Below are 45,213 nucleotides of genomic sequence, written 5' to 3' on the forward strand. Positions count from 1 at the left end.
CAGTTTTTTAAAGCGAATTTAAAATTTGTCAGCTAAGACCCCACGATTTCTTAAAGCGAAATTCGTCAAACCCCACGATTATTTAAAGCGCCCAAAAAAACAGTCTGCCTTGACGAAAATCACTTCAATCAAAACAAACTGTTCTTCATATTTACTCTAATTTTATTTTATGCGAATAACTGATTTCACGAAATTTGCAGGTGAATCTGGAATATAAACAAGAGAAAAAAATAATTTTTAAACTCCATTTGGTCTTTTCGACGCCCCGCAAAGCTTTATTTATGGGCTTTTCCGCGATTTTTCAATCTACTCGAATTCAATTGTTCCTGGTGGTTTAGAAGTAATGTCATACATGACTCTGTTTACGCCACGTACTTCATTGATTATACGACTCATAACCGTGCTTAAGACTTCAAATGGAATATTGGCTGCTTCAGCAGTCATAAAGTCAATGGTATTGACAGCACGCAAAGCAATCGCATAGTCATATGTTCTTTCATCACCCATGACACCTACTGAACGCATATTTGTAAGAGCTGCGAAGTACTGACCGATGGAACGATCTAAGCCAGCCTTAGCGATTTCTTCACGATAAATAGCGTCAGCATCCTGGACAATACGTACTTTTTCTGGTGTAACTTCACCAATGATACGAATGCCCAAGCCTGGACCTGGGAATGGCTGTCTGAAGACTAAGTATTCTGGAATACCAAGTTCTAGACCAACCTTACGTACTTCATCTTTGAATAAGTTGCGTAATGGTTCAACGATTTCTTTAAAGTCTACATAATCTGGTAATCCACCAACATTATGATGAGACTTGATGACAGCTGATTCTCCACCTAATCCTGATTCAACAACATCAGGATAAATTGTTCCCTGAACCAAGAAGTCAACTGTACCAATTTTCTTGGCTTCTTCTTCAAAGACACGAATAAACTCTTCACCAATAATCTTACGCTTTCTTTCAGGTTCTATAACACCCTTAAGCTTTTCAAAATAACGAGAAGCAGCATCTACACGAATAAAGTTCAAGTCATAAGGTCCTTCTGGTCCAAAGACTGCCTCTACTTCATCGCCTTCATTCTTTCTAAGTAGTCCATGGTCGACAAATACACATGTTAGCTGTTTACCTACTGCCTTAGAAAGAAGAACAGCCGCAACAGAAGAATCTACGCCTCCTGAAAGGGCACATAGAACCTTACCATTACCAACCTTTTCTCTAATAGCCTTGATCTGTTCATCAACGAAATCAGCCATGATCCAGTCTTGTGAAAAGTGACATACATTAACGACAAAGTTTCTGATCATATCAGTACCCTGTTCAGTATGTAGAACTTCTGGATGGAACTGTATGCCATAAAGCTGGCGATCATCTGTTGACTCAAATGCGGCAACAGGACAGTTTTCAGAATGGGCAATACTCTTGAAGTTTGGACCTAATTGGCTAATATAGTCAAAGTGACTCATCCAAACGACTGAGTTTTCTTTTAAATCTTTAAATAATGGACTTGTTGTATCAAAATGGACATCTGTCTTGCCATATTCTCTAAAGTCAGCTCTTTCTACCTTGCCTCCAAGCAAGTGCTGCATAAGCTGTGCTCCATAACATAAGCCAAGAACTGGAATACCTAAATTGAAGAGCTCTTTACTATAAGTTGCAGCACCTTCAACATAGCAGCTATCAGGCCCACCTGTCAGGATAATTCCCTTAGGATGCATTGCTTTAATCTTTTCAATATCCGTTTTATAGGAATAGATTTCACAATAAACCTGATTCTCACGTACACGTCGTGCAACGAGCTGATTATATTGACCACCAAAGTCAATAACAATCATTAATTCGTTCTTCATGCATTTCTCCTTTTCCTTTATTTTATACCTCATAATATAATACAAAATATGACATATAGAAAGAATTACTTCTTATCTTCAAAGACATTACGTAAGACAATTGTCTGCTTACGATCAGGACCAACTGAGAACATATCAATTGGACAATGTACTAACTCAGAAATCTTATCAATATAGTTCTGAGCATTCACTGGTAATTCTTCAAATGAAGTAACATGTGAGATATCTTCACTCCAGCCTGGAAGTTCAATATAGAGTGGTTCTACTCTTTCTAAGTCTTCTACACATGCTGGTAAGGAATGAATCTCCTTGCCATCTAGTTTATAAGCATAGCAGAGTTTAAGTGTAGGGATGCCTGTTAATACATCCAGCAACATTAATGAAATACCTGTTAGAGAAGACATACGTCTGCTCTGGTTAACGACAACGGCATCAAACCAGCCGACACGTCTTGGACGTTTTGTGACTGTGCCATATTCATGACCTGCTTCACGAATCTGATGAGCGAGATCGCCATCAAGTTCTGTAGGGAAGGCACCAGCACCAACACGTGTTGTATAAGCTTTGACAATACCCACAACATCATCAAGATATAATGGACCAATAGAAGCCCCCGAACTTACACCATTGGCACCTGGGTTTGATGAAGTGACATATGGATATGTACCATAGTCAATATCCAACATTGTTCCCTGTGCACCTTCAAAGAGCACTTTCTTGTTTGCTTCAAAAGCTTCATCTAAGAATTCGCCTGTATCACAGACATAAGGCTTAATGACCTTTGCATATTCTTTATATTCTTCAAAGATCTGATCGGCATCAGCTTTTAAATCAGGATAAAGCTTTTTCTTAAAGCTAATGACCTGATGGAGTTTCTTATTAAAACGTTCTTCATTAATGAAGTCACCCATACGAATACCAACACGATCATATTTATCTACATAACATGGACCGATTCCACGACCTGTTGTGCCAATAGCTGCATCACCACGTAATGCTTCTTCCATGGCATCAATTTCAATATGATATGGAAGTAAGACCTGTGCACGATCGGAAATATGAATCTTATCCGTATTAATGCCTGCATCATTTAAGTATTTGATTTCTTCTAGTAAAGCCTTTGGATTAATGACCATGCCATTGCCCATGACAACTTCACCTGTTGTGAAGATACCTGAAGGAATAAGTCTTAATGCGAACTTCTTTCCATCATAGACAATTGTGTGACCAGCATTATTACCGCCTGAATATCTCACAACTAAATCAGCCTGTTGCGCAAGATAATCGGTTACCTTTCCCTTACCTTCATCGCCCCATTGGCTACCTACTACTACAACTCCTGCCATAAATTTCATCCTTTCTTGTCATATATGACTTCATGACATATTTATTATAATATGCTTGTTGATATAAGTAAAATTAATAAATATAATACTAGATATTAGGAGGACTAATATCATGAATACTAAGCTTGAACAATACCGTATCTTTAATGAGGCAGCAACAACCCTCTCTTTTTCTAAAGCAGCCCATCATCTCTACATCTCCCAATCCGCTGTTTCACAGGCAATCAACAGCCTCGAGAAGGAATTGGATGTTAAGCTATTTATCAGGCTTTCTAAAGGGGTCATTCTGACACCTGAAGGAGAAATGATGCACAAGAATATCGCTGAAGCATTAACACTGATATCATCAGCGGAAAACAAGCTGACAAGCTTCAAGGAGCTTAAAAGTGGCTCATTGACGATTGGTGCAGGTGATGCTTTATGTGAACATTATTTATTAAATTATATTGTGCATTTTCGCAAGCTTTATCCCAATATCAGCCTTAAGGTGGTCAATGGGACAAGTCTAGAAACAATCAAGATGGTTAAGAATGGTACAATTGATTTAGCTTTTGTGAATATGCCCTTATTTGATGAGGCTCTAACCATTAAGCCCTGTCTTGATGTTCATGATATCTTTGTGACCGGTCATCAAGATGATCATATTTATAGCTATGAAGAGATTGCCAGCCAGGAATTAATTATGTTGGAACGATTAAGCAATTCAAGACATTATATCGATCATATTTTCTCCACCAATGGTGTCCTGTTGAAGCCAGCCATGGAACTAGGTGCCTATGCCCTGCTTGTTCTTTTTGCGAAATATAATCTTGGTATTTCCTGCATTATTAAAGAATTTTCAGCACAAGAGCTAGAGCGTCATGAAATCTATGAGCTCAAGCTTGCGAGAGAGATTGCCCCACGACAGATTGGCTATGCCTACTTAAAGCGTAAAAGCTTAAGTGCAAGTGCGATGGAATTTATCAAGCTGCTTACTCATCCTCAAATGGGAAATGATAATCAAGATGATAACGATCTCTGATATCAAGGAATTCTTTCTGTACACTAATACCTAGTGGCACACCTTTATCCTTGCGTTCCATATAGGCCAGATATTCCTTTTCACCAGCTGTATAGATGCGTGTTGCACCTGGTGCTTTCTTACTAGCTCTTAGCTGACGACAGATTTCTCCTGTCGTCTTTCTTAATGTTTCTTCACCCATGAAGAATTCAGGATTAATGACAATAAAGAAATGTCCTAGTTCGATTGGTTTCTTGTTGCCATGTTCATCTTTACCTGATAAAGCCTTCATGAAGTTAGCGGCTGAAAGTCCACTTGAAAGCATTTCAACAACTGTGGCATAGCCATATCCCTTATAACCCGCAAGATCCTCGCCAATACCACCTAGTGGAGCAAGCGCTGCTTCGCCTTTAACGAGATCTTCAAGAATCTCTTTCGCATTTATCTTGCTTTCTCCATTTGCGCCAATGACAACCCCTGCTGGTACATCTTTATCAATTCTTGCATAGACTTCAATCTTGCCTCTTTGATAGATGGATGTCGCACAATCAAGAATAAAATCAAAATCTTCATCCGTTGGAATAGCAAATGTCAATGGATTTGTCCCAAGCATATTTTCTACGCCAAAAGTTGGTGCAATAGAGGGACGTGCATTTGTGCCGCAAATACCAATCATGCCTTTACTACTTGCCATGCTTGCCCAGTAACCAGCAATACCATAGTGTGTTGAATCACGAATAGCCCCCATCGCCATGCCATAGTTCTTAGCCTTTTCGATAAGTGATGTCATACACTTATAGCTTGCCACCATTCCCATACCATTATGAGCATCTGCTACAAGTGTTGTTGGTGTATCTTTGACAACTTCATAATTTGTAACAGGATTCTGAATGCCTGCCTCAATACGATCAAGATAGATTGGCTTGAAGCGATTACAGCCATGGCTTTCAATGCCTCTGCGATCACTTTCCAAAAGTACATCCGTACATATTTTGGCATCATCTTCAGGTACACCTGCATGAATAAATGCATCCGTCATAAAATGTTGTAATAAGTCCCAAGGGACATATGTTTTCTTTTCCATATAAAAAACCTCCTAATACTATTTTACCCAATCTGTTTCTTCAAAAATAGAAAAACAGGAATTGTTTAAAAAATAGTTAGGAAGTTTCCTCTTATTTCATTCCAAGCATCTTTAAGGCTCCAACAACGGCATAGATATCCGTTCCATCTTCCATCACATAGCGCTTTGATGTTATAGGTAATTCTTGATCTTTTAAGAATGCTAAGTCATCATGTCTTTTGATATTTTCTTTCTCAAAGATTTTCTTATATTTTTTAACAATCTTAGAACTTGTCACATGCATTTCATTATAGAGATCTTTTGTCAGCACATCACCATTGGCAGCCGTAATTGCGAATGTAGACATGCCATCATTAACTAATACATCTTCCATATGTTCAAACATGGCAAGAAGCATCGCTTTATACATACCTGATAAATGATAGTGTTCTAAAGAAACATAAAGCGTAAAGTCATAATTTTCCTCACCATTCATTTCTAAGAAATGTTGTATAACCGAAAGCATTTTATTGGCTGAAACATTGGCTCTAATGCATGTAGGCTCTATTTCATATCCTTCTTTAATAATTGCATCCGTTTCTATTCCTTTAATATATTCCATTACATTTTTCCTCACAATCCTGCATTTCTTTAATACTTTCAAAATTCAATGTATATTCATGGACATAAGTGATCTTGCCACTTTTCAAATACTCTTCAACTTCCTTAAAGTCCTCATAGGCTTCCTGATATTCTTCTAAAACATAAAGAATATGGGCATAATCTTTTAAAGAAACATAATAATAGTATTCTCTTGATTCTTTGTCCTTCTTGCGATACTGCTGACTTATCAGCAAGCATTCTTTTAAATAATCACGTGCGCTTTCAAGATGGCCCAATGCTTCTTCCACATAGCCCATATGACGCATAGCCAAAGAAAGGCTATAGGCTGAAGCAATGGTATGATAGCGATTGTTGATTTGTATGCGTAAGAGAAGATCGTCATAGAAGTACTGGTAGGCAAGATCATAGTTTTCATGATTGAAATAATGCCAGCCAATATTCATCAAGGCAATACCTTTTTCTGAATAATCATGATATTCTCCTCTATTCTTTGCCACCTGACTAACTTCTTCTAAGGCTTCTTGAAAATAGGACATAGCTTTATTTTTGTCATTGAGCTTTTCATAACAACGTCCTAATTTCTTATGAATAATGCTTTTAGAAAAGAGATTATCAATACTTTGATCTTTACAATCATCTTCAATAATCATTTCTTCCACCTTACAATAATATTGAATAGCTTGTTGATAGTCTTCTAAAACAAGAGAGGCATCACCCTTATATTCAATCGCCACAATAAGATCATCATGAACGAGATGTTCAGGTAGCCCACAAAGATATTGATAACTCTCTTCAAACATATCGAGTGCTTCCTGTTTATTCATATTTAAATGCATGATTCTTAAAGCAATCTGTCTTAAACCAATAGCCAGGGCATATTGATTATCATCACTCTTTTCTTCAAGCCACAATTTACGATATACCGCTAACTCTGCTTTATGAAAAAACAAAGAACGACTGTCATCATCAAGACGATGATAAATCAAGGCAATCCGTTCCAAGACATGACCATAGCGATAATCTTCTTCACATGCGGAGATTTGTGAAAAGAGATCTTGATAAGCTTTGAGCGCTTCTTCATCCTTCTCCTCAATAAACAAGATATCGGCAAGCTGTTCAAGGGCACTCGTGACATTATGACGATTGATATCATCATCATTCTCTTTGACAACTTCACTAAGAAGATCAGCAGCATTTTGATAACACTCTTCAGCCTTCTCATAAAGTGCTCTGGCCTTTAAGAACTGTCCATAGTTGGAATAATCGACAGCCAATAAAATCACATCATCTTCATCATAAACATCACGATCTTCATCAATCATCTCCTGAAAAAGCTCATCAATCTCACTTAAATGTCCTTCATCCTTTTCTTCAAGAAAATAATCCATCAAACGATCATTATAAAGCAAGTCATCAAATGACACATCTTCCCAATAAGAAAGCATCAGATCATAAAGCTCACTCAAACTAAAGTGACTTGAAATAGACACACTTTCAACATGAATATCACTTAACCCATTAGGTGATTGATAGCCATATTCAATTGTCAGCTGATGCTTCTCTAAATTGAGCCCAATATAACTCACAACCCGTTTAATTTCATAATCTTGTGAATCATATATGTATAATGTGATTTCATCCATGTCTCTACCTACCTTAAGCTTTCCCATTATATCAAAAAGGAGTAGAATAAATACAGGAGGATGGAAAAAAATGGATCAAAATTGTATTTTCTGTAAAATTGCGAATAAAGAGATTCCTGGTAAGGTTGTTTATGAGGATGATGTATGCATGGCCTTCTTAGATTTATCACAGGTCACTGATGGTCATACACTTGTCATTCCTAAAAAACATTATGCTTCTATTCTAGAAGTGGATGATGATGTATTGATGCATATGAGTGTTGTTGCCAAGAATCTTGCCAACAAGATTGTGAAAAAAATGGGTGCTAAGGGCTGCAATATTCTCTCTAATGCCAATGAAGTTGCTGGTCAGACAGTACATCATTTCCACATTCATATCATCCCTCGATATGAAGAAAATGAAGGCATTAAGATTCACTTTACTGATCGCTCACAAAATGTTGATCTTGAAGCAATCTACAAGAAAATCATGGACTAAAAAAATCACTACAATGTAGTGATTTTTTTATAGGGCATAAGCATTGACCATGCTGCTAATCTTATCAGCGATACGTTCTCTTCTTAACGCATCAGCTTTATCACTTGCCTTCGTGCAGGTATAGGCCTGGGCTAACTGATCAAGTGAGAAGGTTGAAGTGAAGAAGGTTGGCAGTTCATTAATCGCACGATAATTAAGAATAGTGCCAAGAATTTCATCCCTGCTCCAGGCTGTTACATTCTCATCTCCAAGTCCATCTATCAACAAGTAAGGTATATTGATGACCTGGTTCAGATAGCTTTCATCCTGCTCATAATTATTAAAGCTAGCCTTCATTTCATAAAGGAATGTGGACATATTCATAATGCCTACATCCTTTCCTTGACGTGCCAAGGCATTCATCAAGCTAGCTAACAATACTGTCTTGCCACTTCCGCTTTTACCCGAAAGATAAATGCCTTTAGCACTTGGATGTTTACGGTAATTAACGATAGCTTTAATAGCTACTTTCATATTCTCTGATAAATGCGTTGCATCCGTTACAAAGCTTGTTTTATTTAACTGAATAAGAGCCATCTTGTTTGACATATTATTGTAGACAAAATGTCTTAAAAGACTATTTTCTTCACGTTTCTCTTCACCAAAGCGACAATAAGAAAGCGTTGTAGAAATTGCATTGCCGTCAAAGACGAGCGTCTTACATAAGCCCTTGGAGACCTTAGGACAATAAGCTAGACCAGTACAAATAGCACATTCTTTCATATCTTCATCAAAACCAAGCAGTTCTGCCCAATAATCAGAAAGATGCTGATAGGTTAAATGATTGTCTTTGACAAACTTGGCAATAGTTGGATTGGTAATAAGTTCCTGTAAGCTTTTCTTCTTGATTTCTGAAATATCATCAAGCTCTATCTCCTGATCAATCTTTATCATGATGTCTCACCTTTCAATTCTTCAATAAGTTTCATAAAGTCATCATCATTGACACGCTCCTGGATATTTTGAGCTGGTGATGACTGTTTTGGCGTTTCACCTTTAACACTGCGTTCATAGCCCATGATCGCCTCATAAGCTTCTTTGGCTGTATGAAGATGTTTACGACTCCAGCTTGCGCCAATGGTTTCACAATAGCTACGATTCAATGTATGATCATTGTTGCCAAGCACATATTCCAATAAGACATTGACAACACCCGGAGTTAGATCTAGCTGCGTCATCAATGTTTCAGCAATAGCTAAATCATGCATGACAGGTTCCTTACCCCCCTGCTTTTCTTTCAACAATTGATAGGGAGAAATCGTTTCAAGATAGCTTAAATGCTGGCTGATTGGATCATTGGCAGATTGCTGGCTGCGATAGGCATCTGGCTGGGTATGGTAGACTTCTGAAAGCTGGCTGGTGCTATTGAGATGATAGAATTCCTGACATTTCTTCTTAAACAGTTCACGGTCAAAGTGATTATTCAGCACACTTTCTCTTGTCAGGGAAGCAAGCGCAATCGCATCGATATTATAGACGATTGCAAGCTGTACAATATAGTCTTTTTCATTGTCAATGATATAGGCTGGTAACTGATAATCACGTAATGTCTCATAAAACAAAGATAAGTCATAATCATAGATGAAATTGGCTTCTTTCTTATGGGCATAGTTGAATTTTGTTTTGAGTGGTGGTTTGTCATTAAGACGGATGTCAAAGACATCCTGAAAACGCGCTGTTATTTCTTCATAGCCAGACATCTTTTCCCCCGCAATACGGAAATAATCACGTACGCGCATGACATCATCACGACCTATGGTATGAATCAATAAGGTTGTAAGAATCTGGTTCGCAAAGAAATGTTTGACTGATAAAGGCATCTGTACACGCAGCAGATATTTTGTCTTGCCATCCTCACTATTGCGATAAGTTTTCAACAAGCCAATGGCCTCAAGCGTTTCGAGCACTTCTTGTAAGCGTGAGAGGGAAAGCCCAGAGTAGATCAATAGACGATCAATAGGACAAAGAACATGGAAACGGTCCATGCGCTTTGCCTCTGTATAAAGCAAGTTATAAAGCGTATAGCCTTCAATACCAATTAAGGGCTGATAGAGATAAATCAGCTCATCTTCCATCACACTATCAAGTGGATAGGCATATTCAGCTATATACATATCTGTCTTATAAAGTGCCATCCTTATTCACATCCTCTAATATCTTTAAGATCTGTCCTTCTAGATTTTCCAAATAACCACTATTATCAATGGTATACGTTGCCATCGCTTTCTTTTTGGCAAGTGGCATCTGAAGAGCGATACGATTCTTCGCTTCATCACTTGATAGATGATCTCTTTTCATCAAACGTTCTATCTGCCTATCCTCATCAAGATAAACACATATTGTCTTATCACAAAGCTTATCAAAATGCGCTTCAAATAGCAAAGGAACATCCAAGAATACGAGTTGATGAGAGCTTTTTGTGATATGGTCTTCCATCACCTGATAAACATAGGGATGAAGAATGCTTTCAAGAAGCTGACGCTTAGAAGCATCATGAAAGACAATTTGACCAATCTCATGACGGTTCACGCTATGAAAAGCCTCCTGAATAAGCTTATAACAGCCACTTTCTTTTTCATAGGCATGATGGACAATCTCATCGGCATCAACGACATCATAGCCATGCGTAATGAGATAATTCGTCACTGTTGACTTCCCGCTCGCAATACCACCTGTTATCCCAATAACAGTCTTACTTCCCATAAGTAACCTCATGAATGGCTTCTAGAAGACTGACTTCATCAATCGTATCCTGATGGGACATACGCTTAGCTTCATAGTCAATATAGCTAATACCATGATGTACAGCCGCAATCTCACTATAGAAATCATCACCATCAAGCTCTCTTGTCACGCTTTGGCTTTCACCTTCATAATTGACAGTGGCAGATGTTGGACGATAGAAGTAGTCCATTTCAATGCTGCCTTTTGTCCCAATGATTTTTCCTGAACGCTTGTTTTGAAGATCATCGATGGCACATTCAAAATAAGCCGTTGCCCCGTTCGCAAATGTCAATGTCACTTTGTCATGAATATCAATGCCATTTTTAAATGTTGCATCATTTTCAATATGTGTGACATCACTCTTGATGACATCAAGAATGCTTGCGACATTATAGACACCAACATCATAGAGTGCACCACCCATCTTTTGATCAAAGAGATAACTATCAGGTGAGACTTTATCCATGCTGTTGGAAGTGAAGAAATTCTCCACACGAACAATATCCCCAATTAAGCCTTTTTCAATTTGTCTATGAAGCACTTCTACAAGAGGGATGAATCTTGTCTTCATCGCTTCCATAAAGAAGAGATGATGCTCTCTCGCATAAGTCGTTGCCGTTATGGCTTCTTCTCTTGTCAGGAAAGCTGGCTTTTCGACAAGAACACATTTGCCATGTTTCAGTGATTCCATCACCCACTTGAAATGTAGCCCATGGGGCAAGGCAATATAGACGACATCGACATCCTCATCTTCCAACATTTCCTCATAATTTTCATAAAGAACGGCTGGATGATATTTTTCTTTGAATTCTTCACGTTTTTGTGCATTATGACTCGCACCGGCATAAAAGTCGGCTTCATCGAATTGGGCCAGGCTAGAAACAAAGCGATGTGCAATGTTGCCAAGTCCCATAACACCCCAGTGTAACATAACTTAGTACCTCCGTTTCTGGCAGACAGGACAATAATATGCCCCACGGCCATTCAATGTTATTTTCTTTATATCTGAACCACAGATAGAACATGTCTTTTGTTCATGAACATCAAGCTCTACCTGGAATAAGCCATGGATGCCATTGGCATCAAAGGAATGAATTGTTGTTCCACCCTGCTTGATGGCTTCATCAAGCACTTGACGTGAGACATCAATAAGTTCCTGTATGCGTTTCTTGCTTAAACGCTTGCCCCTTGTGCGAGGATCCATCCGCATCCTAAAACAGATTTCATTCGCATAAATATTACCAATTCCAGTCAAGATGGATTGATCAAGAAGCAATGTCTTGATTGGCAAGGATGATCGATGAATTTTTTCATAAACATCTTCAAACTTAGCATCTTGAGGCTCTTGACCAAGCTTGCTTAGTGGTGGTAAGTGGCGATAATTATCTTTATCGACAAGCATCATGCGACCAAACTTTCTTGTATCGTTGTAGCGTAAATCCGTATCATTGCTTAAATGAAAGATGACATGATCATGCTTATTGTATGGTGTACCTGTGGGCTTGATATTATATTTGCCTTCCATTCTTAAATGACTGATAAAGGCATAATCATCAAGAATAAAGATCAGATATTTCCCATAGCGATCAATATCAACGATATGTTGGTGGGTGAGCGCTTTTTGAAATAAGTCCACATCCCCCTCAATAATCTTCTGATAGCGTACTTCCACGCTTTTTATTTCCTGATGCAAAATAAAGTTCTTGAGCGTTCTTCTGACAGTCTCAACTTCTGGTAATTCTGGCATACTATTTTAAATCCGCCCAGTTTCTTGCATAATTGCCTTCCACAAGTAATGGCACATCAAGCTTGAAGCATGATTCCATTGCTTCCTTAACAACCTGCATAAATGTTTCCACTTCATCTTCATAGACATCAAAGATCAATTCATCATGAATCTGGAGAATGATCTTGCTTTTGAAATGATGTTCTTTAATGGCCTGATCAACCGCAATCATAGCCAGTTTCATAATATCAGCACCTGATCCCTGAATAGGAGCATTCATTGCAAAACGTTTAGCCTGTTCACGAACCATGAAATTCTTATCATGGATGGTTGGAATGTAGCGTTTACGATTGGCAACCGTGCTGACATAGCCTGTTTTTTCACAATCCTTGACAACCTGATCCATGTAAGTCTTGATTTCAGGATAGGTTTCAAAATATTTCGCAATAAAGAGTCTTGCTTCATCAAGCGTCATGTTATTCTGTCTTGAGAGCCTGAATTCACTCATGCCATAGATAATACCAAAGTTAATGGTCTTCGCCTGTCTTCTTTGCAGGCTTGTGACTTCTTCGTCCGGCACACCAAAGACAAGAGCTGCAGTATGGGCATGAATATCCTTGCCAGCTTTAAAGGCTTCAATCAGTCTTGTGACATGGGCAAGATGGGCAAGAATACGCAATTCAATTTGTGAATAGTCAAAGGAAACAAGATAGCCATGCTCACTTACAAAGGCCTTTCTGATTTTCTTGCCTTCTTCGCTTCTTACAGGAATATTCTGTAAGTTTGGGTCAACGGATGAAAGACGCCCTGTCTGTGTTAATGTCTGTTTATAGATGGTATGAATCTTGCCATCATCAAAGATCTGTTCCTGCAAGCCTTTGAGATAAGTTGAAGAGAGCTTTGTCTTCTGACGATATTCTAAGACTAATGGGACAATAGGATGCTGGTCGCTGATTTTTTCTAGGATATCCTGGCTTGTCGAATAACCTGTTTTTGTCTTCTTGCCACTCTTGAGACCAAGTTTCTCAAAGAGAATATCGCCTAGCTGTTTTGGTGAAGAGATCTTAAACTCTTCACCAGCGAGCTTGTAGATCTCCTGTTCAAGTTCTTCAATTTCTTGATCAAACTGCTGATCCATGCTGACGAGTACATCACGATCAACCTTCGCTCCCTGATATTCCATGTCGGCAAGAATATAAGTGACGGGCATTTCAATCTCTTCATAGAGATGATATTGTTCTTCATCCTTCAGTTTCTTAATTGCCACATCCTTCAGTTCATAAATAGCCTTGGCCTTTTCAAGTGTATCTCGAGCCACTTCATCAACTTCAGGCACATGTCTTTTAGCTCCCTTGCCATAGACCTCTTCTTCATAGCGCACACCATGATAATCATAATACTCGCTAACATCCTTCATATTTTCCTTCACACCCGGTGTTAGGACATATGTGGCAAGAGATAAATCAAAATCATAGCCCTTTACTTCTATATCATGCCAGGCACAGGCAAGAATCGCACCCTTAATCGCAAAGCCATCTTTTTTCTTCTTCTCATCTTTCATATAGCTTAAAAAGTGCGCATCTTTTAAGGCATCTTCAAAGCTGATATAATAGCTCGCTTCATCATTATAGATCCCAAAGCCTAAGATATCTGATTTATGATAGTTTTCATCAAAGATATTGACATAGACAGCACTCTCTTTGTTGATACTAGGAAGGATTTTGACAATCTCATAAGTCAATGGCTTTTCTTCTTTTTGTTCAGTATTGATTTCTAGCCCCTTTAATAAGGAATGCATATCATATTTCTGATAGAAAGCTTTGAGTGTATTGAAATCAAAGCCATCATAATGCGCAATATCCAAAGTGACATCCATTGGAATATCTCTAAGAATTGTGGCAACCTTCTTGCTCATAATGGCATTATCAATGCCATCTCTGACCTTTTCGCCAAGTTTTCCCTTAATTTCATCTTTATGTTCATTAATGCCTTCAATACTGCCATATTGATGAATAAGCTTTAAGGCTGTCTTTTCGCCAACACCCTTTATGCCAGGAATATTATCAGCGCTATCGCCCATCAGTCCAAGCAAATCTCTGACCTGATCGGGTTCAATATCCCATTTTTCTTTTAAAGCTGCCTTGTCATAAACATCGATGCCCGTTACACCTTTGACTGTACGATAGACCGTTGTCTGATCGCTCACAAGCTGGAAGGCATCTTTATCGCCTGTATAAATGGCGACTTGAAGATTATTGGCTTCCCCAAAAGCAGCTAGTGTACCAATAATATCATCACCCTCATAGCCTTCTAGTTCATAATAAGGAATATTATGGGCTGTCAGATATTCTCTTGCCATGGCAAACTGAGGAATCAGCTCATCAGGTGTTTTTGTACGTGTTGCTTTATAGCTATCAAGTAAATCATTTCTAAATGTATGTTTGCCATAATCAAAAGCAACTAAGACATAGTTGGATGGATTATCCGCAAGAATACGATCAATCATTCTCGCAAAGCCAAAGATTCCATTGGTTGGAATGCCATCCTTATTGATCATATAGTTACCCATATAACCTGTTGCATAGAATGCTTTAAAAAGTAATGAATTACCATCTATTAAAATTAATTGTTCCATGTATTTACTTCACTTTCTTGATTTGGTTCATCACAAGAGAAAGAGCATCTTCTCTTTTCTGGACACGTACATTCATTAAAACTGTACGGTCTTTTTCAAGAGGATGTGATGGGTCCTCACTATAACGTCGATATTGATTGCTGAAGATAGTTGCTTCTAATTCACCCGTATCATCATTGCCGCTAATAAAGGCCATCTGATTACCTTTCTTATCAACAATCACCTTAATACGATGAAGCACAACCATGACTAATATTGTCTTATTGACCATGCTTTCATCAATATCAGCCACATTGACAATAGGCAGATGCTTCTTACGATAGGCATTCTTCAGTATGGCAAGAGGATGCGTAGAAAGATAGAGCCCTAAGACATTCTTCTCATTTTCTAAACGATCCCACTTTGATTCCTTAAAATCACGCAGGATTGGTGGATCATCAACCGCAATGGTCGCCTTCAAATGCGCATATTCAACAATGGTCGCAAGATTACCTTTGATATAGGCACGATTGCTTTCAAACTCATCAAAAGCTCCAGCATCAATCAAGCTCTCTAATGCATTGGCAGGCATTCTGCTTGATTGCATTCGTGCAATATAATCATAGATATCGCTAAAAGGTCCATGTTCCTGTCGTTCTTGATCCAATGCTTTAAAGAGGGCATAGCCAATATTCTTGATGGCGGTTAATGAATAGCGAATACCACCATTTTCAACGACAAAACGATGCTTGGAATGATTGATGGATGGTCCAAGAATCTTGACACCATATCGCTTGCATTCTTCAATGACATGAAGCTTAGCTGTCTGGGAACTGCCTTCATTAGAGAGAATGGAGGCAAAGAAATAAAGTGGATAATTGGCTTTTAAATAGGCAAGCCAGTAAGCTACAACACCATAAGCAACAGAATGGGATTTATTAAAGCCATAATTCGCAAACTTTTCAATCAGTTCATAAATTTCAATAGCCTTCTTCTCACTATAGCCATTGGCAATAGCTCCCTGAATAAAACTTTCACGCATATCACTCATTGCCTGGGCATTCTTCTTGCTGACAGCCTTTCGCAAGATATCTGCTTTCCCTAAGCTGAAGTTTGCAACCTGGCGGGCAATCTGCATGATCTGTTCCTGGTAAATAATGATGCCATGGGTATCTTTTAAAATGGGAATCAGGCTTTCATCAACATATTGCATCCTGCCTTTATGGGCACGGTTTTCTAAATAGAGGGGAATATTTTCCATTGGTCCAGGACGATAAAGTGCGATAGCATCAACGATATCCATGAACGTTGTTGGACGCATTCTTTTAAGAAGATTACGCATTCCCTCACTTTCAAGCTGGAAGACACCATAGGTATCACCATTTGAGAGAAGCTGATAGGTTTTGGCATCATTAAGTGGGATGGTCGATAAATTAACAGTTTCCCCCGTATCTTTCTTGATATCTTCAAGGATATAACTAATCATCGTTAAGTTCTTTAAGCCCAGAAAGTCCATTTTTAGTACCCCGGCACTTTCAATATAATCCTTGGAGTACTGGGTCATAATCATGGAACTAGGCCCTCTAACTAATGGAACCATTTCCCGAAGAGGATTCTTAGAAATAACGACACCAGCAGCATGCATGGAAATATTACGTGGCAAATATTCTACTAAGCTCATTGGCTTAATTAAGCGCTGCAAGGCTTGTGTACCATCCACCATCTTCTTAAATGAAGAGGACGTCTGATACATTTCCGTGATGGATTTTCGATTCTTCGGTCCCGTTGGTACCATTTTGGCTAACATCTCTAAACGTGGAAGAGGCAAGCCCACAACCTTGCCAAGATCCTTGATGGCATTTCTTGGTCCATAGGTTGAGAAGGTGACAATCTGGGCAACACGTTCCTGACCATACTTGGCAATCACATAGTCAACAACTTCATCACGGCGATCATCTTCAAAGTCAATATCAATATCAGGCATGCTGACACGTTCTGGATTTAAGAAACGTTCAAACAGCAAATTGTATTTAAGTGGATCAATATTGGTAATGCCTAGCACATAGGCAACAAGTGAGCCAGCTGCTGATCCTCTGCCCGGTCCGACAAGAATACCATGTGTTTTTGCATAATGAACATAATCATAGACAATCAGGAAATAATCATCAAAGCCCATATCATGAATAACTTTCAGTTCATAAAAAAGTCTTGTCTTATAGCTTTCAGGAATCAACTGACCAAAAAAGCGTTTCTTTAAACCAACAATACATAGGCTTCTCAAATATTCATCATGGGGAGCCTGATGAGGTGTTGGATAATAAGGCAGATTCTTCATACCAGTAGGAATGGAAGCTTTGCATGTGTTCAGGACTTCTTCTGTATTCCTGAGAATCTCATGATCGAAAAGCATAGCTATTTCACTGCTGTTTTTAAGATAGCGTTGATTCGTATCACTTTCAAAATAAGGAGAAAGCGTCCGCGATTCTTTAGCCGCCTGCAGCAAGTCTACAGTAATGGCCTCCTGTGGTCTTAAATAGCGCACATCATTGCCCCAGACAACCTTCACATTTACAAAATTGGCAATAGCGAGTAAACGTTTATTATTGACTTCCTGATTGGCCAAGCCATGATTTTGCATCATCACAAGATAATTCTCACCAAAAGCTTCTTTAAAGCGACGCATATAGCGTTCAGCTTCCTTTTCCATATCCTTCGCAATATAGCGTTCAACAATGCCATCATCACTTGATGAAATGATATACAAGTGATGTTTATAAGTAAGCAATTCTTTGATATCAATAGCTTCCTCATCTGAAAGATTGATATCACTGACAATTCTAACAAGACTTAAATAGCCATCATCATCTTTTGCAAGAAGAGTGAAAGGATAGACTTCCTGATCAATCAAGATGGAAGCCTCAACACCAAAGATGGGCTTGATGTGATATTTCTGACAGGCTTCATAAAATTCAAAAGCACCATACATATTGTCCTTGTCACATAGAGCTAGAGCATCCATTTGTTTCTCTTTTGCCATTTTGACAAGCGCGTTAATCAAAATTGTGGATTCTTGAAAGCTATAACAGCTCTTTATTTGTAAATGTCCAAACATGCTTCCACCTCTTTTCACCCCATTATAACAAACTCTCCCCTTTCCTTCCACCTGCTTGCCTACAAAAAAAGAGCCTAGTTGCCTAGACTCCTTAAAATTATTCAATTCTTTCAAAATCACTAGCGCCATGCTTACATAATGGACATACAAAGTCTTCAGGTAATTCATCACCTTCATAAACATAACCACAAACCTTACATACCCAGCCTTTCTTGCCAGCTGTTTCTGGTTTTGGTTTAACATGATCCTGATAATAAGTATATGTCATTGTTGGCACTTTAGAAAGCACACGTGCTTCTTCAACTGTACAGATGTACATATGATGACTGCCAATATCAAGCTTGTTTTCAACCTTTAAGCTGATTACTGCGTTGATATACTGTGGGAGGATGGCTAAGCCATTATCAGTACGATGGAACTTCATATTTTCAAACTTGTTGACAGCTCTACCAGACTGGAAGCCATACTGCTTGAAGACTTCAAATGGTGCTTCTGTTGAAAGACAGTTGATATTCATGATGCCTGTCTTATCAATGATATGATCTGTGTAGTTCTTCTTGTTGATGCATACAGCAACTCTTGTTGGGCTATCAGCTACCTGGCTGACTGTGTTGACAATACAGCCATTGTCCATCTTGCCATCATTTGTCGTCACGACATAAAGACCATAACCTAATCTAAAGAGGGCTGTCATATCATTCTTGTTGGCTGTATCACTCGCTCCAACATATTCAGAACATAAATCGGATGCAAGAGCTTCAAGCTGTTTTGAACTTGTTTCATTAAGGGCTGACATGATATGCACAACATTTTCATTAAGATTGATATTCTTGAGTGTTGATAATTTCTTGATGATGACTTTAGCTGCCTGTGGAGCCCAAGTTCCATTTTCAATAATACCAATCGTCTTATTCTGATAGTTACGTTCAACTAAATGATCAATGAATTCATTCATGAATGGGAAAATATCAGCATTATATGTCGTTGTCGCAAGGACAAGCTTACCATAGGCAAAAGCATCTGCCACAGCTTCACTCATGTCACAGCGTGCTAAGTCATAGACTTTCACATCAGGACATTGATTGGCTTTTAATAAATTGACAAGCTTTTCAACAGCTGCCTTAGTATGGCCATAAACACTTGTATAAGCAATCATGACACCTTCTTTTTCTGTTTCATAACCGCTCCACTTCGTATAGAGGTCAAGATAATAGCCAAGCTTTTCCTTTAAGACAGGACCATGCAATGGGGCAATAATCTGAATATCAAGATCAGCTGCTTTCTTCAAGACATTTGTCACCTGCATACCATATTTACCAACAATGCCAATATAGTATCTTCTGCCTTCACTTTCCCAGTCTTCTTCAACATCCTGTGCACCAAATTTACCAAAGGCATCAGCCGAGAATAAGACCTTGTCAGTTGCATCATATGTAAACATAACTTCTGGCCAGTGAACCATTGGGGCAAAGACGAATGTCAGCTGATGATGACCTAAATCAAGTGTTCCACCATTTTCAACAACTAATCTCTTTGGGGCAATATCATTTCCAAAGAACTGTTCCATCATTTTAAATGTCTTGGCATTACCAACAACAGTAGCTTCTGGATAAACTTCCAAGAAGTTCTTAATATTAGCTGAATGGTCTGGTTCCATATGTTGTACAACAAGATAATCTGGTTTCTTATCTCCGAGTGTACTCGCAATATTATCGAGCCATTCATGTTTGAAATTCTGGTCTACTGTATCCATGACAAGAACCTTGTCATCGTCAATGATATATGAGTTGTAGCACATACCATGAGGGACCTTATACTGACCTTCAAATAGATCTATCTTATGGTCATTCACACCTACATAATAGATACTATCAGTTACTTTATACATAGTAAAACTTCCTCCTTTTAATACCTACCCTATATCTTAAAGTAAGCTCTTTCTTTTTACAATCAGTATAACTCATTTTTTCACAAAAAAGAGATTTCAAAATCAATAGACCTCAAAATCTCCTTTTCCTTATCTTCCTCTTACAAACATACGACTTACAAAAGCCATGTTGATCTCTTTGATTTCACGTTTTCCATCAATATAGTCACGATACATATCAAAAGGATCTCCAGCCCCAAACACCCCACATCCTGAGCAGTTTTCACAACCTGCTGAATCATCACAATTCAATGCTTCCTGAATGATCTTGAGACGTTCTTCTCTTGTCGTATCTTTAATGAGTGTACTTTTCATATCCATCACCCTACCTACCATCATACTAGTTCAGTAGGTTGTTGATGTCAAAGAAAACACTTTATAAGATGAAAAGTTCTAAAGCATGCTTGTCATGCCACCATCAACAACAAGCAGCTGTCCTGTTGTATAGGTGCAGGCGTCACTCGCAAAGTAAATAAGTGCGCCATTCATTTCACCCTCACGGCCAAATCTCTTGAGGGCGACACGGTTCTTAAGGACTAATGAACCAGGTGCATCCAAAGCGTCATGAGTCATTTCTGTGTCATAGACACCAGGAGCAATCGCATTGACAAGAATATTATATGGTGCTAAATCTCCAGCCATGGCCTTTGTCAGATTGACAACACCGCCCTTAGCGGCAAAGTAGCTCACTTGTGATGGACCAGCCTGAATACCGCCTACTGAAGCAATATTGATAATACGTCCATATTTCTGCTTCATCATGACTTTTGAAACTTCACGTCCCATCAAGAACACACCCTTAAGATCCGTATTGAGTACTTTGTCCCATTGAGCTGTTGTATGATCACTTAAACCACTTGAATATTCCACAACACCAGCATTATTGACAAGAATATCAATATGGCCAAAATAATCTGCCACTTCTTTAACTGCCTGGCAAATACTTTCTTCATTTGTGACATCACAAGTTACCGCTAGGCAATCATGGCCATTTTTCTTCAATTCTTCAGCAAGCTTTTCAAGACGTTCTTTTCTTCTTGCGAGAATGGCAACATCACAGCCCTGTTCGCTTAAAGCTGTCGCAAATTGTCTGCCTAAGCCGCTTGATGCGCCTGTTACAATGGCAACTTTGCCTGTTAAATCAAATGTAATCATATTATCCCTCTATTCCATAATGCGGATGGCATGATAAGCTTCATGGACCGCTGTTAATATTTTTCTTGGTGCAACTGCATCACCGATAATGGCAACATCTTCATATTTTTCTTCAAGAAGATCTTCAAGTTCATTATTTGGTTTAAAGCCAACAGCATTAAGAACAGTATCACATTCTAGTGTGATTTTCTGACCATCTCTTTCAAATGTTACACTTGTAGGTGTGATATTTGTGACTTTCGCATTTGTTTCTTTTTTAACACCGCGATCTTTGATCATCTTTCTTAAATGTTGATCATTATTAAGGCAATGATTAGCGGTATAAAGAATATCTGGACACATTTCTACCAAAGTCACATCGCCACCCTTACCAGCAATATCACATGCTGCTTCACTGCCAGCTAAACCAGCACCAATAACAACAACTTTCTTTCCGACAGTTGCCTGATGTGTCAAATAATCACTAGCTAGAACTGTTGTTTCAATGCCAGGAACAGGAGGCTTAGCAGGTGTTGAACCTGTAGCAAGAATGACTTTATCGTATCCTTCAGGAAGATTATCCGCTGATATTGGTGTGGATAGATGCACATTAACATCAAGTTTTTGACACTGTGTTTTTAGGTAGTCAATAAGCTTGAGTACATCAGCCTTGAAATCAGGTCCACCAGCAGCCCATAAAGTACCACCTAGTCTATCTTCTTTTTCATAAAGATCAACATCAAAGCCACGGCGTCTTGCGGTTATGGCTGCCATCATGCCACCAGGACCACCGCCAATAACAAGTACTTTACGTTTTAAGCCATTTGGCTTTGGAAGAGCATAGGCTTTTTCGGCATAACATAATGGATTGACAGCACAATAATAATGCTTGCCACTAAAGCCGGATAATAGACATTCATTACAGCCCACACATGGTGCAATATCTTCAGGATGTCCAGCTTTTACTTTCTTTGGCCAATAAGGATCAGCAAGCATCTGATGCGCTAGGCCAACATAATCCAAGATACCATCTTCAATAGCTTTCTTGGCTACCTCTGGATCTTTTAAATTACCATCACCTAACACTGGAACACTGACGACATCTTTAATGGCCTTTTGGACATCAAGCTTAAATCCTGGCTTGCTGTAGACTGTAGTAATAGCCTGGAACCATTCTTCATAGCAGCCTGTATCAACATGAAGGGCATCAACACCAGCCTTTTCAAGAATTTTTGCCATTTCAATGCCTTCATCGATTGTTCTAAAGCCTTCAACTCTCTGATGAGGTGTGAATTTCACAAGCAGTGGCATATTGGCAGGAATATTCTTTCTAATCGCATCAATACATTCTAATGTGAAACGCATTCTATTTTCCAACGATCCACCATATTCATCCGTTCTATTATTCCATTGAACTGAATGGAACTGATCTAATAAATATCCACCATATGCATGTAATTCAACACAATCAGCCCCCGCATTAACAGCTAGCGAGGCACTATAGCCAATCTTTTCAACTAAGTAATGAATATCATCTTTAGAGAATGGCTTACAGATTAAATTTGGAAACCAGAAAGCAGGTACACTGCCGGCACTATAAGGTGGTGTAAATGGATCAGTAAACTGCTGTCTGCCTAGTCCTGGAGAGAGCTGTACGCATACCTTTGCCCCATAGGCATGACATCTCTCGATAAGCATATTGAGTCGTTCCACATGATGGAAATCAGATAGCTCTGTACATGGTCTTGGTTCAAACTTCGTAGAAACAACATTTGCCCCGGTTATAATAAGACCAGCCCCACCTTTTGCACGTTCTTCAAAATAATCGATACCCTCATTACAATAGGCACCATCAGCCTCTCCTGTCGTTCCCATTGGTGACATGAAGATTCTGTTCTTTAGTTTCATCTTACCAATATAGGTTTTGTCAAATAAACTTCTTGCCATAACGCTTCCTCCTTCATACCTTGGTAATCTTTTTCTTTACTCAAGTAAATTATAGTTCAAAATTCCCTATTGTCAATATATTCACATGAACATGGTGATTTTTTTAACAAATCTTCTTCATTCATTTGTGTTATAGTATGTATAAGGAGTTTAGTCTATGAAAATCACAGCAGAAGAAATCAAACAAAAAGCAATTACGCTCTTTTTAGATAAAGGCTACAACAATGTGACAATTCAGGATATCTGTGACGAGCTGCATATCACAAAGCCTACTTTATATAAATGTGTCAGCTCGAAAGAAGACCTGATTTTAGATCTCTATGACCAGACGATTGAACAGCTAGTCAAAGATACTTATAAGCTCGTTGATAGCGATAGTCATCTTGAACAACTACTTATCATTTTCTCCACCCTCATCAAGGAAACAAAGAAATATGGTTATGATCTATTTAGCCAAATGTTTATTGCGAATTTAAAAGAAAATAAAAGAAGCTTTGAAATGCGTGAAAGTCTTACAAAGCTATGCATAATCATCATTAAGAAAGCCCAGGTCAATGGGGAAATCCATAATCATTCCTCATGTGAAACCCTCTACAAGGCTTTAGCTTATTGTTTTACAGGTTATGAAGTGATGTGGTGTATCAATAAGCAGTCTGGCTTTGATGAGGCTTTTTATTTAAGCATGAATGCCCTTCTTGATGTTGATGAACGCTATCAAGAATTATATAAACAGTTTCTTTAAATCATGGTTCGCCATGATTTTTTTCTTTAGGCAAAAAAAGAACGTATTCTCGTGAATACGTTCTATGTTTATTACTTAGCTGCTGCTGGATCGAGAGCCATAGCTTCTGCTCTTGCTCTACGACGTTTAGCATCAAGAAGACATTTTTCCATTAATGCATCAGCATGTTCTGGATTTACCTTATATAACTGAGAGAATCTGTTTTCAGTTAATAAGAAGTCTTTGAACTTACTGAAGTCTGGAGCCTTAGAATCAATTTGTAATGGATCCTTGCCTTCTTCAGCAAGTCTTGGGTCATATCTTAATAAGTTAAAGTAACCACATTCAACAGCAAGTTTTTCCTGTCTATCACTATTAGCTAAGCCACCCTTAATGTGCTGTTCTGTACATGGAGAGTAAGCGATAATGAGTGAAGGACCATCATAGCTTTCAGCTTCCTTGAAGGCTTTAATTGCCTGCATTGGATTAGCTGCTAATGAAATCTGAGCTACATAAACATGGCCATATGCCATAGCAATCTGAGCTAAGTCCTTCTTAGCCACTTTCTTACCTGAAGCTGTGAATTTAGCGATAGATGCAGCCTGTGATGACTTAGAAGACTGTCCACCAGTATTTGAATACATTTCTGTATCAAGTACTAAGACATTGACATTCTGGTCGTTGGCAAGAACATGGTCTAATCCACCATATCCGATATCATAAGCCCAGCCATCACCACCGATAATCCACTGGCTCTTAGTAACTAAGTCAGCTTTCATATCAAGTAATTTCTTCAAGCCTTCAACCTGAGTCTTTTCTAATGCGGCAACAACATCATCATAAAGTTCAGCTTCTTTTTCACGCTGACCCTTAACAGCTTCATACTTTTCAAGTACTTCCTTGACATCTGCTTCTGCATCATTCTTATTAGCTTCAATCGTTTCAAGAATGAATTTAGCTTTATAGTTTTCAGCTAATTTCATACCAAAGCCATATTCAGCATTATCTTCGAATAATGAGTTAGCCCAAGCTGGACCGAAGCCCTTCTTGTCTGTTGTCATTGGAGTTGATGGACATGAACCACAATAGATTGAAGAACATCCAGTTGCGTTCGCAATTCTCATATCCTGACCGAATAACTGAGAAGCTAAACGATAGTATGGAGCTTCACCACAGCCGGCACATGCACCACTTGCTTCAAAGTAAGGTTTTCTGAAGCCAACACCCTTAACAGTATTAGCCATAGGACCTTTGAATAAGTCACTTCTGTATTCAGCATTTTCATACATCCAGTAAGCTAAATCACCATGTGATAATTCTTCCTTAACAGGAACCATTGTTAAGGCCTTTTCGCCCTTCTTACCTGGACATACCTGAGCACATAATGTACAGCCTACACAGTTATCAGGAGAAACCTGAATTCTGAATGATAAGCCATCTGCACCCTTAACACCCATTGGTTTTAAGACATCATTGCTGATATCTTCTGGTGCGTTCTTGATTTCGTCTTCACTTAATAAGAATGCACGGATTGTCGCATGAGGACATACCATGACACACTGAGTACACTGGATACAGTTATCTTTATTCCATTTTGGAACACTTACGGCAATACCACGACGTTCTTTTAAGGCCATGCCATTCTTCATTGTACCATCTAACTTATCCAAGAAGGCACTTGTAGGTAAGTCATCACCAGTTAAGCCATCGATTGGTGTTACATAGTTATCGAAGTAGTCATCACCTGTTGGTGCATGCATTGCATTGACTTCAAGATCAGCCCATGCAGGATCAACTTCAACTTCAACCATCTTATCCTTACCAGCATCAATAGCCTGGTAGTTGCTTTCAACAATTGCATCACCCTTAGAACCATAAGACTTCTTAGCTGCTTCTTTCATTAAGCGGATTGCTTCATCAAGAGGCAAGATGTTCTGGTTCAAAGCGAAGAATGCTGACTGAAGAATTGTATTTGTATGTCTGCCCATATGGCATTCTTCAGCTAACTTTGTTGCATCGATAATATAGAGTTTAGCATGCTTTTCTGCTAATTGTTTCTTTACTCTATTTGGTAAGTAATTTGCAACTTCATCCTTAGAGAATGATGTATTCAACAAGAATGTACCACCATCTTTTAAGTTACGTAACATGTCATATTTAAAGACATAGTTGTCAACCGAACATGAGATAAAGTCAGCACGGTTAATATAATATGTTGAACGAATTGGTGTAGGACCAAATCTTAAGTTAGAGCGTGTTGCCCCACCTGACTTCTTAGAGTCATAAGCAAAATATGCCTGACAATATAAATTAGTATTATCACCAATAATCTTGATTGATGACTTGTTGGCAGAAACAGTACCATCACTACCTAAACCATAGAATAAGCACTGTGTAGCGTCAGTCTTAACTTTGAATGAGCTATCGACTGGTAATGATAAATGTGTTACATCATCAACAATACCAATTGTAAATGGATGCTGTGGCTTATCCTTAGCTAAGTTATCAAATACAGCCTTACAATCCTTAGCAGTTGTATCCTTAGAACCTAAGCCATAACGACCACCAATGATTTCAATATTCTTATCTTTCAATACTTCTACGACATCCAAGTATAATGGTTCACCAGTAGAACCCATTTCCTTAGTACGATCTAGTACCGCAATCTTCTTAACTGATGCTGGTAAGACGTCAAGTAAGTATTTAGCAGAGAATGGACGGTATAAGTGAACCTTAATTAAACCAACCTTTTCTCCCTGTTCATTTAATGTATCAACAACTTCTTCAATTGTCTGAGTGACTGAACCCATGGCAATAATGATTCTGTCAGCTTCTGGATCACCGTAGTAAACAAATGGAGCATATTGACGACCAGTGATTTCAGAAATCTTCTTCATGTAATCAGCTGTGATATCAGCAATATCTTCATAATGTTTATTCTGTGCTTCACGGCTCTGGAAATAAACGTCATCATTTGTAGCTGAACCACGTGTTACAGGATTAAGATGTGGGTTAAGCTGTCTGTTCTTGAATGCCTTTAAAGCATCCCAGTCGAGAAGACTACCCAATGTCTCATAATCCATAACTTCGACTTTCTGAATTTCATGTGATGTTCTAAAACCATCAAAGAAGTGCATAACTGGAACTGAAGCTTTGATAGCTACTAAGTGAGCAATACCACCTAAGTCCATAACTTCCTGAACTGAGTGAGAACATAACATTACGATACCTGTCTGACGACAAGCATAAACATCCTGATGATCACCAAAGATGTTTAATGATGATGTAGCTAAAGCACGTGCAGCTACATGGAATACACCTGGTAATAATTCACCTTGAATTTTATATAGGTTAGGAATCATTAACAGTAAACCCTGAGATGCAGTAAATGTTGTTGCAAGAGCACCACCCTGAAGTGCACCATGAACAGCACCTGCAGCACCAGCTTCTGACTGCATTTCAATGACATTGACTGATGAGCCAAAGATGTTCTTCTGACCTTTTGAAGCCCATTCTTCAGCATGTTCTGCCATTGGAGAAGATGGTGTAATTGGATAGATTGCAGCTACTTCACTAAATGCATAAGCAACGTGAGCGGCAGCTGTATTACCATCCATTGATAAATATTTTTTTGCCATATTATATAACCTCCTACGAGATATTATACCTCCAACAAAAGCCCTTTTTCAAGCCTTATTCTAACCGGTTACAACCTTGAAATATCAAACTTTACGCAATTTATTTTCCTAACTTTTTTAAGCCTTTACAATTTTCTCGCTATTCATCCTCTAAAATTCACACACAAACAAAAGTCTTCTACACATCCGCAATATTTAATGATATGATGTTTTTGCGAAAAATGTCGATAAGGAGTTAAAGAATGAACAAAAGAAATTGTATTATTGGCCAGTCCGGTGGTCCTACTGTTGCCATCAATGCCTCACTTGCCGGTATCATCCAGCAAGCAAAGAAAGAAGGCTATGAACACATCTATGGAATGATCAATGGCATTAAGGGGTTATTGGAAAATACTTATATGGATTTAGAAGAAGCCATCAAGAATGATGATGATCTTCATGACTTGAAAACTTCACCTGCCATGTATCTTGGAAGCTGTCGTTATAAATTACCTGATCAAAGTGATGATCCCGTATTTGAACAGCTTTTCCATAAGTTTGAAGAATTAGAAATCACAGATTTCTTCTATATTGGTGGAAATGATTCAATGGATACCGTGGCTAAGCTTTCAGAGTATGCCAAGATTATGAATTCAGACATTCACTTTATTGGTATTCCTAAGACGATTGATAACGATCTTATGGGTACTGATCATACACCTGGTTATGGTTCAGCGGCAAAATATGTTGCAAGCAGTATGCTTGAAATTGCCTATGACAGTTCCATCTATAAATTAAAAAGTATTACCATCGTTGAAATCATGGGACGTAATGCCGGCTGGCTGACTGCTGCAAGTGCATTGGCACGTACGGCCTATTCTGATGCCCCTGATTTGATTTACTTGCCTGAAGTCCCATTTGATCAAGAACAATTCCTTGATGATATTGCGAAAGTCTTCGAGAAAAAGCGTTCTGTCATTATTGCCGTAAGTGAAGGCATCAGAAACAAAGAAGGCAACTATCTCGATCAAGATAGCCGCTATGTCAAAAAAGATGCCTTTGGTCATATTCTTCACTCAGGCACAGGTAAAGTTCTTGAAACAATCTGTTTCAAACGCTTTAAATGTAAAGTACGCTCCATTGAACTCAACGTCTTACAGCGTTGTGCTATGCATATTGCCTCAGAAACAGATATTGAAGAAAGCTTCATGATTGGCAGTAAAGCTGTTGGCTATGCAAAAGATCATACAGGTGTGATGGTAGTCATCAAGCGCCTATCGAATGACCCATATCAGTCAGAAGCAGCAATTGCCGATGTCAGCAAGATTGCCAATCTCGAACACAAAATTCCCGTCAACTGGATTAATGATGCCCATAATGATATCACCAAAGAACTCTATGAATATATGTATCCCCTTATTCAGGGGGAAGTAAATGTCCGTTATCATAATGGCATTCCTTCCTACATCAATATCCGTCACTTGGAGAAATAGCTAATACCAGTAAAAATGCAGAGTTTGTAATAGAGTTGTTCTCAAACTGAAAATGATATTTTAAAAGAAACGACGTGACTTCCATCACGCCGTTTTTATTTGCATTAGTTCCTTTCCATAATCCCCACAATGATACTCGCATGCTTTAAATAATGGCATATATTTGTTTGAGCATCTCTTTCACAGAATCTTTGAGTTTTCTATTATTACGGTATTCTTTGGCCTTTTGTATATATTCTTTGGCATCAGCTTTTCGAAGCAAATTCACTGAATCCCATTTTGCCTGAGGCAATTTCATAAAATATTCCCTGGCCAGTATGAACCTTGGGTATTGCAGAACATTATTTATTAGAAGAATGAGCTCTTCCTCATCAAGATAGTCGAGTGCTTGCTGGATATAGTAAAAAAACCATCCTGCAAGTTCAGAAAACAGAATCTGTTTGATAGGCTGCTTTACGTTTCCCTGATAATGCTTTAAAAATATTAACTGATACTTTTTAATATTGTCGACATCCTCCATTGTGTGCAAAGAAAAACGACTTGTATCACCACTCATCTGACGATAGCAATACAGCGCATCAGGTATGAAGCGAAAAGATTCACACTCTGACAAAAGATACAGATTCATAATCTGATCATCACCCCAAAATACTTTTTCTACCGTCTTTGAAGAAGGAAGACTTGAAATTAAACTGCAATGATAAACTTTATTAGAAACATTAGTTGTTAGGTGAGCCTCGTTCCAATTGCTGCATAACAGTTTGGGATATTCGTGAGCATTAAAAGTGTTTCTATCAGTATCCAAGGGTGTCTTGACAAGCGTCACTTTATGGCTTAGATGATTATACTTTTTCATAGAGCCAAACTGCATTGCCTGGCAATTTGATTTCATTATTTCTTCATGCAAGCAAGCAAAAACATTTTTATTTGCATAAAAATCATCCGCATCACAAAATGTGATATAAGTTCCAGCTGCTTTTTCCACACCATATATTCTTGATTGAAATGCCCCACCATTTTCTTTTCTAAAATATCGAAAACGCTTGTCATTCAAAGCATATTTTTGGCAAATATCGGATGATCTGTCAGTTGATCCATCATCGATGAGAATGACTTCAAAATCTGTAAACGTTTGTTTCGCAATGGCATTTAGGCACTTGCTTAAAAACTTCTCACCATTGTATATTGGTACAACAATCGACAACCATGGCTGTGATAAGTCAACATTCACTGTGTTCTTATTTTTGCAACTCATAATGATTCTCCTAAAAAACTTTTTTAAAAGGATATCCCCTCATATTAATGTATATTATACAATACTATTTTCTATTTTTCTACTTACGCCATAATCATTTTCAATATCATTCAGAATAATTGAACTCTTCATTTATGAATAAATCCATCATATTGAAGAAAGGCTAAAAAAGCGATACCCGGTCTTAAACCAAATATCGCTCAAATATTATTATTGTTTACAAATCCAAATAAATAAGTAATTGCTGACAAATTATAGATACATGCCAATGCTAGTGTTTTTATACATTGATATCGGTAAAGTGCTGAACAACTTTATAACACTTATAAAGAATATACTCAACTGTTTCATTTCTAAGAAATTCAACACGTTTCTTTGTCGTCTTAAACATCGAGGTTTTTGTTGGAGAAGAATAGGCATCAATACCTTCATCCTTTGCCATCAACATAGCTCGACGCATGTGTAGGGCATCGGAAACAATTAATGCGCTTTTTAAGTTATTCTCATTCATGAGCTTTTTCGCATAAATTAAGTTTTCCAGTGTTGTCTTTGAGCTTTCTTCAATCAGGATATCATTCTTATTAACGCCTTTACTTATGGCGTAGGATTTTGCGACTTCACTATCGCTATATTCCTGCCCTTCTACTTTACCGCCAGTGAGAATCAGCTTAGAAACATAACCATCTTCATAGAGATCAACCGCATGATTAATGCGCTCACGATAAACCGCCGAAACACGGTTATAAGCGACACTAGCTCCTAGCACAACGGCAACATCTGCCTTACGGGTTTCGTCAATATAACTATATAAGTAGACACTTGCTCCATTACCAACGACATAAATAGCTAGCACAAGTATGATTACAAGCAAAAACTTTACGAATTTCTTCAGCATGTTCTCACCCCCTCAAGTGATATTATCATACACTTTTTTTAAAAAAATGCACGAACTTATGCCGCAATCATTGATAATCCGACACGATTACGTTTCTTATCAATGTCAATGACATAGACATCTACAATGTCACCTACATTGACCACTTCAAGAGGATGTTTGATATGACGTTTGCTCATTTTTGAGATATGTACAAGACCATCTTCATGTAAGCCAATATCCACAAAAGCCCCAAAGTCAACGACATTACGAACAGTTCCAGAGAGCTTCATATTAAGTTGCAAATCATCAAGCGTTAAGACATCACTGCGTAGTACAGGAGCTTCATATTCATCACGAGGTGAACGAGATGGTGCTTTAAAGGCCTCCATTAAATCTTCAAGGAGATATGTTGAAAAATGTAAGGTTTCTCTTGCCTGATCCTGATTGAGTGTTTTAAGGACGTCTTGCATTTTCTTTGTACCTATGTCACCGATGGAAAGATGCAAATAATCTAAGAAACGCATTGCATCGTCATAATTATCAGGATGGATAGCTGTCTCATCAAGAATGTTGTTGCCTTCAGGAATACGCAAGAAGCCGACAGCCTGTTCATAAGTCTTTGGTCCAAGTTTAGGAACCCCAAGCACTTCCTTACGATCTTTAAACATTCCATTCTCTTCACGATATTTCACAATATTCTTGGCAGTTGCCCCGCTTAAGCCAGAGACATACTGCAAGAGTGATGGTGAAGCTGTATTGATATTGACACCAACCTGGTTAACAACCTTTTCGACAACAAAATCAAGCTGTTCACCAAGTGCTTTCTGATTCATGTCATGCTGATACTGACCAACAGAAATGGATTTAGGATCAATCTTGACAAGTTCTGCAAGTGGATCCTGCAGTCTTCTTGCGATGGACACAGCTGAACGCTCTTCAACCGCAAAATCAGGGAATTCCTCTTTTGCAAGCTTACTTGCCGAATAAACAGAAGCTCCTGCTTCTGAAACGATGACATATTGGACATCAAGGTGATATTTCTTTATAAAAGCGGCAATCCAGGCTTCGGATTCTCTTGACGCGGTTCCATTGCCCATGGCAATGACTTCAATATGATAGTCCTTAATCATTCTTAATAATGTTGCTTCATCCTGCTGATGGTCCTTTTTAGGCAAAGATATATAACATTTGTCAATGCCTAATACTTTACCTGTTGGATCAACTGCCGCAAGCTTACAGCCCGTTCTAAAACCAGGATCTAAGCCTAGAACATATTTATCTTTTAACGGTGCTTGCATGAGGAGATGTTCTAAGTTTGTTGAGAAGAGTGAAAGTGACTTGTCTTCTGCTCTTTGTGTCAATTCATTACGAATTTCACGTTCAATCGATGGTCTGATCAAACGATCAAAAGCGTCTTTCACACATTCTTTAATAATAGCATTGACAACACTCTTCTTATTGCCAACAATCATGTGATCGATATAGTCATAGAAACGTTCTTTGTCAATATCAAAAGAAACACTCAAGATCTTTTCCTTTTCCCCACGATTGATTGCGAGAATACGATGTTCTCGTAAATTCTTGATGCGTTCGCTATAGTCATAATACATGGCATAGATACCCTTTTCATCAACCGCATTCTTTTTAAGCTTCGTTGTAAGTATGCCCGTCTTGTTGATAAGGTTCTTTGTATATTGACGATACTTAGCTTCATCACTGATTTTTTCCGCAATAATATCCTTTGCCCCATCAATCGCTTCCTGAACACTTGTCACATCATCGCTTAAATACTTGGAAGCTTCTTTTTCAAGATCACCCTGTGCTGGTAACTGAAGCATCCAATTAGCTAATGGTTCTAAGCCCTTGGCAATAGCGATGGTTGCTCTTGTCTTTTTCTTTTCTTTATAAGGACGATAGTAATCTTCTACTTCTGTCAGCTTGCTTGCCTCAAGTATGGCTTTCTTAAGTTCATCATTCATCATGCCTTTTTCTTCAATGAGTCTGATGACATCTTCTTTTCTCTCTTTAAGCTTGAGGGCATAATCATATTCTTTGGCAATGGCACGAATCTGATCTTCATTTAATGCCCCTGTGACTTCTTTACGATAGCGGGCAATAAATGGTACCGTGGCCCCTTCACTTAATAAATTAAGAACTGCTTTAACTTGATCTTTGTGAATATGTAATGTCTTTGCAGTCAGATTAATGATTTCTTCATTCATGTTCTGATTCCTTAATCTCCTTGTATTCTTTCATCTTATCATATTCAAAGAGGGCTTCTTTAATATCATTAAAGATATGAGGATCGAGGGTTGTCTTTAGTTCCTCTTCATTCACCCATTTATAATCCGTATGTTCCTCACTAATATGAACATGGTCATCCTCGGGAATAGCTAAAAAGCCGATTCCCACTGTCTGATAGTCTTCGCGAATAGCAGTGAAGGTATAAATAGGCTTAATGATTTTGATCTTTAAACCTGTTTCTTCACGTAATTCTCTTTTTAATGCTTCATGGGGTGTTTCTCCATATTCTAATCCACCACCAGGAAGTTCCCAATAGCCTAGTCCATCAGTTGAAGGACGAACTCTTTTCATGATAAGTGTCTTTCCATTATACACGCAAATTCCTTTAACGGTTATGTGAAATCTTATTTTTTTCTCCGACATCTTAATTTTCTCCTTTTGTGTTATCTTAACACTCTTTTCATTGAAGAAAAATCTTTTTTGACTTTCCCAAGTAATTCTAATGTCAGACTATGAAAAATTCGGTATAATGGTCAACGAGGTGAATAAAATGGATTTTAAACAAGAAGCTTTACAATATAAAGATGCATTGTTACAAGACTTAAAGACACTCTGTCAGATTCCTTCGACAATGGATATGTCAACTGCAGACAAAGGACAGCCATTTGGAGAAATGCCACGTGCTGCCTTAGATCAAATGATTGCGATTGGGAAGCGTGATGGTTTTATTACTGATAATTGTGATGGTTATGCTGGATCTATTGATATTGGTGAAGGTGATGAAGTATTTGGTATTCTTGGTCATTTAGATGTTGTTCCTGTCAACAAGACAGGCTGGAGCTATCCTCCATTTGATTGCACACTGGATGGTGATATGCTTTATGGCCGTGGTGTTGCGGATGACAAAGGCCCATTGCTTGCCGCCTACTATGCCGCTAAAATCATCAATAAGATGGACTTCGAAAAGAAAATGAAGATTCGTGTTATCTTTGGGACAAATGAAGAGAATGGTTCAGAATGTGTGGCTTACTACTTCAAGCATCGTCCTTATCCTGCTTTAGGCTTCACGCCTGATGCTGATTTCCCAGTTGTCTATGGTGAAAAAGGTATCGCAAGAATTAATGTCAAAGGACATTTTGCCCCTAATGGTTTAATGAGCTTTATGTCAGGTGAAGTGGTCAATATCGTACCTGGCATTGCTGAAGCTGTTGTTGATAGTCATACAAGCTTAACGGAAAGCTACCAGGCTTATTTAGAAAAGCATCATTTAACTGGTAAAATCGAAGATTATCATGGCAAAACAAAGCTCACTTTAAAAGGTGTTTCTGCCCATGGTTCAACACCTGAACTTGGCATAAATGCTGCTGTTATGCTTGCACATTACTTAGTTGACCATGTGGAAAATGACTTTGTAAGCTTTATTGACAAATATTTCTATGAAGATGTCAATGGCAAGAAGCTTGGTGTCTTTAAAGAAGGGCATATGGGTTTAGTTACATGTAACTTAGGTATTGTGGCCTACAAAGAAGGCAGAGGCAATATGAGTATTGATTTCCGTCTTCCTCATGAAATAAGTGAAGAAGAGTTCATCCCAACGCTCGCTTCTACATTTACAATGAATAATTTCACAAGCTTCAATTATAACTGGACAAATGCTCTCTTTGTCAATCCTGAAAGTGATTTGATCAAGAACTTGCATCAAGCCTATGTTGATGTCACTGGTGATCATGAACATGGTCCACAGTGCATGGGTGGAGGAACTTACGCTAAGGAAATGCCTAACTGTGTTGCCTTTGGTGCAGAATTCCCTGGTCGCAACAATGGTATGCATCAAAATGATGAACATATTTTTGTTGATGACTTGATGGATTCAGTTGCCATCTATGCTGCTGCACTTTACAACATCCTTAAGAAATAGCTCTTGCATTTAGTGAAGAGGTTTGTTATAATGGGAAAGCACTAAGAAAAGTGCTTTCCATAACGCGGTCGTGGTGGAATGGTAGACACGCAGCTTTGAGGGGGCTGTGGGAGTACTCCCGTGTGAGTTCAAGTCTCATCGACCGCACCATCTAAAAAACAAAGAGTCTTCGGACTCTTTTTTCTTTATAAAAAACTAGCAATTCATTGCTAGTTTTCTGTATGTGCTTTTAAGCATTCAATATATTCCTTCGCAAGAGGTGATAAGGTTGTCTTATCATGTGTTAAATAGCCAATCAACATATAATCATCCACATCCAAAGGAATTGATACAATATTAGGTCCATTCAGTTCTTCAGAAATAACCCCTGTTGAGAATGTATAACCATCCATCCCAATCAGCAAATTAAAAAGCGTTGCGCGATCAGTCACCACAAGGTCTTTCTTGACATCCCTTGTTGATAGGATTTCTTCTGAGAAATAGAACGAATTACGATCTGTCTGTTCATAGGAAAGTCTTGGATAAGGCGCTAAGTCTTCTAGCGTAATTTTCTTCTTGTTGGCAAGAGGTGAATGTGAGCCAAGGAAAACATGTGGCGTTGCTTTAAAGAGCGGATGAAAGCTTAAATTGTTTTCTTTGAGTGTACGTTGAATGATGGTTTCATTGAATTTGTTGAGATAAAGAATGCCTATCTCTGAACGTAGTTTTGAGACATCCTGAATTAAGGCAAAGGTCTGTGTTTCACGCAAATGAAATTCATATTCATCTTCCTTATGATTATTCAATAAGTCCACAAAAGCTTCAACCGCAAATGAATAATGCTGACAGCTTACTGCAAATTCCCTTTTTCCGGGTTTCTTGTTCATATACTTTTCTTCAATAAGCTCTGTCTGTTCAAGAACCTGGCGGGCATAACCTAAGAATTCTTCTCCTTCTTGTGTCAATGTCATGCCTTTGTTGTTGCGTCTAAAGATTGTAATGCCAAGCTCGCCTTCAAGTGAATTGAGTGCTTCAGAGAGTGATGGCTGTGTAATAAATAATGATTTTGCAGCTTCTGAAAGAGTTCCTTTGGCTGCAATCATGACTACATATCTTAATTGTTGTAATGTCATAAATGTCCCCCGTTTGTCCCATTATACAACAATTCTTCTTAGAAAAAAGAAAAAGATGGCCGAATGTGTTTGGGAGCTTTCGGTCATCCGTTCTATAGAATCTATTGGAGTTTAGATTCATCCCCTATAGAAGAATATTCTAACTGATGGTAAAAAGGGGAATCCATCAGCTTCTCTCTATAGCTATATGTTTGGCTTATAGCTATGGCTGCAGTGTAGCATTATTTTTACACTTTGAAAAGAATTTATTGCCTATTCTTAGCTATAGGAATTAACTATTGAGCTTACTTAAGATCCAGTGATAGAGATCTTCCTGGACTGTCTGATAGTCAAGCTCATTTAAGATTTCATGACGATCTTCAGGATAGAATTTCATCTGGATATCACGAATATGTGCCTTCTTGAAACGTTTATACACTTTGCGTACACCCTTTTCAAATCCACCAACAGGATCCTTGCTTCCACTTACAAAAAAGACTGATAGATTAGATGGAATCTCTTGTGTATGTTTTAGCTTCTGGACTTTGGAAATAAGGGAAAAGAGCGTATAGAAACCATTAAGCGTAAAGATGAAGGTGTTGAGAGGATTAGCACAATATTCATCAACAACCTGATTATCCCTTGTTAGCCAGTCAAATTTTGTTCTTGCTGGTGTAAAAGGCTTGTTGTTGGATTCTAATGCCATTTTATTGACAAATGGTGAACGATACATCCATCCTTTTCTTTTCGCTAACAGCTTACATACCAGCTTACCAAAAGCTAATTTGTAGCCAGCCTGATAGCCTGTTCCCATGATAATTGCCCCTTGAAGATGCAGGCCGTATTGCTGAATATAGAGCGTTGTTAAAAAACTGCCCATGGAATGTCCAAGAATATAATAAGGCTTGTCTGGATATTGCTTTGATATAATATTTCTGAGCTTTTCAACATCCTTGACAAGATAGACTTCATGTTCTTCAAAGAAATAACCAAGTTCATCCTGATTTCTTACAGACTGCCCATGTCCGAGCATATCATGACCAACAACCATGATGCCCTTGTTTGCAAGATATGAGGCAAAACGATCATATCGTCCAATAAAATCATTCATTCCGTGAACAATCTGAACAATGGCCACAATATCACCTTCTGGCTGCCATGTGACATAGTGAATTTGTGTACGCATATTACTTGAAGTAAAATAATCTTCTTTCTTTATCATTTTATTACCTCCCTATTTTAAAAAGACATCTCTTAGCGAGATGTCCCGTTGACAACATTGATTGGATCACCTGCAAGATAATGATCCACATTACTTTTAATGATTTGATAGAGTCTTTCTCTTGTTTCTTTGCCCTTCCAGCCCATATGTGGAGTGATAATGACATTGTCCATATCATAAAGAGGGCTATTATCCAGAGGAGGCTCATGTTCTAGCACATCAAGTCCAGCTCCACCAATTTCCTTCTTTTGTAATGCCGCAATTAAAGCTTGCTCGTCAATTAAGGCACCTCTTGCCGTATTAATAAGGAAGGCGGTTGGCTTCATTAAAGCAAGCTGACTAGAGGCAATCATATGGAATGTCTGCTCATTAAGTGGGCAATGCAAACTAACAACATCACTCATTTTTAATAATTCATCAAGTGTTGTGAAATGAATACCATCATGATCTTGGCGTGGTGTTCTTGAAGCAACAACAATCTTCATGCCCATCGCCATAGCAATCTTAATTGTTTCTTTAGCGATATGTCCATAACCAACAACACCAAGCACTTTGTCATTAAGCTCAACATGGCTTACCTGCAAATATTTTGTAAAATTCGAATGGTCCTTGCGTTCTAACATTCTAAGCTGTACTTGCATACTGCTTGCAAGATTAAGCATCAGCATGATGGCTGTCTGTGCGACACGCTGTGATGAATAAGCTGGAATATTACAGACCATGATGCCCTTCTTCTGACATGTGGCAAGAGGGATATTGTTGTAGCCTGTTCCTGCCTCAATGATCAGCTTAATAGAATCATCAAAAGCTTCTACCATTTCATTACTTAGAACAAGTTCTTTTGTAATGACAATTGTAGCGCCTCTAACACGCTCGAGTATCTCCTCATCACTTGAATATGCATAGACATCAACATCATCACCTAATTGATGAAAATCAAGTAAGTGATCATAATTCATTTTTTCTTCATTTAATACAACAATCTTCATATCTAACCTTTCGTAATCGCAATTGTTTTAATAGTCCATTTCTCATGATCATCCTGGACAAATTTCATTGTCCATGTCTGTTTTGTATACTTCATCTTTGATAAATAATCTGTCTTGAGATAATTGATTAAGTCAGCGGCAATACCTTCATTAACAGCCTGCTGCATGCCTTGTTCGCCACTTTTCTTATAAATAGCGACAAGATCTTGCTGGTGGGCATTAATAAAGGCTGTTGAAAGCTCATTTGCTTTTGTCTTTACCATTTCCTGTGATACGGATGACGTATTAAGATAGGAAAGCTTAGCTGAAATACTATGCTGGCTATTATTATAATCATCATTCAGCTTAATCTTTTCAAACATTGCTTTTTTTATACTTTGCTTATAATCTTCTAATGCCTGCTTTGTAGCATCGGATGCATTAGTGAGATAGCTTGCATATTCTTCATCAATCGTCTTGTCGACATTATCAATGGCAATAGCTTCACTTACGCCCTTTGCACAAAGTTTCTCTGCCGCATGAAAGTCTCCTTCATCAACCTTCGTTAAAAAAGACTGTGCGACTTTTGTAATAGGTTCTTTATAATTGGGTGTGCATGCGGTTAATAAAAGTGCTACCACAACAACCATACCCGTCATGAGCTTCTTCATTTCTTCATCCTCCTGTTCCTATTATACCACTATTTTCCCTAAGCAAAAAAGAAGATTCAAAGTTATAAATCTTCTTTCCTGTTTTGTTTATTTTGCACGCTTTTGAATTTCTTCAATCTTATAAGGCGTTTCCTGATATACATAATAGTTCAGCCAGTTCGCAAACAGGAGATAGGCATGAGAGCGCCATTTCACCTGAATATCCTGTGTTGGATCATCATCATGGTAATAATTCTTTGGAATTTCTGCCACAATATGAGGATCAGCTAAATCACGTTTATATTCTTTATCAAGTGTATCCGTATCATATTCTGAATGTCCTGTGACAAAGAAACGCGAGCCATCTTTTTCTGCTACAAGATAAACCCCTGCCTCGTCACTTTCCGCAAGAATATCGAGACTCTTGATACTCGCAATATCTTCTTTAAGGACTGTTGTATAGCGTGAATGAGGGGCATAGAACTCATAATCAAAGCCTCTTAGGATTTTACGCTTCATCTTGTTGGTATTGATATGATGGCGATAAACACCTGTAAGCTTATGCTTCAATAGATATTTATCTAAGCCATAGTAGTAATGAAGGGCTGCCTGTGCTCCCCAGCAAATAAAGAAACTGCTGAAAACATGTGTTTTAGCCCATTCCATAATATCACAAAGCTCATTCCAGTAATCAACTTCTTCAAAGGCCATTCGTTCAACAGGTGCCCCTGTAATAATCATCCCATCATAGTATTTATCCTTTACATCATCAAAGAACTTATAGAATGACTTAAGATGTTCAGGATTCACATGAACTGGAGTATGTGTTGCTGTACGGATTAAATCCACTTCTACCTGCAATGGTGTATTGGATAGAAGTCTTAGCAACTGTGTTTCTGTTACTTCTTTAGTTGGCATGAGATTCACGATCATCACATGAAGTGGTCGGATTTGCTGGGTTGTGGCTCTCGTTGTATTCATGACGAAAACATTTTCGTCGCGCAAGATTTTTCCTGCTGGTAAATCATCTGGTAAATTAATTGGCATATTTCTACCTCACTTAGAATGATAAGAGTTCGTTAAATGATTTGATGAGGAATGTATCAGTCATTCCTGCTAAATAATCTAAAATGGATTTTGTGATTGCTTGTGGATCATTTTCAAAATCATAGATGACTTTATTTTCATAAAGAGGATTTCTTGGCTGATCCTTAAACTTTGCATGTTTCTCTAGATGTGATAAATAATGTGTGATTAATGCATGATATTGATTCTGATCACGTTTAAGATCTTCTAGAAAGCTAGGAGATTGATAATAATCATAGAGGAACTCAAAAATGGAATTCATGATTAGCTTAACATAATTGTTATGAATATCAACACGTTTTATTTCATAAATATGCTGATAGTTGAATTTCATCATGATACGCATTTTCATAAATGCTTCTTTGCTTAAACCAATACCTAATTCTGATGAATGATGTATTACATCCTGAATAAAGTAATTGACAATTGAACCATTGTTTATGGCATTAAACTGATAGCCCCCTAAAGCATTCAGCTCATCTCTTAAGGAGTTTACTTCCTGCTCAGTAATGATATGTAAACGTAAGGCATCCTCAATATCACGAGCTAGATAAGCAATTTTATCGCTCATCTTTACAACACATCCTTCATAGCTAAATGGTTCATACATCCCTGGTCGAAGAAAATCATGTTTTAAGTCAATGACTTCATCACGCGGTCTGATGATTTCTTGCTGCATCTCTCCACAATGCGCAATAATACCATCACGGATAGCATAAGTTAAATCAAGGTTGTAAAAATGATGGTAGTCATCTTCAAGCACTTCAATATCATCAACAAAATGTAAACTATTGCGTTCATGCCAGAATGGCTCAAGACCATATTTTTCACTTATCTCCCTTAAAATACGTTCACCACCATGTCCAAATGGAGCATGCCCTATATCATGGCCGGCAGCAATCGCATTTGTCAGTTCGGTATTCAACTTAAGCTGATGAGCAATTGTATTCGCAATTGAAGCAACGAGATTGACATGTTCAAGACGGGTGCAAACATGATCATCATCAATAGCAAAGAAAACCTGGGTCTTATTCTTCAAGCGACGATAGCCTTGCGAGAAGAGTAATCTTGTATAATCCCTGCCAAAAGGTGTCCGTATATCATAGGCACGCGTATAAAGCGCCCGTTCTCTTTTGATTGCTTGCTGATATTTAGGATTGCCCTCAACCATCGCGTATTGGCTTAAATCCATTATATCCCCACCTTTCCTATTAGGTTTATGGTATACTAGCAATGGGGGTAAATCAATGGAAAATTTAGAATTAGAACAATTAAGAGCACTTCTTGAAACAGAAAGAAATCCAATCGCAAATCTTGCCAATGCGAGCAGCTTCTTATACAATACGATGAATCAATTAAATTGGCTTGGTTTTTATCTCATTGATGGTGATGAACTTATTCTTGGGCCATTCCAAGGTAAAGTTGCTTGTACCCGCATCCGAGTTGGCCAGGGGGTCTGTGGCAATGCTGTCAAATTAGAAAAAACAATGAAAATTGATGATGTCCACCAGTTTGCCGGCCATATTGCCTGTGATTCTACAAGTAACAGTGAAGTTGTGGTGCCACTTTGGAAAGATAATCATATTGTTGGCGTTCTTGACGTAGATTCGCCCTATCAGGCACGCTTTAGTAACCAGGATGTACAATTTTTAGAAAAAGCTGCGAAAATTATCCAAGAGGCTATTTAAAAAAATGTGAGTATTGCTCACATTTTTATTTTGATAGTAATGAAGCTGCTGCTTCATCAACAATGATAATGGCATCTTGATGTTTTTGCAGAATGCTAGCTGGTAATTCTTCGGTTACTTCACCTTCAATTAAGCCTTTGACAGCTTTTGCTTTACGTTCACCACATGCCATTAATAGCACTTTTTTTGCATCCATAATTTCCTGTATTCCCATTGTGATGGCATGAGTTGGAACAGCGCTAATATCACCATTAAAGAATAGTTTGGCATTATCTTCAATGGTAGACTGCTTTAAGGCAATATAATGTGTTGTTGATTGGAAAGATGTTCCAGGTTCATTAAAACCAATGTGGCCATTACTGCCTAAACCGAGTAACTGGATATCTCTAGGATGTTGTTGTAATAGCTCGTTGTAATGCTTTGTAACATCTTCAATATTGCCTTCACCGCTAGGTACATGAATATTCTTTTTATCAATATCAAGCTTATTAAAGAGATGATGCCACATAAAATAGTAGTAGCTTTGTGGGTTGTCATCGGACAAGCCATAATATTCATCTAAATTATAGCTTTCAATATTTTTATAAGAAGTATGATTCTTTAAGTGATCTTCTTGCATGAGTTCATATAATCGAATAGGCGTAGAGCCAGTTGCTAGGCCAAGTACAGCATTTGGTTTGTTTTTAATGATATCAAGCATGATTTCTAATGCTGCTTGACTCACTTGCTCATAATCTTTTTTTACAATAATCTTCATCTTTCTCACCTCACCTACATTATAGCCATAGGGCACACATAAATAAAGCTAAATTTTCATATTTTGAAAATTTAAAACCCTTACATAATATACTTAATACTTTAAGTATATTTTCTATACTTACATCACGTTTTTACAACAATTATTGTGTATTTCTTAGGAATATATCAATATACTTAGAAATTATACCCTTTTAGAAATTAGAACGTTTTCATTTTCCCTTTATTTTAAGACTTTTATCATGTAAAATACATTTTAGATGGAGGTATGTCAAAAATGACAAATATAAAAGGTATTGGTGCATCTAGCGGTATTGCAATTGCTAAAGCATACAAACTAGAAATGCCAGATTTAACAGTATCAAGAGATACAGTAGAAGATACTACAGCTGAAATCAAAAAGTTATATGATCATAAAGCTGCTGTTGAAGAAGAAATTAAAACAATTAAGGAAGCTGCTTCTAAGAACCTTTCTGCTGAAGAAGCTGCAGTATTTGATGCTCACTTGATGATGCTTAATGACCCTGAATTTGCAGGTCAGATTGAATCAAAGATTAAAGATGAAAAATTAAATGCTGCTGCAGCCCTTGAAGATGTTGCAAATATGATGATTGCAATGTTCTCAAGCATGGATGATGCTTATTTTAAAGAAAGAGCTGCGGATGTTAAAGACGTTTCTACACGTTGGAAAGCTCATCTTTTAGGTAAGAAATTACCTAACCCAAGTTTAATTAGTGAAGAAGTTGTAATTTGTGCAAATGACTTAACACCTTCTGATACAGCTACATTAAACAAGAATTTAGTTAAGGGCTTTGTTACAAATATTGGTGGTAGAACTTCACACTCTGCAATTCTTGCAAGATCTATGGAAATTCCTGCTGTTGTAGCTACTAATACAATCATGGATAATGTCAATGACGGTGACTTGGTTGTTCTTGATGGTACAACTGGTGAAGTCTTCATTAATCCTGATGAAGCAGTTGTTAAGGAATATACAGAAAAGAAAGAAGCTTTCGAAGCTTATAAAGCTGAATTAAAGACATTAGTTGATGCTGAATCTGTTTCTACTGATGGTCATAAAGCATTATTAGTTGCAAACATTGGTTCTCCTGAAGACCTTGAAGCTGTCAAAGCTAATGGTGCTGAAGGTGTTGGTTTATTCAGAACTGAATTCCTATATATGGAATCAGATACATTACCAACTGAAGATGAACAATTTGAAGTTTATAAGAAGGTTCTTGAAGGCGTTAATGGTCCAGTTGTTGTAAGAACATTGGATATTGGTGGTGACAAGAAATTAAAGTCATTTGAAACTCCAGATGAAATGAACCCATTCTTAGGTGTGCGTGCCATCCGTCTTTGCTTCCAGCATGAAGATATCTTTAGAACTCAGTTAAGAGCATTATTAAGAGCATCTGTTTATGGTGATCTTCATATCATGTTCCCTATGATCGCAACTCTAGGTGAATTTAGAAAAGCTAAAGGCATCTTAATGGAAGAAAAAGCTAAATTAGAAGCTGAAGGTGTAAAAGTTTCTGATAACTTTGAAGTAGGTATCATGATTGAAATCCCTGCTGCAGCTGTACTTGCTGATCAGTTTGCTAAAGAAGTTGACTTCTTCTCAATTGGTACAAATGACTTAATTCAGTACACATTTGCTGCTGACCGTATGTCATCTACAATCAATTACTTATATCAGCCATTCAACCCATCAATTTTAAGACTTGTAAAGAATACTATTGATGCAGCACATGCAAATGGTAAATGGACTGGTATGTGTGGAGAAATGGCTGGTGAAGCTTTAGCAGCTCCATTATTACTTGGTTTAGGACTTGATGAGTTCTCTATGTCAGCAACTTCTATCTTAGCACAGAGAAAGAGAATTAGATCTTTATCGTATGAAGAAAGCAAGAAGCTTGCTGAAGATTGCTTAAATAACGCTATGACAATGGAAGAAGTTGTCGCAAAGGTTACTGAAGAAACAGGTATTACAGAATAATTTATAAAGGATATTGGTTCATTGAACCAATATCCTTTTTCACAAAACAGAAAGATTCTGGAATAGCGCAAGCTATTCCTTTTCATTATTCCGGGCAAAAGAAAAAGGACCTTCCGGTCCTCTCGCTACCTGGCGGAGCGCTATTGTCGCACTCGCGCACTATCGTCGCCGCTGCGGCGCTTAACTTCTGTGTTCGGGATGGGTACAGGTGTGCCCGCCGCGCCATCTCCACCAGATTCCGAGGGTCATCCCTCAAAGCCGGACGCATTACTCTCTCCTCACTCTTGTGGCCAGGTCCTCGGCCTATTAGTGCCGGTCCGCTCAGCATGTCGCCATGCTTGCACTCCCGGTCTATCAACCTCGTAGTCTTCGAGGGGCCTTAGCCTTGCGGCGGGAG

The 45,213-nt window shown here is 38.1% G+C and carries 35 protein-coding genes, 1 tRNA gene and 2 rRNA genes; 8 read left to right on the forward strand and 30 right to left on the reverse strand.

Annotated elements, in window-relative coordinates:
• Positions 1 to 306: 306 nt before the first annotated feature.
• Together guaA and T529_RS0105405 are read right to left on the reverse strand one after the other, a co-directional pair.
• Entirely contained in the window at positions 307 to 1,854 is a 1,548-nt protein-coding gene (gene guaA / locus T529_RS0105400; RefSeq protein ID WP_033162599.1) for a glutamine-hydrolyzing GMP synthase, read from the reverse strand.
• 65 nt (positions 1,855 to 1,919) lie between these two features.
• A complete protein-coding gene (locus T529_RS0105405; RefSeq protein ID WP_033162600.1) occupies positions 1,920 to 3,200 on the reverse strand; it encodes an adenylosuccinate synthase in 1,281 nt (426 codons plus the stop codon).
• A gap of 112 nt (positions 3,201 to 3,312) precedes the next feature.
• Here T529_RS0105405 and T529_RS0105410 point away from each other — a divergent pair, with 112 nt between their 5' ends.
• Positions 3,313 to 4,221 carry a LysR family transcriptional regulator gene (locus T529_RS0105410; protein WP_033162601.1) on the forward strand — a complete coding sequence of 303 codons (909 nt, stop codon included), beginning with the start codon at positions 3,313 to 3,315 and terminating at the stop codon, positions 4,219 to 4,221.
• Here the strand turns inward: T529_RS0105410 and T529_RS0105415 are convergent.
• The 3 genes from T529_RS0105415 to T529_RS0105425 form a co-directional block, all read right to left on the reverse strand.
• Complete coding sequence (locus T529_RS0105415) at positions 4,172 to 5,284, reverse strand: Ldh family oxidoreductase (protein ID WP_033162602.1); 1,113 nt, start codon at positions 5,282 to 5,284, stop codon at positions 4,172 to 4,174. The two genes, T529_RS0105410 and T529_RS0105415, sit on opposite strands and share 50 nt — an antisense overlap.
• Before the next feature lie 91 nt (positions 5,285 to 5,375).
• Positions 5,376 to 5,885 (reverse strand): hypothetical protein, encoded by a 510-nt coding sequence (locus T529_RS0105420; RefSeq protein ID WP_033162603.1) that lies wholly within the window; start codon positions 5,883 to 5,885, stop codon positions 5,376 to 5,378.
• Positions 5,872 to 7,530 (reverse strand): ATP-binding protein, encoded by a 1,659-nt coding sequence (locus T529_RS0105425; RefSeq protein WP_033162604.1) that lies wholly within the window; start codon positions 7,528 to 7,530, stop codon positions 5,872 to 5,874. The genes T529_RS0105420 and T529_RS0105425 overlap by 14 nt, the downstream gene beginning before the upstream one ends.
• A 70-nt stretch (positions 7,531 to 7,600) precedes the next feature.
• Between T529_RS0105425 and T529_RS0105430 the strand changes: the two genes are divergently transcribed.
• Entirely contained in the window at positions 7,601 to 8,008 is a 408-nt protein-coding gene (locus tag T529_RS0105430) for an HIT family protein (protein ID WP_033162605.1), read from the forward strand.
• Positions 8,009 to 8,035: 27 nt separating this feature from the next.
• Here T529_RS0105430 and T529_RS0105435 read toward each other — a convergent pair whose 3' ends face one another.
• The 11 genes from T529_RS0105435 to T529_RS0105485 form a co-directional block, all read right to left on the reverse strand.
• Positions 8,036 to 8,941, reverse strand: a complete 906-nt coding sequence (locus T529_RS0105435) for an ATP-binding protein (protein WP_033162606.1) — start codon at positions 8,939 to 8,941, stop codon at positions 8,036 to 8,038.
• Entirely contained in the window at positions 8,938 to 10,182 is a 1,245-nt protein-coding gene (locus tag T529_RS0105440; RefSeq protein WP_033162607.1) for a DnaD domain protein, read from the reverse strand. The genes T529_RS0105435 and T529_RS0105440 overlap by 4 nt, the downstream gene beginning before the upstream one ends.
• Positions 10,169 to 10,750 (reverse strand): dephospho-CoA kinase, encoded by a 582-nt coding sequence (gene coaE, locus T529_RS0105445; RefSeq protein WP_033162608.1) that lies wholly within the window; start codon positions 10,748 to 10,750, stop codon positions 10,169 to 10,171. Before coaE ends, T529_RS0105440 begins: the two co-directional genes overlap by 14 nt.
• Positions 10,740 to 11,702: a Gfo/Idh/MocA family protein gene (locus tag T529_RS0105450; protein WP_033162609.1), complete on the reverse strand. Its 963-nt coding sequence runs from the start codon at positions 11,700 to 11,702 to the stop codon at positions 10,740 to 10,742. Before T529_RS0105450 ends, coaE begins: the two co-directional genes overlap by 11 nt.
• A gap of 3 nt (positions 11,703 to 11,705) precedes the next feature.
• Positions 11,706 to 12,518, reverse strand: coding sequence for a DNA-formamidopyrimidine glycosylase (gene mutM / locus T529_RS0105455; protein WP_033162610.1), 813 nt, complete (start codon positions 12,516 to 12,518; stop codon positions 11,706 to 11,708).
• Position 12,519: 1 nt separating this feature from the next.
• Entirely contained in the window at positions 12,520 to 15,132 is a 2,613-nt protein-coding gene (gene polA / locus T529_RS0105460; protein WP_033162611.1) for a DNA polymerase I, read from the reverse strand.
• Positions 15,133 to 15,136: 4 nt separating this feature from the next.
• Positions 15,137 to 18,223: a DNA polymerase III subunit alpha gene (dnaE, locus tag T529_RS0105465; protein WP_033162612.1), complete on the reverse strand. Its 3,087-nt coding sequence runs from the start codon at positions 18,221 to 18,223 to the stop codon at positions 15,137 to 15,139.
• 97 nt (positions 18,224 to 18,320) lie between these two features.
• On the reverse strand, positions 18,321 to 20,111 hold the full coding sequence (locus T529_RS0105470) for a flavin reductase (RefSeq protein WP_033162613.1): 1,791 nt from the start codon (positions 20,109 to 20,111) through the stop codon (positions 18,321 to 18,323).
• A 129-nt stretch (positions 20,112 to 20,240) separates the two neighbouring features.
• Positions 20,241 to 20,465 (reverse strand): hypothetical protein, encoded by a 225-nt coding sequence (locus T529_RS0105475; RefSeq protein WP_051646871.1) that lies wholly within the window; start codon positions 20,463 to 20,465, stop codon positions 20,241 to 20,243.
• Between the two features lie 78 nt (positions 20,466 to 20,543).
• A complete protein-coding gene (locus T529_RS0105480) occupies positions 20,544 to 21,305 on the reverse strand; it encodes an SDR family NAD(P)-dependent oxidoreductase (protein ID WP_033162614.1) in 762 nt (253 codons plus the stop codon).
• 9 nt (positions 21,306 to 21,314) lie between these two features.
• On the reverse strand, positions 21,315 to 23,231 hold the full coding sequence (locus T529_RS0105485; protein ID WP_033162615.1) for an NAD(P)/FAD-dependent oxidoreductase: 1,917 nt from the start codon (positions 23,229 to 23,231) through the stop codon (positions 21,315 to 21,317).
• Positions 23,232 to 23,388: 157 nt separating this feature from the next.
• Between T529_RS0105485 and T529_RS0105490 the strand changes: the two genes are divergently transcribed.
• Positions 23,389 to 23,973, forward strand: coding sequence for a TetR/AcrR family transcriptional regulator (locus T529_RS0105490; RefSeq protein ID WP_033162616.1), 585 nt, complete (start codon positions 23,389 to 23,391; stop codon positions 23,971 to 23,973).
• 71 nt (positions 23,974 to 24,044) lie between these two features.
• On the opposite strand, the gene nifJ is transcribed toward T529_RS0105490, so the two are convergent.
• Positions 24,045 to 27,590 carry a pyruvate:ferredoxin (flavodoxin) oxidoreductase gene (gene nifJ, locus T529_RS0105495; RefSeq protein WP_033162617.1) on the reverse strand — a complete coding sequence of 1,182 codons (3,546 nt, stop codon included), beginning with the start codon at positions 27,588 to 27,590 and terminating at the stop codon, positions 24,045 to 24,047.
• A 242-nt stretch (positions 27,591 to 27,832) separates the two neighbouring features.
• Between nifJ and T529_RS0105500 the strand changes: the two genes are divergently transcribed.
• On the forward strand, positions 27,833 to 29,062 hold the full coding sequence (locus T529_RS0105500; protein WP_033162618.1) for a 6-phosphofructokinase: 1,230 nt from the start codon (positions 27,833 to 27,835) through the stop codon (positions 29,060 to 29,062).
• Positions 29,063 to 29,207: 145 nt separating this feature from the next.
• On the opposite strand, the gene T529_RS12525 is transcribed toward T529_RS0105500, so the two are convergent.
• The 4 genes from T529_RS12525 to T529_RS0105520 form a co-directional block, all read right to left on the reverse strand.
• Positions 29,208 to 30,317: a glycosyltransferase family 2 protein gene (locus tag T529_RS12525; RefSeq protein ID WP_051646870.1), complete on the reverse strand. Its 1,110-nt coding sequence runs from the start codon at positions 30,315 to 30,317 to the stop codon at positions 29,208 to 29,210.
• A gap of 280 nt (positions 30,318 to 30,597) precedes the next feature.
• Complete coding sequence (locus tag T529_RS0105510) at positions 30,598 to 31,212, reverse strand: YdcF family protein (protein WP_033162619.1); 615 nt, start codon at positions 31,210 to 31,212, stop codon at positions 30,598 to 30,600.
• Positions 31,213 to 31,268: 56 nt separating this feature from the next.
• A complete protein-coding gene (locus T529_RS0105515; protein ID WP_033162620.1) occupies positions 31,269 to 33,416 on the reverse strand; it encodes a Tex family protein in 2,148 nt (715 codons plus the stop codon).
• The gene (locus tag T529_RS0105520; RefSeq protein ID WP_033162621.1) at positions 33,409 to 33,861 is read right to left on the reverse strand and encodes an NUDIX hydrolase; all 453 of its coding nucleotides are present in this window, start codon (positions 33,859 to 33,861) and stop codon (positions 33,409 to 33,411) included. The genes T529_RS0105515 and T529_RS0105520 overlap by 8 nt, the downstream gene beginning before the upstream one ends.
• A 127-nt stretch (positions 33,862 to 33,988) precedes the next feature.
• Here T529_RS0105520 and pepV point away from each other — a divergent pair, with 127 nt between their 5' ends.
• Together pepV and T529_RS0105530 are read left to right on the forward strand one after the other, a co-directional pair.
• Complete coding sequence (pepV, locus tag T529_RS0105525) at positions 33,989 to 35,356, forward strand: dipeptidase PepV (protein WP_033162622.1); 1,368 nt, start codon at positions 33,989 to 33,991, stop codon at positions 35,354 to 35,356.
• A gap of 64 nt (positions 35,357 to 35,420) precedes the next feature.
• Positions 35,421 to 35,506 (forward strand) — tRNA-Leu (locus T529_RS0105530).
• A 59-nt stretch (positions 35,507 to 35,565) separates the two neighbouring features.
• Here T529_RS0105530 and T529_RS0105535 read toward each other — a convergent pair.
• From T529_RS0105535 to T529_RS0105560, 6 genes are all read right to left on the reverse strand, one after another.
• A complete protein-coding gene (locus T529_RS0105535; protein ID WP_033162623.1) occupies positions 35,566 to 36,468 on the reverse strand; it encodes a LysR family transcriptional regulator in 903 nt (300 codons plus the stop codon).
• A gap of 271 nt (positions 36,469 to 36,739) precedes the next feature.
• Entirely contained in the window at positions 36,740 to 37,669 is a 930-nt protein-coding gene (locus tag T529_RS0105540; RefSeq protein ID WP_202962268.1) for an alpha/beta fold hydrolase, read from the reverse strand.
• 32 nt (positions 37,670 to 37,701) lie between these two features.
• Positions 37,702 to 38,658: a 2-hydroxyacid dehydrogenase gene (locus tag T529_RS0105545; RefSeq protein WP_033162624.1), complete on the reverse strand. Its 957-nt coding sequence runs from the start codon at positions 38,656 to 38,658 to the stop codon at positions 37,702 to 37,704.
• Between the two features lie 2 nt (positions 38,659 to 38,660).
• Positions 38,661 to 39,308 carry a hypothetical protein gene (locus T529_RS0105550; protein WP_033162625.1) on the reverse strand — a complete coding sequence of 216 codons (648 nt, stop codon included), beginning with the start codon at positions 39,306 to 39,308 and terminating at the stop codon, positions 38,661 to 38,663.
• 87 nt (positions 39,309 to 39,395) lie between these two features.
• A complete protein-coding gene (gene metA / locus T529_RS0105555) occupies positions 39,396 to 40,334 on the reverse strand; it encodes a homoserine O-acetyltransferase MetA (RefSeq protein WP_033162626.1) in 939 nt (312 codons plus the stop codon).
• Between the two features lie 13 nt (positions 40,335 to 40,347).
• The gene (locus T529_RS0105560) at positions 40,348 to 41,565 is read right to left on the reverse strand and encodes a deoxyguanosinetriphosphate triphosphohydrolase family protein (protein ID WP_033162627.1); all 1,218 of its coding nucleotides are present in this window, start codon (positions 41,563 to 41,565) and stop codon (positions 40,348 to 40,350) included.
• 55 nt (positions 41,566 to 41,620) lie between these two features.
• Between T529_RS0105560 and T529_RS0105565 the strand changes: the two genes are divergently transcribed.
• On the forward strand, positions 41,621 to 42,061 hold the full coding sequence (locus tag T529_RS0105565) for a GAF domain-containing protein (RefSeq protein WP_033162628.1): 441 nt from the start codon (positions 41,621 to 41,623) through the stop codon (positions 42,059 to 42,061).
• Positions 42,062 to 42,086: 25 nt separating this feature from the next.
• Here the strand turns inward: T529_RS0105565 and nagB are convergent, their stop codons facing one another.
• Positions 42,087 to 42,818 carry a glucosamine-6-phosphate deaminase gene (gene nagB, locus T529_RS0105570; protein WP_033162629.1) on the reverse strand — a complete coding sequence of 244 codons (732 nt, stop codon included), beginning with the start codon at positions 42,816 to 42,818 and terminating at the stop codon, positions 42,087 to 42,089.
• Positions 42,819 to 43,094: 276 nt separating this feature from the next.
• Here nagB and ptsP point away from each other — a divergent pair, with 276 nt between their 5' ends.
• The gene (gene ptsP / locus T529_RS0105575) at positions 43,095 to 44,816 is read left to right on the forward strand and encodes a phosphoenolpyruvate--protein phosphotransferase (RefSeq protein ID WP_033162630.1); all 1,722 of its coding nucleotides are present in this window, start codon (positions 43,095 to 43,097) and stop codon (positions 44,814 to 44,816) included.
• Positions 44,817 to 44,943: 127 nt separating this feature from the next.
• Here ptsP and rrf read toward each other — a convergent pair.
• Both rrf and T529_RS13340 read right to left on the reverse strand, forming a co-directional pair.
• Positions 44,944 to 45,052 (reverse strand): 5S ribosomal RNA (rrf, locus tag T529_RS0105580).
• A 50-nt stretch (positions 45,053 to 45,102) separates the two neighbouring features.
• Positions 45,103 to 45,213 (reverse strand): 23S ribosomal RNA (locus T529_RS13340); the annotation flags it as partial.

Source organism: Sharpea azabuensis DSM 18934, from assembly GCF_000702165.1.
GTDB classification, from domain to species: Bacteria; Bacillota_I; Bacilli_A; order Erysipelotrichales; family Coprobacillaceae; genus Sharpea; species Sharpea azabuensis.

Bases quoted from the DNA above. Each gene is read 5' to 3' on its own strand.
- T529_RS0105405 (WP_033162600.1), bottom strand. From the start codon at position 3,200: ATGGCAGGAGTTGTAGTAGTAGGTAGCCAATGGGGCGATGAAGGTAAG.
- mutM (WP_033162610.1), bottom strand. From the start codon at position 12,518: ATGCCAGAATTACCAGAAGTTGAGACTGTCAGAAGAACGCTCAAGAAC.
- ptsP (WP_033162630.1), top strand. From the start codon at position 43,095: ATGACAAATATAAAAGGTATTGGTGCATCTAGCGGTATTGCAATTGCT.
- T529_RS0105520 (WP_033162621.1), bottom strand. From the start codon at position 33,861: ATGTCGGAGAAAAAAATAAGATTTCACATAACCGTTAAAGGAATTTGC.
- T529_RS0105545 (WP_033162624.1), bottom strand. From the start codon at position 38,658: ATGAAGATTGTTGTATTAAATGAAGAAAAAATGAATTATGATCACTTA.
- T529_RS0105500 (WP_033162618.1), top strand. From the start codon at position 27,833: ATGAACAAAAGAAATTGTATTATTGGCCAGTCCGGTGGTCCTACTGTT.
- T529_RS0105440 (WP_033162607.1), bottom strand. From the start codon at position 10,182: ATGGCACTTTATAAGACAGATATGTATATAGCTGAATATGCCTATCCA.
- T529_RS12525 (WP_051646870.1), bottom strand. From the start codon at position 30,317: ATGAGTTGCAAAAATAAGAACACAGTGAATGTTGACTTATCACAGCCA.
- nifJ (WP_033162617.1), bottom strand. From the start codon at position 27,590: ATGGCAAAAAAATATTTATCAATGGATGGTAATACAGCTGCCGCTCAC.
- T529_RS0105425 (WP_033162604.1), bottom strand. From the start codon at position 7,530: ATGGATGAAATCACATTATACATATATGATTCACAAGATTATGAAATT.
- T529_RS0105550 (WP_033162625.1), bottom strand. From the start codon at position 39,308: ATGAAGAAGCTCATGACGGGTATGGTTGTTGTGGTAGCACTTTTATTA.
- T529_RS0105540 (WP_202962268.1), bottom strand. From the start codon at position 37,669: ATGATAAAGAAAGAAGATTATTTTACTTCAAGTAATATGCGTACACAA.
- T529_RS0105420 (WP_033162603.1), bottom strand. From the start codon at position 5,885: ATGGAATATATTAAAGGAATAGAAACGGATGCAATTATTAAAGAAGGA.
- T529_RS0105515 (WP_033162620.1), bottom strand. From the start codon at position 33,416: ATGAATGAAGAAATCATTAATCTGACTGCAAAGACATTACATATTCAC.
- T529_RS0105535 (WP_033162623.1), bottom strand. From the start codon at position 36,468: ATGACATTACAACAATTAAGATATGTAGTCATGATTGCAGCCAAAGGA.
- guaA (WP_033162599.1), bottom strand. From the start codon at position 1,854: ATGAAGAACGAATTAATGATTGTTATTGACTTTGGTGGTCAATATAAT.
- T529_RS0105470 (WP_033162613.1), bottom strand. From the start codon at position 20,111: ATGTATAAAGTAACTGATAGTATCTATTATGTAGGTGTGAATGACCAT.
- T529_RS0105435 (WP_033162606.1), bottom strand. From the start codon at position 8,941: ATGATAAAGATTGATCAGGAGATAGAGCTTGATGATATTTCAGAAATC.
- T529_RS0105410 (WP_033162601.1), top strand. From the start codon at position 3,313: ATGAATACTAAGCTTGAACAATACCGTATCTTTAATGAGGCAGCAACA.
- T529_RS0105485 (WP_033162615.1), bottom strand. From the start codon at position 23,231: ATGGCAAGAAGTTTATTTGACAAAACCTATATTGGTAAGATGAAACTA.
- T529_RS0105430 (WP_033162605.1), top strand. From the start codon at position 7,601: ATGGATCAAAATTGTATTTTCTGTAAAATTGCGAATAAAGAGATTCCT.
- T529_RS0105490 (WP_033162616.1), top strand. From the start codon at position 23,389: ATGAAAATCACAGCAGAAGAAATCAAACAAAAAGCAATTACGCTCTTT.
- pepV (WP_033162622.1), top strand. From the start codon at position 33,989: ATGGATTTTAAACAAGAAGCTTTACAATATAAAGATGCATTGTTACAA.
- T529_RS0105475 (WP_051646871.1), bottom strand. From the start codon at position 20,465: ATGAAAAGTACACTCATTAAAGATACGACAAGAGAAGAACGTCTCAAG.
- metA (WP_033162626.1), bottom strand. From the start codon at position 40,334: ATGCCAATTAATTTACCAGATGATTTACCAGCAGGAAAAATCTTGCGC.
- polA (WP_033162611.1), bottom strand. From the start codon at position 15,132: ATGGAACAATTAATTTTAATAGATGGTAATTCATTACTTTTTAAAGCA.
- T529_RS0105415 (WP_033162602.1), bottom strand. From the start codon at position 5,284: ATGGAAAAGAAAACATATGTCCCTTGGGACTTATTACAACATTTTATG.
- coaE (WP_033162608.1), bottom strand. From the start codon at position 10,750: ATGGGAAGTAAGACTGTTATTGGGATAACAGGTGGTATTGCGAGCGGG.
- T529_RS0105565 (WP_033162628.1), top strand. From the start codon at position 41,621: ATGGAAAATTTAGAATTAGAACAATTAAGAGCACTTCTTGAAACAGAA.
- T529_RS0105510 (WP_033162619.1), bottom strand. From the start codon at position 31,212: ATGCTGAAGAAATTCGTAAAGTTTTTGCTTGTAATCATACTTGTGCTA.
- T529_RS0105480 (WP_033162614.1), bottom strand. From the start codon at position 21,305: ATGATTACATTTGATTTAACAGGCAAAGTTGCCATTGTAACAGGCGCA.
- nagB (WP_033162629.1), bottom strand. From the start codon at position 42,818: ATGAAGATTATTGTAAAAAAAGATTATGAGCAAGTGAGTCAAGCAGCA.
- T529_RS0105450 (WP_033162609.1), bottom strand. From the start codon at position 11,702: ATGTTACACTGGGGTGTTATGGGACTTGGCAACATTGCACATCGCTTT.
- T529_RS0105560 (WP_033162627.1), bottom strand. From the start codon at position 41,565: ATGGATTTAAGCCAATACGCGATGGTTGAGGGCAATCCTAAATATCAG.
- dnaE (WP_033162612.1), bottom strand. From the start codon at position 18,223: ATGTTTGGACATTTACAAATAAAGAGCTGTTATAGCTTTCAAGAATCC.